53 protein-coding genes and 2 pseudogenes (1 of these 55 running past the window's edge) are annotated in these 57,671 nt (G+C 39.9%); 27 read left to right on the forward strand and 28 right to left on the reverse strand.

The genetic code is table 11. From position 1 onward, the window contains the following. From FTT88_RS01275 to rpiA, 3 genes and pseudogenes are all read right to left on the reverse strand, one after another. Window positions 1-353: pseudogene (locus FTT88_RS01275) on the reverse strand (hypothetical protein); the annotation flags it as partial. Window positions 354-393: 40 nt separating this feature from the next. Continuing rightward, entirely contained in the window at window positions 394-1,068 is a 675-nt protein-coding gene (locus FTT88_RS01280) for a SprT family zinc-dependent metalloprotease (protein ID WP_180004664.1), read from the reverse strand. Window positions 1,069-1,194: 126 nt separating this feature from the next. Beyond that, window positions 1,195-1,866 (reverse strand): ribose-5-phosphate isomerase RpiA, encoded by a 672-nt coding sequence (gene rpiA / locus FTT88_RS01285; protein ID WP_180004663.1) that lies wholly within the window; start codon window positions 1,864-1,866, stop codon window positions 1,195-1,197. 107 nt (window positions 1,867-1,973) lie between these two features. Here rpiA and ilvA point away from each other — a divergent pair, with 107 nt between their 5' ends. The 4 genes from ilvA (at window position 1,974) to FTT88_RS01305 (ending at window position 6,328) form a co-directional block, all read left to right on the forward strand. After that, window positions 1,974-3,512: a threonine ammonia-lyase, biosynthetic gene (gene ilvA / locus FTT88_RS01290; protein ID WP_180004662.1), complete on the forward strand. Its 1,539-nt coding sequence runs from the start codon at window positions 1,974-1,976 to the stop codon at window positions 3,510-3,512. A 173-nt stretch (window positions 3,513-3,685) separates the two neighbouring features. Beyond that, window positions 3,686-4,174 carry a hypothetical protein gene (locus FTT88_RS01295; protein ID WP_180010115.1) on the forward strand — a complete coding sequence of 163 codons (489 nt, stop codon included), beginning with the start codon at window positions 3,686-3,688 and terminating at the stop codon, window positions 4,172-4,174. A gap of 104 nt (window positions 4,175-4,278) precedes the next feature. Continuing rightward, a complete protein-coding gene (locus FTT88_RS01300; RefSeq protein ID WP_180004660.1) occupies window positions 4,279-4,938 on the forward strand; it encodes a TrkA family potassium uptake protein in 660 nt (219 codons plus the stop codon). Between the two features lie 52 nt (window positions 4,939-4,990). Beyond that, window positions 4,991-6,328, forward strand: coding sequence for a TrkH family potassium uptake protein (locus FTT88_RS01305; protein ID WP_168378596.1), 1,338 nt, complete (start codon window positions 4,991-4,993; stop codon window positions 6,326-6,328). A 378-nt stretch (window positions 6,329-6,706) separates the two neighbouring features. Here the strand turns inward: FTT88_RS01305 and FTT88_RS01310 are convergent, their stop codons facing one another. From FTT88_RS01310 to FTT88_RS01325, 4 genes are all read right to left on the reverse strand, one after another. Then, on the reverse strand, window positions 6,707-7,864 hold the full coding sequence (locus tag FTT88_RS01310; protein WP_180004659.1) for a phospholipase A: 1,158 nt from the start codon (window positions 7,862-7,864) through the stop codon (window positions 6,707-6,709). An 18-nt stretch (window positions 7,865-7,882) separates the two neighbouring features. Continuing rightward, the gene (locus FTT88_RS01315) at window positions 7,883-10,822 is read right to left on the reverse strand and encodes an insulinase family protein (RefSeq protein WP_180004658.1); all 2,940 of its coding nucleotides are present in this window, start codon (window positions 10,820-10,822) and stop codon (window positions 7,883-7,885) included. 141 nt (window positions 10,823-10,963) lie between these two features. Continuing rightward, window positions 10,964-11,668 carry a hypothetical protein gene (locus FTT88_RS01320; RefSeq protein ID WP_257222611.1) on the reverse strand — a complete coding sequence of 235 codons (705 nt, stop codon included), beginning with the start codon at window positions 11,666-11,668 and terminating at the stop codon, window positions 10,964-10,966. Between the two features lie 237 nt (window positions 11,669-11,905). Then, the gene (locus FTT88_RS01325; protein ID WP_078188654.1) at window positions 11,906-12,355 is read right to left on the reverse strand and encodes a GNAT family N-acetyltransferase; all 450 of its coding nucleotides are present in this window, start codon (window positions 12,353-12,355) and stop codon (window positions 11,906-11,908) included. A 277-nt stretch (window positions 12,356-12,632) separates the two neighbouring features. On the opposite strand from FTT88_RS01325, the gene FTT88_RS01330 reads away from it, so the two are divergent. The 3 genes from FTT88_RS01330 to FTT88_RS01340 are packed head-to-tail and all read left to right on the forward strand — an operon-like array spanning window position 12,633 to window position 14,588. Continuing rightward, complete coding sequence (locus tag FTT88_RS01330; RefSeq protein WP_180004657.1) at window positions 12,633-13,637, forward strand: adenosine kinase; 1,005 nt, start codon at window positions 12,633-12,635, stop codon at window positions 13,635-13,637. Beyond that, window positions 13,637-13,963 (forward strand): Rieske (2Fe-2S) protein, encoded by a 327-nt coding sequence (locus FTT88_RS01335; protein ID WP_180004656.1) that lies wholly within the window; start codon window positions 13,637-13,639, stop codon window positions 13,961-13,963. Before FTT88_RS01330 ends, FTT88_RS01335 begins: the two co-directional genes overlap by 1 nt. Before the next feature lie 16 nt (window positions 13,964-13,979). Next, on the forward strand, window positions 13,980-14,588 hold the full coding sequence (locus tag FTT88_RS01340; RefSeq protein WP_168378601.1) for an OB-fold-containig protein: 609 nt from the start codon (window positions 13,980-13,982) through the stop codon (window positions 14,586-14,588). 97 nt (window positions 14,589-14,685) lie between these two features. On the opposite strand, the gene FTT88_RS01345 is transcribed toward FTT88_RS01340, so the two are convergent. Then, window positions 14,686-15,312, reverse strand: coding sequence for a YidB family protein (locus tag FTT88_RS01345; protein WP_180004655.1), 627 nt, complete (start codon window positions 15,310-15,312; stop codon window positions 14,686-14,688). Window positions 15,313-15,425: 113 nt separating this feature from the next. Next, window positions 15,426-15,896, reverse strand: a complete 471-nt coding sequence (locus FTT88_RS01350) for a DUF6231 family protein (RefSeq protein WP_078188659.1) — start codon at window positions 15,894-15,896, stop codon at window positions 15,426-15,428. Window positions 15,897-15,930: 34 nt separating this feature from the next. Between FTT88_RS01350 and FTT88_RS01355 the strand changes: the two genes are divergently transcribed. Beyond that, on the forward strand, window positions 15,931-16,800 hold the full coding sequence (locus FTT88_RS01355; RefSeq protein WP_078189198.1) for a DUF2797 domain-containing protein: 870 nt from the start codon (window positions 15,931-15,933) through the stop codon (window positions 16,798-16,800). Between the two features lie 78 nt (window positions 16,801-16,878). Here the strand turns inward: FTT88_RS01355 and FTT88_RS01360 are convergent, their stop codons facing one another. From FTT88_RS01360 to FTT88_RS01380, 5 genes are all read right to left on the reverse strand, one after another. Then, a complete protein-coding gene (locus tag FTT88_RS01360) occupies window positions 16,879-17,796 on the reverse strand; it encodes an alpha/beta fold hydrolase (RefSeq protein ID WP_373683057.1) in 918 nt (305 codons plus the stop codon). A gap of 250 nt (window positions 17,797-18,046) precedes the next feature. After that, the gene (locus tag FTT88_RS01365) at window positions 18,047-19,396 is read right to left on the reverse strand and encodes an Ig-like domain-containing protein (protein ID WP_180004654.1); all 1,350 of its coding nucleotides are present in this window, start codon (window positions 19,394-19,396) and stop codon (window positions 18,047-18,049) included. A gap of 185 nt (window positions 19,397-19,581) precedes the next feature. Beyond that, the gene (locus FTT88_RS01370; RefSeq protein ID WP_180004653.1) at window positions 19,582-21,447 is read right to left on the reverse strand and encodes a SurA N-terminal domain-containing protein; all 1,866 of its coding nucleotides are present in this window, start codon (window positions 21,445-21,447) and stop codon (window positions 19,582-19,584) included. Between the two features lie 132 nt (window positions 21,448-21,579). Then, the gene (locus tag FTT88_RS01375) at window positions 21,580-21,852 is read right to left on the reverse strand and encodes an HU family DNA-binding protein (protein ID WP_078188662.1); all 273 of its coding nucleotides are present in this window, start codon (window positions 21,850-21,852) and stop codon (window positions 21,580-21,582) included. 166 nt (window positions 21,853-22,018) lie between these two features. Beyond that, complete coding sequence (locus FTT88_RS01380; protein ID WP_180004652.1) at window positions 22,019-22,489, reverse strand: phasin family protein; 471 nt, start codon at window positions 22,487-22,489, stop codon at window positions 22,019-22,021. 207 nt (window positions 22,490-22,696) lie between these two features. Between FTT88_RS01380 and FTT88_RS01385 the strand changes: the two genes are divergently transcribed. The 8 genes from FTT88_RS01385 to fdx all read left to right on the forward strand — a co-directional run bounded on the left by FTT88_RS01385 (window position 22,697) and on the right by fdx (window position 28,872). Then, window positions 22,697-23,344, forward strand: a complete 648-nt coding sequence (locus FTT88_RS01385) for a hypothetical protein (RefSeq protein WP_180004651.1) — start codon at window positions 22,697-22,699, stop codon at window positions 23,342-23,344. A 112-nt stretch (window positions 23,345-23,456) separates the two neighbouring features. Further along, window positions 23,457-23,930, forward strand: a complete 474-nt coding sequence (locus tag FTT88_RS01390) for an Rrf2 family transcriptional regulator (protein WP_078188665.1) — start codon at window positions 23,457-23,459, stop codon at window positions 23,928-23,930. A gap of 1 nt (window position 23,931) precedes the next feature. Beyond that, complete coding sequence (locus FTT88_RS01395) at window positions 23,932-25,149, forward strand: IscS subfamily cysteine desulfurase (protein ID WP_078188666.1); 1,218 nt, start codon at window positions 23,932-23,934, stop codon at window positions 25,147-25,149. Window positions 25,150-25,253: 104 nt separating this feature from the next. Then, a complete protein-coding gene (iscU, locus tag FTT88_RS01400; RefSeq protein WP_078188667.1) occupies window positions 25,254-25,640 on the forward strand; it encodes a Fe-S cluster assembly scaffold IscU in 387 nt (128 codons plus the stop codon). A gap of 37 nt (window positions 25,641-25,677) precedes the next feature. Next, on the forward strand, window positions 25,678-25,998 hold the full coding sequence (gene iscA / locus FTT88_RS01405) for an iron-sulfur cluster assembly protein IscA (RefSeq protein ID WP_078188668.1): 321 nt from the start codon (window positions 25,678-25,680) through the stop codon (window positions 25,996-25,998). 104 nt (window positions 25,999-26,102) lie between these two features. Continuing rightward, a complete protein-coding gene (hscB, locus tag FTT88_RS01410) occupies window positions 26,103-26,618 on the forward strand; it encodes a Fe-S protein assembly co-chaperone HscB (protein WP_078188669.1) in 516 nt (171 codons plus the stop codon). A 39-nt stretch (window positions 26,619-26,657) separates the two neighbouring features. Beyond that, entirely contained in the window at window positions 26,658-28,517 is a 1,860-nt protein-coding gene (gene hscA, locus FTT88_RS01415) for a Fe-S protein assembly chaperone HscA (RefSeq protein ID WP_180004650.1), read from the forward strand. A gap of 16 nt (window positions 28,518-28,533) precedes the next feature. Next, window positions 28,534-28,872, forward strand: coding sequence for an ISC system 2Fe-2S type ferredoxin (gene fdx / locus FTT88_RS01420; RefSeq protein ID WP_078193483.1), 339 nt, complete (start codon window positions 28,534-28,536; stop codon window positions 28,870-28,872). Between the two features lie 172 nt (window positions 28,873-29,044). Here fdx and FTT88_RS01425 read toward each other — a convergent pair whose 3' ends face one another. From FTT88_RS01425 to aspA, 5 genes are all read right to left on the reverse strand, one after another. After that, a complete protein-coding gene (locus FTT88_RS01425) occupies window positions 29,045-30,511 on the reverse strand; it encodes an adenylate/guanylate cyclase domain-containing protein (protein ID WP_180004649.1) in 1,467 nt (488 codons plus the stop codon). Between the two features lie 61 nt (window positions 30,512-30,572). Then, on the reverse strand, window positions 30,573-31,007 hold the full coding sequence (locus FTT88_RS01430; RefSeq protein WP_067762788.1) for an HIT domain-containing protein: 435 nt from the start codon (window positions 31,005-31,007) through the stop codon (window positions 30,573-30,575). A 223-nt stretch (window positions 31,008-31,230) separates the two neighbouring features. Next, window positions 31,231-34,698: a transcription-repair coupling factor gene (mfd, locus tag FTT88_RS01435; RefSeq protein ID WP_180004668.1), complete on the reverse strand. Its 3,468-nt coding sequence runs from the start codon at window positions 34,696-34,698 to the stop codon at window positions 31,231-31,233. Between the two features lie 179 nt (window positions 34,699-34,877). Further along, complete coding sequence (locus FTT88_RS01440) at window positions 34,878-35,234, reverse strand: hypothetical protein (protein ID WP_078193486.1); 357 nt, start codon at window positions 35,232-35,234, stop codon at window positions 34,878-34,880. A gap of 335 nt (window positions 35,235-35,569) precedes the next feature. Next, entirely contained in the window at window positions 35,570-37,018 is a 1,449-nt protein-coding gene (gene aspA / locus FTT88_RS01445; RefSeq protein ID WP_180004648.1) for an aspartate ammonia-lyase, read from the reverse strand. Window positions 37,019-37,441: 423 nt separating this feature from the next. Between aspA and putP the strand changes: the two genes are divergently transcribed. After that, window positions 37,442-38,944 carry a sodium/proline symporter PutP gene (putP, locus tag FTT88_RS01450; RefSeq protein WP_180004647.1) on the forward strand — a complete coding sequence of 501 codons (1,503 nt, stop codon included), beginning with the start codon at window positions 37,442-37,444 and terminating at the stop codon, window positions 38,942-38,944. A gap of 60 nt (window positions 38,945-39,004) precedes the next feature. Here the strand turns inward: putP and FTT88_RS01455 are convergent, their stop codons facing one another. Next, window positions 39,005-39,499 (reverse strand): Lrp/AsnC ligand binding domain-containing protein, encoded by a 495-nt coding sequence (locus FTT88_RS01455; RefSeq protein ID WP_078188676.1) that lies wholly within the window; start codon window positions 39,497-39,499, stop codon window positions 39,005-39,007. 133 nt (window positions 39,500-39,632) lie between these two features. Here FTT88_RS01455 and putA point away from each other — a divergent pair, with 133 nt between their 5' ends. The 4 genes from putA to FTT88_RS01475 all read left to right on the forward strand — a co-directional run bounded on the left by putA (window position 39,633) and on the right by FTT88_RS01475 (window position 45,662). Then, on the forward strand, window positions 39,633-43,364 hold the full coding sequence (putA, locus tag FTT88_RS01460) for a trifunctional transcriptional regulator/proline dehydrogenase/L-glutamate gamma-semialdehyde dehydrogenase (protein ID WP_180004646.1): 3,732 nt from the start codon (window positions 39,633-39,635) through the stop codon (window positions 43,362-43,364). 229 nt (window positions 43,365-43,593) lie between these two features. Continuing rightward, entirely contained in the window at window positions 43,594-44,676 is a 1,083-nt protein-coding gene (trmA, locus tag FTT88_RS01465; RefSeq protein WP_180004645.1) for a tRNA (uridine(54)-C5)-methyltransferase TrmA, read from the forward strand. Window positions 44,677-44,928: 252 nt separating this feature from the next. Next, window positions 44,929-45,153 (forward strand): hypothetical protein, encoded by a 225-nt coding sequence (locus FTT88_RS01470; protein ID WP_168378613.1) that lies wholly within the window; start codon window positions 44,929-44,931, stop codon window positions 45,151-45,153. A gap of 260 nt (window positions 45,154-45,413) precedes the next feature. Next, window positions 45,414-45,662, forward strand: a complete 249-nt coding sequence (locus tag FTT88_RS01475) for a hypothetical protein (RefSeq protein ID WP_078188680.1) — start codon at window positions 45,414-45,416, stop codon at window positions 45,660-45,662. Between the two features lie 56 nt (window positions 45,663-45,718). On the opposite strand, the gene FTT88_RS01480 is transcribed toward FTT88_RS01475, so the two are convergent. Then, window positions 45,719-46,495, reverse strand: coding sequence for a phosphodiester glycosidase family protein (locus tag FTT88_RS01480; RefSeq protein ID WP_257222540.1), 777 nt, complete (start codon window positions 46,493-46,495; stop codon window positions 45,719-45,721). A 135-nt stretch (window positions 46,496-46,630) separates the two neighbouring features. Between FTT88_RS01480 and FTT88_RS01485 the strand changes: the two genes are divergently transcribed. After that, window positions 46,631-47,167: a lecithin retinol acyltransferase family protein gene (locus FTT88_RS01485; RefSeq protein WP_078193494.1), complete on the forward strand. Its 537-nt coding sequence runs from the start codon at window positions 46,631-46,633 to the stop codon at window positions 47,165-47,167. A gap of 139 nt (window positions 47,168-47,306) precedes the next feature. Here the strand turns inward: FTT88_RS01485 and FTT88_RS01490 are convergent, their stop codons facing one another. Further along, on the reverse strand, window positions 47,307-47,765 hold the full coding sequence (locus FTT88_RS01490; protein ID WP_180026256.1) for an SRPBCC domain-containing protein: 459 nt from the start codon (window positions 47,763-47,765) through the stop codon (window positions 47,307-47,309). A gap of 80 nt (window positions 47,766-47,845) precedes the next feature. Beyond that, window positions 47,846-48,910: pseudogene (locus FTT88_RS01495) on the reverse strand (aldo/keto reductase). A 96-nt stretch (window positions 48,911-49,006) separates the two neighbouring features. On the opposite strand from FTT88_RS01495, the gene FTT88_RS01500 reads away from it, so the two are divergent. Then, entirely contained in the window at window positions 49,007-49,930 is a 924-nt protein-coding gene (locus FTT88_RS01500; protein ID WP_180004643.1) for a LysR family transcriptional regulator, read from the forward strand. Between the two features lie 7 nt (window positions 49,931-49,937). Here FTT88_RS01500 and FTT88_RS01505 read toward each other — a convergent pair whose 3' ends face one another. Both FTT88_RS01505 and FTT88_RS01510 read right to left on the reverse strand, forming a co-directional pair. Then, complete coding sequence (locus FTT88_RS01505) at window positions 49,938-50,849, reverse strand: bestrophin family protein (protein WP_180004642.1); 912 nt, start codon at window positions 50,847-50,849, stop codon at window positions 49,938-49,940. Between the two features lie 135 nt (window positions 50,850-50,984). Beyond that, window positions 50,985-52,712 carry a glutamine--tRNA ligase/YqeY domain fusion protein gene (locus FTT88_RS01510; protein WP_180004641.1) on the reverse strand — a complete coding sequence of 576 codons (1,728 nt, stop codon included), beginning with the start codon at window positions 52,710-52,712 and terminating at the stop codon, window positions 50,985-50,987. A gap of 168 nt (window positions 52,713-52,880) precedes the next feature. Between FTT88_RS01510 and FTT88_RS01515 the strand changes: the two genes are divergently transcribed. Together FTT88_RS01515 and FTT88_RS01520 are read left to right on the forward strand one after the other, a co-directional pair. Continuing rightward, window positions 52,881-53,390, forward strand: a complete 510-nt coding sequence (locus FTT88_RS01515; RefSeq protein WP_078193500.1) for a peptidylprolyl isomerase — start codon at window positions 52,881-52,883, stop codon at window positions 53,388-53,390. Between the two features lie 87 nt (window positions 53,391-53,477). Then, window positions 53,478-54,197, forward strand: coding sequence for a UDP-2,3-diacylglucosamine diphosphatase (locus tag FTT88_RS01520; protein ID WP_180004640.1), 720 nt, complete (start codon window positions 53,478-53,480; stop codon window positions 54,195-54,197). A gap of 133 nt (window positions 54,198-54,330) precedes the next feature. Here FTT88_RS01520 and FTT88_RS01525 read toward each other — a convergent pair whose 3' ends face one another. After that, on the reverse strand, window positions 54,331-54,549 hold the full coding sequence (locus FTT88_RS01525; RefSeq protein WP_111883736.1) for a transposase: 219 nt from the start codon (window positions 54,547-54,549) through the stop codon (window positions 54,331-54,333). 329 nt (window positions 54,550-54,878) lie between these two features. Then, window positions 54,879-55,673, reverse strand: a complete 795-nt coding sequence (hpaI, locus tag FTT88_RS01530; protein ID WP_168379673.1) for a 4-hydroxy-2-oxoheptanedioate aldolase — start codon at window positions 55,671-55,673, stop codon at window positions 54,879-54,881. Window positions 55,674-55,925: 252 nt separating this feature from the next. On the opposite strand from hpaI, the gene nfsB reads away from it, so the two are divergent. Both nfsB and FTT88_RS01540 read left to right on the forward strand, forming a co-directional pair. After that, window positions 55,926-56,579: an oxygen-insensitive NAD(P)H nitroreductase gene (gene nfsB / locus FTT88_RS01535; RefSeq protein WP_111883737.1), complete on the forward strand. Its 654-nt coding sequence runs from the start codon at window positions 55,926-55,928 to the stop codon at window positions 56,577-56,579. 115 nt (window positions 56,580-56,694) lie between these two features. Beyond that, entirely contained in the window at window positions 56,695-56,928 is a 234-nt protein-coding gene (locus FTT88_RS01540) for a hypothetical protein (protein WP_078188692.1), read from the forward strand. 340 nt (window positions 56,929-57,268) lie between these two features. On the opposite strand, the gene FTT88_RS01545 is transcribed toward FTT88_RS01540, so the two are convergent. After that, on the reverse strand, window positions 57,269-57,671 hold the final stretch of the coding sequence (locus tag FTT88_RS01545) for an EamA family transporter (RefSeq protein ID WP_078193508.1). The gene runs 452 nt beyond the window's last position; only the last 403 of its 855 coding nucleotides appear in the window; its start codon lies beyond the right edge, outside the window; its stop codon occupies window positions 57,269-57,271.

Here is a 57,671-nt window from a genome sequence, read left to right on the forward strand (position 1 = left end):
TCACCAACTAAAAACGGATATGAATCTGGCTTTGAATTTCTATACCTATAATAATTTCCACTCTCTACAGGCGTATTAGTGAAAATAACGATTTGTGCCCCCAATTGATTTCCTTTATTTTTCAGGTCCCACATGCTATCGCTGTAGCCCCTATTTGTAGATACACTTTTAAATGTTTCACTCATCACAGGAACATAGCCCTGCTCAATCAGCTCATCTGTTTTAAGATCAATATCATCAACCATCATTACTTCGGTTTTTTTTTGCCAGCTATCCCGATCTTGAAAACTATTTGCAAAAATTGGTGCTGAATATGCAAGTAAAATTAATCCCAGAATTTTTCTATTTTTCATAACTATACACCCAATCAGTTTAGGTTTTATGAAAAATATACTAGCACCACCACCACGGCATCACACCACTTTTTAAAGTTTTCCGATGATCTTTATAGTTTGAATCATGCTTTTGGACTTCAGCCCAAAAGTTTGGGCTATGGTCAAAATGCTGAGTATGCGCTAACTCGTGTACAGCCACATAACGCGTAATTTCTAATGGGAGCAACACCAAGCCGCTATTCAGCATAATGTCATGCTTTGCAGAGCAACTACCCCAGCGAGTTTTGGGCTGACGAATCGAGCACTCACCATATTTTAAGCCTGTTTCACTGCTCACTTGCTTTAAATAAATTGGTAAATACTCTTTGGCATAAGCAATCACAAAGCTTTTTAAATATTGCTCAGGCTGCCGATCACTGATGAAAAGCTGATGCTTTTCTTCATCCAAGATAAATGAGTTTTTTTGCGTTTTATAAATAACCTTTAAAGGCTGTTCTAAATTGAATAGTTTTAATTCAGCTGGAAGCGTTTTATCAATCTGCCCTGTTTTTTCCTGCTGCTTCTGCCATGTCTCAATCATCCATTGTTCTGCTTGTTTCAGAAAATCTTGAACTTGGCGCTGTGTACAAAACTGGGGAACCGTTAATTTAATTTGAGTTGGTTCTACTCGCAATCTTAAGCGTGTGGCACGTAATTTTCGAGTGATTTGAATTTCAGGAAGGTTGGGAGTCATATTTTTTATTAATTTTAAATCCTCCCTAACCCTCCTTTTACAAAGGAGGGAAAATCACCTAAATAAATTCAGGTGAAAAGTCCCCCTTTATAAAAGGGGGATTTAGGGGGATTCTAATAGAACAGATTAAACCGCTGTACGCTCTTCAATACCGTTATCGGTCGCAACAACAGCAATATCTGCTTTGTTCAAAGCAAAGATACCGTTACACACCACACCGGGAATATTGTTTAAAGTTTTTTCAAGTTCCAACGCATTTAAGATATTGAGGTTATGAACATCTAAAATTACATTTCCGTTATCCGTTACCACACCTTCACGGTAAACTGGGTCACCGCCCAAAGAAACGATTTTACGTGCCACAGCAGAACGTGCCATTGGAATCACTTCTACAGGAAGCGGAAATTCACGTGCCAACTGATCAACCCATTTAGAATCATCTACGATACAAACGAATTTTTTCGCAATAGACGCCACGATTTTTTCACGAGTCAACGCAGCGCCGCCACCTTTAATCATGTGCATATGACGGTCGATTTCATCTGCACCATCCACATAGGCATCTAAACCGCCAACGTGGTTCATATCAACCACTTCAATGCCTAATTTTTTCAAACGTTGTGCAGTTGCTTCAGAACTTGCAACCGCAGCTTCGAGTTGAAGCTCTGGCAATAATTCGATGAGGAAGTTCACAGTACTTCCTGTACCAACACCCAAAATACCGCCCTTTGGCAAATGCTTTAACGCAGCTTTTGCGGCAGCTTGTTTCTTTTCATCTTGGGTTGCATACAGACTCATAACTTGGCTCAACTATTTTTTGACATTAGACGCTGATTTTTCAGCCCAAATGTACAGTGGTTTGTTACAATAAACCCCTATTTTAAACTGTTAGATGGAAAATTAACATGCTGTCTCGTTTGGTTCGACAAATATTACAGGCAACGGTCTATGACGTTGCAATCGAAACCCCACTCGAAGCAGCGCCACGAATTAGTGAAAAACTAAACAATAACATTCGCTTTAAACGCGAAGATTTACAACCTGTCTTTTCTTTCAAGCTACGCGGTGCCTACAACCGTATTAGTCAATTACCGAAATCTCAGTTGGAACGTGGCGTTATTACGGCTTCTGCAGGTAACCATGCTCAAGGCGTGGCGTTATCTGGTAAAAAGTTGGGTATTCGCGCCATTATCGTTATGCCTAAAACCACACCAGACATTAAAGTACAAGCGGTTAAACGCTTAGGCGGTGAAGTGGTTCTGCATGGCGATTCTTTTGACGTAGCCAATAAATACGCAATCCAATGTGCAAAAGATGAAGGTATGACCTTTATTCCACCTTATGACGACGAACTCGTTATGGCCGGTCAAGGAACCATTGCCAACGAAATTTTGCGTCAATGGCGTGATGTAGACTATGTATTTGTTGCTGTGGGCGGTGGCGGTCTCATTGCCGGTGTAGCTGCTTATCTTGGTGATGTGGCACCGCATGTTAAAGTCATTCCTGTTGAATATGACGAATCAGCATGTTTAAAAGCAGCCTTTGAAGCTAATGAACGTGTCATTCTTCCATCTGTAGGTTTATTTGCCGACGGTACAGCAGTTGCTCAAATTGGTGAAAAACCATTTGAAGTGATTCAGCTACAAAAATCAGATAACTCAGGCCCTATTGTTGAGCGTGAAGTTGTACTGGTAAATACCGATGAAATCTGTGCAGCGATTAAAGATACCTTTGATGAATGCCGCAGCATTGTAGAACCGTCAGGTGCAATGGCGCTTGCAGGTATTAAGAAGTATGTAGCTGAGCATGGTCTAGAAGGTAAAAATATGGTATCGATTGTTTGCGGTGCAAACATGAACTTTGACCGTCTGCGCTACATTGCAGAACGTACCGAACTGGGTGAACGTAAAGAAGCGATCTTTGCTGTGACCATTCCAGAAGAAAAAGGTTCTTTCCTTAAATTCTGCCGTGCACTACAAGGCCGTAACATCACTGAGTTTAACTACCGCGCAAGCTACTCAAGTGCCGCTCAAGTGTTTGTGGGTATTAGTCTCAAAAATGGCGAAAAAGAACGTCAGGAAATTTTTGAAACTTTGAAATTCCAATACGATGTAGACGATCTTTCCGATGATGAAGTGGCTAAACTCCATATCCGTTATTTGATTGGCGGTCATGCCGATATTGAAAATGAACGCCTATTCCGCGTGGAATTCCCCGAACGTCCGGGCGCATTACTGACTTTCTTAGAACGTCTAGGCCCAACGCATAACATCACCCTATTCCACTACCGTAACCACGGTGCTGCTGAAGGCCGTGTATTGGTGGGTATGGAAGCAACGGATGCGAAACAAAACCCAGATGGTTTAATTGAAACATTGGAAAATATTACCTATCCATATGTTGAGATTACCAATAACCTCGGTTATCAACGTTTCTTGAAATAAGTAAAATTTCTATATGAAAGCTGGGATCTAGGTTCCAGCTTTTTTATTTGCATCAACTATTTCCTGAATCAAAATAAATAAATTCATCAAATTAATTCATCAACGCTGTCATTGTTGTTAAATTCACCATACCCTATAATCCATTGAAAATAAAACAAAATGGATATTTAAAATTGAATTTTTATGCCTTATTTATGATCGTCATTGTGGGTTTAGGTGGATATTTTTATGCATATCCGGCTTATCAACTTAAGCAAGAGGAAGATAAGATTCGTCAAAGTATGAAACAAATTCCAAATCAGTCACGTACGCAAAATCTAGAAAATATTTACGGCTATACCGCGCAGGCTGAAATGTTGAATCAATATCCAAATTACATTGTATATATTCGCTTTGATGAGCTAAGTGATCAAACCGCTCCCGAATCTGTTCAAGCCATTATCCGTGAATTTTCATGCGATGGCTTAAACCGTTTAAAGAACAATTCCGAGCTCGTTCGTAAAGCTACCCTAAATGTCATTAAAGAAGATCAGCATCAATTTCAATACATTCTAAAAAACAAATTAGGTTATGAAATTTTTAAATACCAACAAGTTATGGAAAATTGCCCCAATATTGCTGAACTTTATGCCTATCAAAACGCTGAAGAAATTAAAAATTAAAACTTTTCGGTTTAGATGGATTATGTAAATTTTCATAGCCGCTCTAGGCTGAACAAGCTAACATCAACATATTCAATAACTTTAGAATAATTTAGGAATACGGCATGGCACAATTCGCTGTGATTGGCTTAGGAAGTTTTGGCGCAACTGTAGCCACTGAACTCATGGGTTTAAAACACGATGTCATTGGAATCGATAGCAACAAAAAGTTTGTTGAAAGTATTTCGGACCAACTGACCCATGCAGTGATTGCTGATGCAACAGATGAACACGTTTTACAAGAACTCAATATTCAAAATTGTGAAGCAGTCGTAGTCGCAATTGGTGAAGATATTGAAGCCAGCATCTTATGTGTGCTCCATCTTAAAAACATGGGGATCAACAAAATTTGGGCCAAAGCCAAGTCCAAAGCGCATCACATGATTTTAACCCATTTAGGCATCAGCAAAATCATCCATCCTGAAGAAGATATGGGCGTCCGTGTTGCCCAGTCACTGAGTTATCCGATGGTGAGTCGCTACATGGTGCTCGAAGATGATCATTATTTGGTGAAAGTTGAAATTAAAGAATCACAACAAGGCACGCGTCTAAATCAAATAATGGATCATGTCCCTGAAGTGAAGGCGATTTTGCATAAACGTGGCACCCAGCTTCAATATAGTTTAGATCCGAACCTGATTTTACAAACAGGCGATATTTTAGTGGTTGAAGGTTTACTCGAACATTTACGTCGACTGGCTAAACACTTTAAAGCAACTTTGTAATCAGCGTCGAGCTCCTTTTGCACATAATCACGCAAGATGACAGTAAAAAAACATGAAACTTCACAATAAACAGCGTAATACCATTAATCTCAGCCCACCCAGTATTTTGGCATTGGGTTTTCTTGGGCTCATTATCATTGGCACCTTGCTGTTAAAACTCCCTTATTCACATCATGGCGATTTAAGTTGGATCAATGCCCTCTTTACAGCGACCTCAGCCGTAACCATTACAGGACTTTCGGTTGTAAATGTCGGCGAAGCCTATACTGTGTTTGGTAAAGTCGTGATTATGGGTTTACTACAATGCGGCGGTCTCGGCTTTATGACCTTTGCGATATTGGCCGCTATGAGTTTGTCCCCTAAAATTGGGCTAAAACAACAAATTATGGCTCAAGAAACCATTGGACAAACCAGCCTTGCCAAAGTGACCATGACTATTAAAGGCGTACTGCTTTATTCGCTATTTTTTGAAATGGTGGGAACGGTTATTTTGACCATCGCTTGGATGCAAGAATACAATTTTAACCAGGCCCTGTTTTATGCTGCCTTTTATAGTGTTTCAGCATTTAATAATGGTGGATTTTCATTATTTCCCAATAGTTTAATGAGCTTCGCTGACCGTTATTTCATTACATTTACCATCAGTATGCTTTATATCATCGGTGGTATCGGCTTTTTGGTACTGATGGACATTAAGCGCAATAAAAGTTGGAAAAAACTCAGCACCAATAGCAAGCTGATTTTATCGACCATTGCAGGCTTAAATGTCTTTGCCTTCATCACCATTTGGTTATTAGAAGCCAATAATGCTGCAACCTTAGCCACGATGTCACTAGGTGATCAAGCCCTAAATGCTTGGTTCCATGCAACGGTTCCACGTTCATCCGGTTTTAACAGCTTACCCATGGAAAGCATGAGCGATGCATCATCACTCGTCACGATGTTACTAATGTTTATTGGTGGTGGTTCTCTCAGTACGGCCGGTGGCATTAAAGTCGGAACGTTTATTATTGTTGTGCTCAGTGTTGTCAGTTTTTTAAGACGTGAAGACGAACTACGTGTGTTTAACCACTCTGTTTCAGAAAAAACCACCTTTAAAGCATTAGCGGTGATTTTCATTACAGTAACGTTGATTTTCATTGGCTTTTTCAGTCTATTGCTTCTCGAACCTGATAAACGCTTTTTAGATTTGTTGTTCGAAGCGGTATCCGCTGCTTGCACCGTTGGTCTATCTCGTGGCATCACCAGCGACTTACAACCTGCTAGTTTAGTTGCCCTGATGTTATTAATGTTCGCAGGTCGACTTGGCCCCTTAACACTGGCCTATCTGATTGCCACACCGAAGAAGAGTCGGTTAAAACACCCACCTTCTGAGATCCAAATCGGTTGATTTGTACATTTTCTCTCCGCCATAAAAAAAACCACGCCATAGCATGGTTTTTTTATTTACTGATGTTACATAGTAACATCAGTAGCGTAATTTGATTCAAATGAAAGAACGATACGCGGTAAGGTCATCCGCAAGTGTTTGAGACAGGATGACTTCTAATCAAAAATGTTTTTGCGATACTTTAAGTAAATAGACGCTAGAGAGCGAGTTTTGCGGATGACAATGGTTTTGGGTACTTTTGCCGAAACAAAAGTACCTCCAGCCGAAGGCTAATCCCTTTATTCAATCCCTAGATATAAGACTCCGTCGATTAGACTTAAAAGCATCTTAAAAATGCGAAATTACTTTTACGTCCGTAAATTAATTATTGAGCAATCATTAAAACCAATTCATTAATGACACACCAACACCGACGTAGGTTGCCCGATGGTTATAGTCAATCAGGCTTTCACCATAGCCATCAAACAATTGAACTGTGCCGCGCAATTTACCATTGATTGGGAAAGTCCAATCAAACTGCACAGCGCCATGTGAATCATCACCACCTTTCAGTGAATGACGTAACATCAAACTAAAGTCATGATCTTTATGACGATAAAATGCTGTTAAATCCCCACGTCCCACATAATCGGTAATATCAGGGTTGTTATCATCTTTGGTATCTTCTTCGAAACGATACCAAGGACGTAACATCAGTGCAAAATTGTCACGTTCAAATCCTAGATTTAACATGACACGGTTCCAACTCCGCGATAAGGGATCAGAACGCCCATTAGACTGATGGTTAAAGGTTAAGCCCAGCATACGCCAGTTCAAACCCAACAGTTCATAGTTGGTACGAAAAACCAGACTGGCTTCAGGCTCATAGTTGGTTTCACGGAATGGTCGTGATTCGTCTTCGTTATAGACTTGCCAACGAGAAGACTGGGTATAGCCCAACCAGATATCACCATTATCACCAAATAAGTTTTCAACAGCTTTGGTTTTTAATGACAATTGGAATTTGGCTTCCATCGATTTCAGGTTTTGTTCCTGATCGGCTTGTACCGTGTTGTTTTCATTCGGGCTTGATGGACGTTCATTTTTATCCGAAGTCCAATATCCCGGCATTAAATACACAGGTTGATAGCCACGAATATTCCACGTCCCCAATTTACTTTCTGGAGAAAGCTCCCAACGACTATCCAATAGTGAAAGATTTGGATTGAGGTTCGGTGCTTCTACAGCAAATAAACGGTCCGTAAACGCATGACTGACTTTTTCTTTCAAAGTCAGCTTTTCAGTCGGCTCAGGTTTGATTTCTTGGGCAGCTTGACGCTCAGAAACCAACATTTCTTTTTCAGCAGGTTGCACTTTAAACAAAGCATCATAACACGATAATCGCTCTGCATTTGACTCAAGTGCCACACATGCTTCAGCGGTAGCTGGTTTAACAGCCACTTCCGCATTTTGTGCATTTACAGTATTGACATACATTGAACTGAGCGCAATGAGGCTCAGTTGCAATGTCGTACGCTCAAGAGATTTGAACGCCATAAAAACCCCTTTTTTGTTTTAATTCACTTGTTTTATTTCGAAACCAAGCTCAACCAAAGCATCTCGCTTAGCCACCGGTGCAACCACAGCTTTTGTCGGTTGTTGTTCAACCAAGTACGCCACAGCAACACGTTTTAGATCTTCCAAAGTCACATTCAAAAGACGTTCACGTAACATTTGACGGAAAGCTGGAGTGCGTTTATGCAATAAAGCATAACAAGCTGTAATAGCTTCACCCGCTGGTGATCCCGGTTTATCCATGCTAGCAATTAGACCCAAAATCGCTTCTTCTAGCTGATGCGGTTGTTGTTCAGCATTCAGTAGCCACTGCACACTTGCGTCAAAATCTTTAAACGTTTCAGCTAAACGTGGGTCACGGTAGCTATAGAAACGGAATGAACATGCATTACCGTCATAGCTTGCTCCGCCACCATAAGCACCACCTTTTTCACGAATCGCGCTATGCAAGAAGCCATTACGCAAATAAGCCGCCAAAATCATTAAAGGTGCTGCATCAGGATGCGACACTTCCACCGCAGGATATGCTGAAGCGCAGAACTGAACATTGGCTTGAATGAGCCAAGCTTCGTCATTGTTGCTATCTGCAAAATTCACTTGAGTTAAATCATGTGGGTTATCGTCAATCGCCACTTTATCCCAAATGGTTTGAACTTCCTCAACCAATCGGTCTGAATGATGTTCTTCACACACCACCAAGAATTGTTTTGGTGCTTTAAGCAAACGGTTATGAATTAACTTAAGCTCATCAATCAAGGCATTATAAGCCGTGTCGTCTTGCTCAATTTTGCTGACAAGTTCTGACAACCAGTTCAGCGCGCCTAGGCCTGTATTATGATAATCACGTAACGCCAATGCACTATGTTGACGACCTGCAATTTGCATTGCATAGCTATGACCAGAGCCAGAAACACGTGACTGCCAACGTGCTTTACGTTGTTGCAATAACTCTACGATACGGTTTTTCTCATCAAAACGTAGCTGTTCAAAAGCCAATTTCAATAAGCGAATAGCTTCAAGATTATTCACCAATGATTTAGTGGTTAGAGTCAGCCAAGCACTAATTTGACCTTTGTCGTCCACTTTTGAACGCAGCGACGCACCCATACCTAAACCGCCACTCACAGCTGTTTGCAACTGTTGTAGCTCTAAGTAGTCGTATTCACCTGCACCAACTTCACCCATCAAAATCGACAAGAGGTTGAAATACGGCGATTGCACCACTTCATCAGGAATCTGAATCAAAACTTGTTGGTAGTAGAGACCATTGGTGCCTGCGTGGTAAAGATTTAACGGCGTATCTAATCCATTACTGATAATTTCACGTAATTGACCTTGTACAATCTGTAACTGCGCAGGAACATCTTCTAAACCTACTTTAGGCAAGAGATTCAAATCATCCGGCGTATCTTGACGAATGTTCAATGCTTCAGTCTGCGCAATAATCTCTGCTTTTTGCGCTTCAGTTAAGTTCGCATCTATTTCTTTTAAACGTGCTTTTTCTGCTGCCGCTTCCAAAGCATTTTTTTCAGCATCTGGAACCAAAGTTAATTGCACACGATGTTGATTATCAAGCAAGTAAGTTTTGATTAAGTTGGATAACCACATTGGGTCTTTCAACTCTTCCTTCACTTGTTCAATGGCCGTATCCACATCCCAGACATCCACAGGGTCTGAATGGTGAATCGCACTGCTTAAACCATTCAGAATTAAGCTTAGGCCATATGGTGTACCATCACCATTAATTTCACGCTGATACAATTCAATCTGATGCAAAATCGCTTCAACTAAAGCCGAATCAACAGGCTTAGCCGCAACGTCTTCTAATACTTTAAACACGCCATTTTTAAATTGTTCTGCATGCTCAGGGTTTGAACCTTGAATTGCACAGTAGAACGTCATTTCATAGTTTGAGTCATCTACGCCCATAAATGGACCAGTCGACTGTGCATAACCACAGGTTTCTAAGTAATGACGTAATGGTGAAGCAGAATCTTCAAGCAATACCCCCTCAACCAAACGCATACCTAAACGTAATTTAATATTACTTGCTTCAGGCAATAACCAAGAAAGCACATGATAGGTTTTGTCTTTGAGGTCTTCAGCATCAACTGCATACGTTTCAGTTACAGTTACAGGCGCAGTTAAACGACGCTCAGGTTTTGAATACAGCGTTTGACCTTTTTCAAATTTTGACAAAGCAAGCGTTTCAAACTGTTCTTGTAAGTTATAAGCAGGCTCATTACCAAAAGTCATGAACACCGCATTACTTGGGTGATAATGTGATTTGTAGAAACTGACCAACTCTTCATAGCTTAAGTCAGGAATGTCTTTAGGATCACCACCTGAGTTGTAATGATATGTCGTTTCTGGGAATAAATGATGGGCAAGTTGGTGATACAACTGATCTGAAGGTGAACTCATGGCACCTTTCATTTCATTAAATACCACGCCTTTATATACTGCTTCGCCATTTTCTAGCTCAATACGAATCCCTTCTTGCGCAAAATCAAGCGGGTTCAAATTCGCAGCAAAAGCAGCATCCATATAAACTTCTAACAAGTTTTGGAAATCTTTTTTATTTTGTGTTGCAAATGGATAAGCCGTCCAATCCGCTGCGGTAAACGCATTCATAAACGTATTGAGTGAACGGCGAATCATTAAAAAGAATGGGTCACGTACAGGGAACTTTTCTGAACCACACAGTGCTGTATGCTCAAGAATATGCGCCTCACCTTTTGAATCCATCGGCTGCGTACGGAAGGCAACTAAAAATACATTTTCATCATGGTTTGTGGCTAAGTGATAATGCACCGCGCCAGTCACTTTGTGTTTATATTCAGACACTAAAATGTCTAAAGCTTCAACATGATGTTGACGAATCAACTGAAACGCGGGATGTACAGTTTGAGAAATGGTTTCAGTGACATCTACAGTCATGTGTGCTCCTAATCTATTCATTTAAATTAGGCAAAGTATACCTTAAAAAATCACAACTAGATTCACCGAAACGACATTTCCAACTGTTTTAATCAACTTGAACTTTAATTTTAAAAATCACTTGTTTTCGCACTAAAACATTTAGACTGGTTTTATGGATTGCCTATCATTTCGTATTGACCAATAGACACAAATCACAATCGCCAACAACAGTACAAAAGAAGCCATAAAGCGACTTAGATCCAATCCACCTGAACTGATTGGCTTGTCTAGAAAATCGCCGACAACTGCGCCCAATGGACGTGTCAAAACAAAAGTAGCCCAAAATAAAATCGTCTTTGAGACCCGACTAAAAAAGTACAACAACGCCATCAATAGAATTAAACCACAAAATAGCCAAATGCCACCGCTATAGCCTAATCCTGTACTATCGGAAGTCCAGTCCCCCAAAGCTGTACCTAGCGTTTGAGAAAATGTAATCGTCAACCAATAAAAGATCTGTGTTCGCGGCAAATTCTCTACACTCGGATTAATTGCCCCTTCGACCTGATACCAGCTGAAAAGCGATATGAGCACCAAACTCAGAAATAGCAAACTACCACCCAAGTAGCCAATCCCTAAAGAACGATCTACAGAATCCGCTAAGGTCGTACCGACCGTGATACTGGCAATAATCGTGGCCCAATATAAATAAGATTTATATGCTTTTGACTGTATTTGAAAATATAGCAGACTTATAAATATGCCTGCGAAAATAAAGGTACTGAGTAAATAGCCCAAATTTAAGGACATGGACAATGCATCAACACTGGTTTCACCAAAGATGGTCGCAAAAATTTTGGTCAACCAAAACAGTGCGGTAATCTCAGGGACTTTTTAACGTAGTCTTGTAGCTCATACACTTGCATATGCATCACTCTATGCAGTTATTTTGATGCTTATATCTTCGATAACTAAAATGAATTTTTGCTTAAAACTTTGCTTAAAATAAAGCACTCTTTTTTTGAATTACTAAATGAAAAAAAAGCACCCGATATCGGATGCTTCATTTACAGTATTTAGAGTCTATTTTTGGATTTAAAACTAAACTAGATATTTGAAATAATTATAATTTGGATGACTTTCAACATAGACATAATTCTGCTTTTGATAGAATTTTGCAGCATTTTTAAGTTCTGTATTTAAGCACAGTGCAGAAAAATGCTTTTTCGCACCCTTTTCCAATTCCACCAATAGCTGCTTACCCACGCCATGCTGACGGTACTGCGGATGCACATAGAAACGGCGAACTCGTCCAATCCGTTCTTCTACACCAGTATCACCCCATTGCTGATTTAAACCGCCACAAGCAATTAATTTATCGCCATCATAAGCAAGCAATAATTGCTCACCCGTTTGGTCAAAACGATTTTTACCACTTTGATATTCTTCAATTAAACGGTGTATAAATGTATAGCCTTCATGCTGCGCCAAAGCAGCAATATTTTCGATTTGAGCAGGAAGTTGCTCTGCTGGACGAATCGTAATTTCCATATATTCACACTTTTAATCTGTTATCTATTTATGATGACCAAATCATCTTGATTCAGTCTGAACACCCTATAGCTCTATAAAAGTAAAATTTTTCGATTTGCACAATAGCAAAGCTGATTAAAACGGCAACTAATTCAAAAAAAATGTAAAAATATAATGGATTTGCCCGATTTTTATACACACTTGTCCTTTAATTGAATTTTTTTCAACAAACTACAGCAATCCTGAGCATTCGTGTAAACTTAGCACTTTCATTTTTTTGATGTGAACATACAACATGGCAACTGTTGACCTTTTTGCAATTGGTAATGCACTTATTGACCAAGAATTTAAAGTCTCTGACGAATTCCTAATTCAACACAATCTGCAAAAAGGTACGATGCAACTGACAGATGGCGATACTCAAGCAGCCCTTTATAACAATCTAAAAGCCACTCAAGAATATAAAGGTCAAGCTTCTGGTGGTTCTGCAGCAAATACAACGGTTGCTTTTAGTGCTTTAGGCGGAACTGCATTTTATGGTTGTCGTGTCGGCAATGATGACTTAGGTCAAATTTACCTAAATGGTTTAAACGACGCTGGCATCCAAACTGCAACTCAATCAATCAGTGAAGGTGTAACTGGCACATGCATGGTATTGGTCAGCCCTGATTCTGAACGTACGATGCATACTTACCTCGGTATTACTGCGGAATTGACTGATAGCCAAATTGATTTTGGCAGCTTAAATACTGCGAAATGGTTATATATCGAAGGTTATCTTTCAACATCAGACAGCGCACGCCTTGCGGTAAAACAAGCACGCCAAATCGCCAAAGCCAATGGTGTACAAATTGCATTGACCTTATCTGATCCAGCAATGGTGCAATATGCACGTCAAGGTCTAGATGAATTACTCGATGATGGCGTGGACTTATTGTTCTGTAATGAACAAGAAGCACTGATGTATACAGAAACAGATCATTTAGATGCTGCACTTACGAAATTGCAATCACTAAGCAAACACATTGTCATTACATTAAGTGCCAAAGGTGCCTTAATTCATAATGAAGCCGCAACATTTACCGTGCCAGGTCGTAAAGTTACCGCAGTAGATACCAATGGTGCTGGTGATGCTTTTGCTGGTGCTTTCCTATACGCACTCAATGCAGGTCATGACTATCAAACGGCTGCTGAACTTGCCATCTTGATCTCAAGTGAAGTTGTGGCTCAGTTTGGTCCACGCCTAGCAGTTGAAGACTATGCTCAGCTTTTACAATCATTTCAGAAGGAATGTGCTTAATGTTTAAAATTTGCATGACGGATGATGTGCCTGAACGTGAAGCACGATCATTCGAAACGCCTGAAGGTGAAACGATTTTTATCACCCAACGTGATGGCATGTTTTACGCTTATCAAAATAACTGCCCACACTTGCACGTGGAACTTGAGTTTCTTGAAAATCAGTTTCTAGATCGTGACCAAGAGTTTATTGAGTGCTCAACACACGGCGCACTGTTTATGGTCGACTCTGGGGAATGTATTTCTGGCCCATGCCAAGGTCAAGCCCTTGAAAAAGTGAACATTAACGTGCATTCTGACGGTGGAATCTACCTCACAGAAGAATAAACACTGGAATACAACCATGTCCGCATTTTTAACAGACTATAACTTAATACCCTTTCATTTAAGTTTATTGGCCGTACTGTTATTGGGCATGGTTGAAACCATTGGCTATTACATCAATATTAGTCCTAGCCAAGTTTTGAAAAGAATTGCCCCACAGCGCATACAAGAATTGGCATTATTGAATGTCAAATTTTCCAAGACTCTGATTTTGTTCTTTCTACTGATGAATTTTAGCTTTGCAGGCTATGTACTTCAGTTCTGTATTCACGCTAAAGAAGGTCAATTCGTTCCCGCTTATTATCTTATTTTACCTGCGTTGATTATTGCCATATTCTTTACGGTATTTATGATTCATTGTTTGGATCAGGTTGTACCGCCCAAATATAAAAAACAAACCGTTAACCTACTGGGTCGTCTAGCAACCATTTCAAGTGGAAATGCCCGTCCCGGCTTTTCGGCTCAAGCGCGTGTGCGTGATGAGTTTGGTCAACTACATTATGTGCAAGTTGAACCAGAGTTTGGTGAGTTAGAATTTCAGTCAAAAATCATTTTGATTCGTCAAAAAAAATCACACTATATTGGCAAAAAAATCAGTGTGTCGAACCGTTTATTTAATCCATCCTAGTGACAATCTTAGCGACACATTGTTACCATTTTTCAAGTCATAAAAAGCCAGTGTTCACTGGCTTGTATTCAATTAAATACCTAAAGCGATATTTTGATTAACGCTTAAGAAAACCTGAGACCAAATTCATCACTTGTTGAATATCAGCATTCGCTTCTTGCTGATTGGTTTGTCCAGCTTGTGGCGTCAATGAGTCAATAATTTGCGGCAATACTGTTGAAATTGCACTATACACATCTTGTTTCTGAGTTTGTGTTTCTTGTGCAACTTGCTCCACTTCAGCATCATCAAATAAATTTTGTACTTGTTGATTATTCACAGCGGCATTATCGCCAGGGCCTGTAGATACCCAATCATCAACCTGACTGCTCAAGCCCTGTCCACGTAATTTATCCAAAGCACCTTGTAGGCCACCTTGTTTTTGAATCCAAGCCAGCACCAGAGGTAACACTGCAACTAAAATGGTTGAAGCATTGCCACCACTACTACGTTGCTGCGACTGCGCTGCACCGCCCAGTTGGCCCAACACAGAGCCTAGAATTCCAGCCAAACCACCCGCTTGGTTTTGAGCATTGTTTTGGGTATTTTGAGTGCCTGCATTTGCACCCAATTGACCCAGCACCGAACCTAAAATACCGCCCAAGCCACCTTGTTGATTTTGATTGTTTGCACCACCAAGGGCCTGCTTTGCTAAAATCTCAACAATATTATTTAAATTTGTCATTTTATTTTTCCCAGTGAAACCTAGATAAACTTAATTACAGCATACGTGGGAAAAGACAAATTTTTCATAAATGTTTGTTAATTTTTTGCAATTTTTCACAGGCTAAGTATTTGTTACCAACGGAATTTATCCCAGTTTTCAGGATTTGCCCAAAATTTAGAGTTAAACCAATCTGGAATGTGTTTATAAGTCAAAATATTAAACTGCCATAAAGCAAAATCACTTTCATGCGTGGTTTTATCAATGAGCTGAGTAAAGCCTAAAGCACGTAATAATTGTTCATCGTGTAATTTACTCACCACTACGATGCGTTTGGCGAATAGGTCTCGTAATTTTACCAACATCTGCGTTTTCTGCTGCTGATCCAAACTCAACATGGTTTCAGTATCAAGAATCACAAATCCAAGGTCAAAACGCTGGGTAAAAGGCAGATTTAAAAACTCAGTTACGTTAAAATGTTGCCATTGAATTGGATGAAATTGATTGTATTGCTCAAGATCCTGACCAATACAGATTGCGGTTGAAATTGGCTGCTCTTTTGACAAATCGTCTAGCATAGAAGTGATGACATTTTGTTCAGCCATTGACCGCATCCTTAATAATGAAGTGAGTATTCGTATGGAACTACAAGGCATTTGCCATAAAATGCATGCAGGTCTTAAAGACCTTAGTGTAACTGATCAACATACACACAAGGCAAATGTTGAGTATAAATTTATTCTAGATCGCTCAGAAGTTGATCTACCATTTAGCCTTGGCCAAGAAATTGAAATCGAAGCCACTGGAAATATCTACTGCATTTCTTGCGGCGCAAAAACACCTAAATCGTATTCACAAGGTCATTGCTTCAAATGCATGAAAACTAAGGCTTCTTGTGATATGTGCATTATGAAGCCTGAAACCTGTCATTACCATCTCGGGACTTGCCGTGAAGATGATTTTGCCCATGAAGTTTGCTTTCAACCGCATATTGTCTATTTAGCCAATTCAAGTGCCTTAAAAGTCGGGATTACTCGCTTGGGTCAAATGCCTACACGTTGGCTAGACCAAGGTGCGACGCAAGCTTTGCCTATTATGAAAGTTGGTTCACGTCGTTTATCTGGTCAGCTTGAAGTCATGTTTGGTACGCAAGTGGCCGATAAAACAGATTGGCGTAAGTTGCTCAAAGGTGAAGCAGAACCGATCAACCTGATCGAAATTCGCGACCAATTGGTAGAAGAATTCGCTCCAAAAATTCAGACCATTCGCGAAGAATTTAGCCAAAATTTAGAGTTTAATGAAACCGTTGAACTGTTAGAAGATGAGTTGCCACGCCAATTTATCTACCCGGTAGACGAATATCCTGAAAAAATCAAATCGCATAATTTGGACAAAACACCGATTATTCGAGGAAAATTACAAGGGATTAAAGGTCAGTATCTGATTTTGGATACCGGTGTGATCAATATTCGTAAATACACGGGCTATGAAATTAAAGTACGTACTTAAATCGACTCAACGTGTCTAATTAAGTTTAAAAAAGCGAGATATTTCTCGCTTTTTTTTCACCCACTTTACCGATTTGATTCATTGAACAGTTGAAAGAAACTTTAAATATGGCAACGCCATTAACTGCTCCGCTTCTAAGATAGGCATATGACCAATATGGTCTAAAATCAGAGGCTTTTTGGCTTTTTTAAATAAGCTTCTCAGTTCTTCTGCCACTTCAACATTGATAATCTGATCTTGCTTCCCCCAGATAATAAACACAGGTGCATCAATGCCTCGTGCAGCCAAAGCAAAGGACTCTGGCGTATACAAGGTCGCCATTTTTTGCAGTTGTTCCACCATTTTATTGGTATGTTTAGACTGAACTATCATCAACTTTTCTTGCCCAATTTTTAATTCTTGTGGAATAAAAGGCGGAGATTGCATCACGATCTTCATCACGCGATCAAAATCACCGGTTTTTCTGACCACTAGCTCTGCAAGCTTTGCCGTATCTTTTAGATACGCTGTATTGCTCGACTTAAAGACACCAGCCGAATCCACCAACAATAAAGATTTCACTTCTAAGGGATACTGAGCGCTATAGAGCATGGCAATTGCACGACCCATCGAATGCCCTGCGATATGTAAATTTGGATCTAACTTTGCAGCATCAATAAATCGTCGTAATTTTTCAGTTAAATTTGGAATTGATAGATCAAATTGATCTGTGACAATAGTTTCTCCATGTGCTGGCAGATCTGGAATAATGACATGATAATTGGGCGTTAAATAACGGGCAACGCGGTTCCAATTATCACGCGTGCCTGACAAACCATGTAGCAATAACAGCGTCGGTTTTCGTGGATCTCCTCCTTCACTATATGTCCACTCGATTTCATTATTTTTGACTTTTTTACTGCTCAAGCCCGCCCAAGCTCTTTCCTGCTCTAGAACTTTTTGAAAGTTCAGTTCTGCAGCTTGAATACTACTGGCAACGCAAATCGTTAGTAGCATCTGTATCATGTGTTTAAAATAATGATCCATCCATCGCAATAACGGGTTCTTTAAACGTTTACATTGAGGCATATACAGAGATATCATCCGCTTAATCCTTTGTTGTGATGAGTTATTTTTTTCATATTATTTTTTGAGAACACCAATCTACGATGCTAGAGTCAATATTTCATATGCCAAATCTTTTAAATAAAAATTATATCTGTCAATTTAAACCAAAAAAAACCAGCTCGGAAGCTGGTTCATATTTCTAAGCAAGCCAATCAGACGGTGTCAGTGGAGCTTCAATGAGTAAGCTTGGATATTCAAGCGCAGGAAGTATAGCGGGCGGATTTGAAACGTCGCTGCCCAATGCGATCAAATCCTGTTCATCGGTGTGCAATACAATTGGGACTTCATTCGCATCCTGTAAAAGCGTATCTAGATTGATCACAGATTGAATCGGCTCAATTTGACTGTCATTTTGGTTTTCAGTTTGTTCATCACTCAGTTCATCACTTACCAGTAAAATCTCTGTAAGTTCAGCTGATGATTCAGGTTGTGCAAGTATCAGTTTAGCTATTGAGATTTCAGGCGATTGAACACCACGACTGTCTTCCGCCACGATTGTTGCAAAACCGCCATTTTGAATCGGGTTATCCATCGACCAGAAACCACTTTCATTGGCATACGTCACGTACTCTTGACCATTGGCTGTCACAATGATTTTAGCCTGTTGAAATACATTACCTTCGAGTTTTTCACTATTTAGCGTCACTTCTGGCGCTGGCAGTACATAGCTTGGATTTTCAGGCGGGGTCTGAATAAATGGAAATGCCAAGCCAATCGCAGGAGATTGCTGACCAAATTGATCTTCCACAACAATCATCAACATGCCACCATTTGCCACTGGATTTTCTATTGACCAATCACCATTTTCATCGACCTGAATACGATAGACCGCTTGATCCGACTCAATCACAACTGTCGTATTTGGTGCGGCAGTACCTGATATCACCGCGCCAGACTCTAAAATCGTAACAGCTTGCGGTAAAATGATTTGCGCTGTATGCAACGCCTCAGAACGATTACCGTCCTGATCAATTGCCACAACACTTATTGCACCTGTGGTCGTTAAAGGATTGAGCATCGACCAATCGCCATTTTCATCAGCAACTGTTATAAACTCTTGCTCACCATAGGTCACAACTACCGTATTTCCTGCTTCAGCTTTACCTATCAAGTATTCACCTTTTTCAAGAATTTCTGGCATCTTCGGTAGTACAATTGGCTCTGCAATTGGAGCAATCATTATTGCCTCTGAGCGTAAGCCATGATGATTTGCCGCATAAATTGTGACAACTCCGCCCTCTTTAAGTGGATTTTCAATCTGCCAATGTCCTTGTTTATCCACTTTGACCCGTGTAAAAGTTTCACCGACCGAAATGATCACCCATGTTTTTGGCTCTGCCGTGCCAGTTAAAAGGTCATTTAGTCCTGTCACTTCTGGTGTTGAGGGAATATGCTGATGCTGTGATTTCCCCTGAATCAGCAACTGCTTTATTTCAACTTGTCCCAAAATATTTTTTAAAATACTGTTTAAATCTCTCATCTTTTGCATAGCACCCTCAAATCACATCATTATATTTTTTAGGAAACTGCCTTCCCAAACTCAATTTAAGAGAATTATTTAAATAGTCAATTTTATTTAATCTTTGTTTTTAAAAGTTTTTCTTAAAGTGTGATGCATTAAACTTAAACATAAAAAAACCAGCTCGAAAGCTGGTTTTTTTAAAGCTGCCTAAATTATTTAATTTTGGCATGATCTTTTAGATAACGTGTGTAGTCATCAAATTCTTGTTGACCACGAAGCTGTTGATAAAGTTTTGTTAACTCATCTAACTGCTCACCCGTTAATGCCGCATCAGATTGTTTGTTCACTGCAGTCACAGCAACCACAACCAATTCATTTGGTAGATTAGTCGTAGTAACAGACCAATGACCTGCTTTCGGCGCTTTTACACTAAATGCAGCACGTTGAATTTCGCGTTTTAACAAACCATCCGCACGAGTGAATGTACCCGCATTTTCAAAGTTTAAACTGCCTTTCGCAACTGAAGCAGCAGGTTTTGCAGCAAACTCTTTTAATGTCGCTTGAATTTGGGCTTTTGCAGCATCAGACGCTTTCTTTTCAATCAGCTGAGTTTTCACATGCGCTTTCGCTTCAGCTAAAGTTTGAACACCCGCAGCATGATAGTTACGCACTTTCACCCAAACCACATCACCGTTTTTCAACTGAATGCTCGATGAAACATTACGTTCACCATTTTTAACATCATCGTTAAACAATTTAACTTTGACGTTTGCATCACTTAAAACTGGATGTTGCGATGCTAATGTTAAGCCATTCAATGATTGTACTTTTACGCCTTTCACTTCTTGACCCACGACATCAAGGGCATCACTGCTCACGACCATGTCATTGAGGCTGTTTACAGTGTCAGAAAAAACATTGGCTTTTTTCGAAGCAGCGACTTCTGCTTGTAGACGTGCTTTTTCTTGTTCAAATGAAGCCACTTTTACAGCTGGTGCCACTTTTTCGATCAAGTGATAACCACTGTCTGTTTTTACTGGAGCAGTCACTTGACCAGCTTGAGCACCTTCAACTGCAGCATCAAACGCATCACCAAACACACCTTTTTCATAAGCAACCAGTTCACCACCTTTTGCTTTAGATTCCGGATCTTCAGAGAATTGCGCTGCAGCTTGGTCAAAGCTTAAACCCGCTTTAATTTTAGCTTGAACACTTTCAGCCAGTTTTTTAGCTTCGGCATCTGAACGATTGTCCGCAGTGATCATGATGTGCTTAACGAGTGGTTTAACTGACTTCTGTGCATTCTCAACAAAGCTGTTATACGCTTCTTTCAATTCAGCATCAGTTGCAGCTTCTACTGGTGCAGTAATATTGGCAGGTGTTAATACGACAAAATCTGCATCAACACTGGTTGCTTGCTTAAATTTGTTTTTATGCTGCTCATAATAAGCCGCAATTTCAGCATCAGATACTTTTACATTTTTCTTGTAATTTTCAAGATTAATGCTCGCCAACTGAATACTACGTTGTTCCGTTTGTAAGTTCGCAATTTGCAAGATATCAAGCTTACTCACCAATGCATATTCCATAAATGTTGTAGACAACATTTTTAAAGCATGGTCTTTACGTAAATTATCAATGAATGTGCGGTTTGTCATACCAATCGATTCGAGGTATCTCCCAAACGCTTCATCTGAAAATTGACCATTGACTTGGAAGCTTGGCTGCTGATGAATCATTTGCACAATTTGTGCATCACTCAAGCTAATGCCTAATTTATCAGCTTGTTGCAATAACAATTGGCGTGAAACCAAAGTATCCATCGCTTTATTGCTAATGAAATTTTGATTCAATAATGTTTCATCACCCTGAGCATATGCCAGATATTGTTCTTTTAATGAGTTCGTCAGTGCTTCGAGTTCTTTTTGAGAAATTTCAGTACCGTTTACAGTCTTTGCTGCATCTTTAGATCCACCACTAAAATATCCTTCAATACCTACAAGTGCTAAAGGGGTCAAAAACAAAACGAGCAAGACCTTGCCCAGCCAACCCTTAATGACTTTACGAAACGATTCCATAAGTATTCCAATATTTTATTTGCGGTGAATTTTAACCGAAAACCCGAGATGAATGAATGCGATATATCAATTAATCACATTTACCAATAAAAAACGCGCCAAATAATGGCGCGTCTCATGTGCTTAATAAGATTAAGCTACAGAATCTTTCAAGCCTTTACCAGCTTTGAAGCTAGGAACTTTGCTTGCTTTGATTTCTAAAGTCGCACCAGTTTGTGGGTTACGACCAGTACGTGCAGCGCGTTCTTTAACGCTGAAAGTACCGAAACCAACTAAAGTAACTGTATCACCAGCTTTTAATGCATTGGTAACTGCAGCAATTGTAGCATCTAAAGCTTTACCGGCATCGGCCTTAGATAATCCCCCATTTTCGGCAATTGCATCAATTAATTCTGATTTATTCATGAAAATTACGTCCTCTTAATATCGTTTATTTAAGGTTCAAGAATTTGTATAAAACGCCATAACGCCTTTATAGCAATGCTTTAGGGTTAAACGCAATACTCATCAACCTCTTTTTATAGAATTTTTTGACGAAAAAAACCTTGAAAATTCGATAATAGTAAAAAAGTTAGTGTTTTTTTAGTATTTCGGCCCTCAGTTGGGCATTTTCTTCGGCCAATTGGTCAACTTTAGTATGTAATTGAAGTATAAGCCTTTCTAAGTGCTGTAAATCCTTTACAGTCACCAATCCTAAACGGTTTAAAGAATGATTAACACCATTATCTAAAATTTTTTCTACTTTATCTTTCGTATCGGTTACAGATTCTTTGGCTTTTTCTGAAACTTTTTCGACAGTTTGATCTGCAATATCAATCGTTTTGGACTCAAGCTCCTCTCCAACTTTGACTAAAGAGTCAAAAAGCTTATTTCCTTCACCCTCAGCACGTGAAAAAGCACCTAATCCAGCCAACCAAATCTGTTTGGTATATTTGCGAAAATCCATTTTAGAGCGACGATCAGAATGACTACGTACGCGAGTTTTAGCCGGCTTTTCTGATGTTTCTTGTGCATCGTCAATTATGCCTTCTGTATTTTCCATAATCCGCACTTCTCCTGATTATTTTATGTGCACAGCAACATGTGATTCTTCATTTTAACAACATAATAGCAAACATATGACTTGATAGATTGATTAAACTGTTCTACAAAGCTGGTGAATTACCAACTTTTTGGTATATTCTAAGTTCCTCTAGAGCAGGATGCTCAGTTTCCAGTGCTTTCAGATTTTAACAAGGACATTTTTTTTATGAGTGATACGCAACAAACACAAGCTCAACCACATTTGTTGCTTACTATGACCCTGATTGTTTTAGAAACGATTTTTACTTTCATTTTAAAACATGACCGTGTTGTAGCATTACAAGCTAAAAAATTTGTTGATCAAAAAGTCGCACTGAAAATAAATAGCTACATCCCTTATTTTGATTTTTATGTTCAGTTTACTGAGCACGGTATTCTGTTCGACACGAAATCTCCAGATAAAGCCATCGACCTTGATGTCCGCACGACACTAATAGATTTGGTAAAAATTTTTGTATTTGGTAATCGTAAAAGCATCAAAACCATGCGTATCGATGGTGATGTGGTTCTAAAAGATGAATTTCGTGATCTGGTTTCATTATTTAGTGTGCCCAAAATTTTATCTGACTGGAAACACTGGCTGTCTGAACCTGTCGAAGAAAACGATATCGTTGCGTCAAAAAAACGTATTGCCCCACTTTTAGAAAAAATCGAACAGCAACGCTCTAAAATCAACACACTGCAAGTTGAAGTTAAACAATATAAAAACCGTATTAAGCGTATCGAACGTCGTCAAAAGCGGATTAATATCGCTTTTAGTCTAATATCTGTTCTTTTAATAACGTTATTAGTGTATAATGTGTGGTTCAAATAAATACATAATTTTTCAGACAAAATAAAACAAATAAACAATCTCAAAAAAACTTGACTATTTTAGTCAGGATTCATAAAATCTGCACATCTAGACTTAACATGTGTATCGAATCATGCGCTTAACAACTCGCGGTCGCTACGCAGTGACTGCTCTACTTGATTTAGCTTTGCAGCCAACTGAACAAACGATCACTCTTGCAGAAATTGCAGCTCGTCAAACCATTTCAGTGGCCTATCTTGAGCAGTTATTTGCAAAATTAAAGCGTCACGGCTTAGTTTCCAGCATCCGTGGAGCAAACGGTGGTTATCACCTAGCTCGTAGTGCTGAAGACATCACTGTTTTGGAAATTATTGAAGCTGTAAATGAAACAGTTGATGCAACCCGTTGTGACCACAAAGGCAACTGCCAAAATGGTGCAATGTGCTTGACTCACGATTTATGGCAGGAACTCTCCCACCACATTGCCGATTATCTTGCAAAAATCACCCTTGCTGACCTTGTAGCACGCGATAACGTTCAAACCGTATCTATTCGTCAAAATTCAGCAAACTTTGATTCAGCCCTTTTATCGGTTACAGGTATTTGACATGAAGCGTCCTATTTATCTTGACTATGCAGCAACTACACCTGTAGACCCTCAAGTCGCAGAACGTATGATGGAATGTCTAACGTTTGACGGTACTTTTGGTAATGCAGCTTCTCGTTCTCATGCTTACGGCTGGCAGGCAGAAGAAAAAGTAGAATATGCACGTGAACAAGTTGCTAATCTAGTAAAAGCTGATCCACGCGAAATCGTTTGGACTTCTGGTGCAACTGAATCTGACAACCTTGCGCTTAAAGGTATTGCTCAGTTCTATGCATCTAAAGGCAAGCACATTATTACAAGTAAAATTGAACATAAAGCAATTCTTGATACTTGCCGCGAGCTTGAAGAAGAAGGCTTCGAAATTACTTATCTTGAGCCAGAAGCAAAAACAGGTTTAATTACACCTGAAATGGTTCAGGCTGCCCTTCGTCCAGATACGATTCTTGTATCTTTGATGATGGTGAACAATGAAATCGGTACAACTACAGATGTAGCTGCAATCGGTGAATTGACTCGTGCAAACAAAACTTATTTCCACGTAGATGCTGCGCAAGCTGCAGGTAAAGTAGAAATTGATCTTTCAACAATGAAAGTTGATTTGATGAGCTTCTCTGGCCACAAAATCTATGGTCCTAAAGGTATTGGTGCTCTTTATGTACGTCGTCAACCACGTGTACGTATTAAAGCGCAAATGCACGGTGGCGGTCATGAACGTGGTATGCGTTCAGGTACGCTAGCGACTCACCAAATCGTGGGTATGGGCGAAGCGTTCGAACTTGCAGGTAAAAACCTTCATGCCGAACAAACTCGTATTCGTGTACTTCGTGACAAACTTTGGAATGGCTTGCAAGGTCTTGAACAAGTCTTCCTGAACGGTCACCCAGAATACAACGTTGCAAACTATCTAAACGTCAGCTTTAACTTTGTTGAAGGTGAATCGTTAATGATGGCACTTAAAGATTGCGCAGTATCTTCTGGTTCTGCATGTACATCAGCAACTTTAGAGCCATCTTATGTACTTCGTGCATTGGGTCTTTCAGATGAATTGGCTCATAGCTCGATTCGTTTCAGCTTTGGTAAATACACCACTGAAGCCGATATTGACCATGTACTTGAAATTACCAAAGCAGCAGTTGAAAAACTACGTGATCTTTCACCGCTTTGGGATATGTACAAAGAAGGTATCGACCTTAATTCTGTAGAATGGGCTGAACACTAATTCATCCCGGTGAGATAGCTTTTATTTTAAGGCTATCTCATTGATTAACGTAATTTCACCCCCATATTAATCTTAAGGCTGACCCCGAGGTTTGGAGAAGCGTCATGGCTTATAGCGAAAAAGTAATTGATCATTACGAAAACCCTCGTAATGTTGGTGTTTTAGACAAAAATGCAGAAAACGTTGGTACAGGTATGGTCGGTGCACCAGCTTGTGGCGATGTTATGCGTCTACAGATTCAAGTTGATGACAATGGCGTAATTGAAGAAGCTCGCTTCAAAACTTACGGTTGTGGTTCAGCAATTGCATCTAGCTCATTAGTAACAGAGTGGCTAAAAGGCAAAACTCTTGATGAAGCTCAAGCAATTAAGAACATTGATATTGCAACTGAACTTGCACTTCCACCAGTAAAAGTACACTGCTCTGTACTTGCTGAAGATGCAATCAAAGCTGCTGTAGAAGACTACCGTAGCAAGAAAGTAAAAGCTTAATTGTTTACGTGTTTTAAAAAAGATTAACGGAGTTTTCATGATTCATTTAACTGAAAATGCTGCAACTCATATCAGCAATTACATCAAGAATCGCGGTAAGGGTGAAGGCATTCGCGTTGGCGTGAAAACTTCTGGCTGTTCTGGTCTAGCTTATGTACTTGAGTTTGTCGATGATATTGACACGCATGACCAAGTATTCGATCAGTTTGGCGTAAAAGTATTTGTTGACCCAAAAAGCTTAGTTTATCTTGAAGGTATGGAGATGGACTATGTGAAAAATGGTTTAAACGAAGGTTTCGAATTTAATAACCCAAATAAAAAAGGTGAATGTGGCTGCGGCGAATCGTTTACGGTTTAAGCCTTTTCCACGCTCCTTTTTCGCATTAAAACAGTGTAAAATTCACTGTTTTAATTGCATTTAAAGCAACACTTTTTGCACCTCTATTGCGGACACCATCTCCCATGAATCATTTTGAGTTGTTTAACTTACCTGTAGCACTCGATATTGATTTAGCAGTTTTAAAATCTGAATTTTTAAAGTTGCAGCAACAATATCATCCAGATAAAGCCGAAGACAAAGATCTAGCCCTGATAAAATCTAGTGAGATTAATCAAGCATTTAAAGCTTTATCCAATGTTGATAGCCGCGCTGCATATCTTTTAAGTCTCAAAAAACAAGATTATCACCTTGATCAATCGATTAGTGATTTTGAGTTCCTACAAGATGCCTTAGAAATTCGTGAACAGTTAGATGAGGCAGGCTCTGCTGATGACCTCACTTCACTTAAAACTGAAGTTCAGCAATGGATTGACGGTTTGGTTCGTGAATTCAAGATTGATTATGACGACGAAGACTGGGCTGAAGCACGTGATACCGTACGTAAATTACGCTTCTTCCAAAAAGTAATGGCTGACATCGATAAAGCTGAAGATCGCTTCTTAGACGACGATAGCTTTGATTTAGACGATGATTTTTAATTTATTTTTTATATTTGACGTTCAAAGGATGTAACACACATGGCTCTCTTGCAAATTGCAGAACCTGGTCAATCAAGTGCGCCGCATGAACACCGCATCGCAATTGGTATCGATCTTGGGACTACACACTCTTTAGTAGCCACGGTACTTTCTGGTAAAGCGAAAGTGCTTAACGATGAACATGGTCGTGTGTTACTCCCTTCTATTGCACACTATGGCGAATCCACTACGCAATATGGTGACGACGCAAAGGCATTCTTAACGACTGATCCTAAAAACACCATCGTTTCTGTAAAACGCTTTATGGGTCGCTCTAAAGCAGATATTAAATTCCAACACCCGTACAACTTAGTCGGTGAAGGGAATGAAATGCCTGCTTTTGAAACTGCACAAGGTCGCAAAACACCCGTTGAAATTTCTGCTGAAATTTTAAAACAACTCAAAGACCGTGCAGAAAGCAGCTTAAATAATCCAGTAAATGGTGCCGTCATTACTGTGCCTGCCTATTTTGATGAAGCACAGCGTCAAGCAACGCGTGATGCGGCTCAGCTTGCAGGTTTAAATGTACTACGTCTATTAAATGAACCGACTGCTGCTGCAGTGGCTTATGGCTTAGACCAAGACACCAATCTTGCACATGATCAAAACTATGTGATCTATGATCTGGGTGGTGGTACTTTTGACGTTTCAATTTTACGTTTCTCTCAAGGCGTTTTTGAAGTTCTAGCAACGGGTGGCCACACGGCGCTTGGTGGTGATGACCTAGACCGTCTGATTGTAAAATGGGCAAAAAAACAACTGAATATTGGAACTTTAGATGATGCTGAATATGCACATTTCATCGTTTCTGCTCGTAAAGCAAAAGAAGCTCTAACCGAGGCTGAATCTGTAGTGCTTAAAGTTCTTGATCAATCATTGACTTTAGACCGCCCTACTTTTGAATCCATCATCAAAGTTGCTTTGGATAAAACTATCAGCGTTTGTAAACGTGTCATGCGTGATGCCAAGCTTGAACTCAGCGATATTCAAAATGTGGTATTGGTCGGTGGTTCTACCCGCTCGTATGCTGTACAAAAAGCTGTTCAAGATGTCTTCAATCAAGAACCACTCTGCACAATTAACCCTGATGAAGTTGTGGCCATTGGCGCCTCGATTACAGCGAACCAGCTTATTGGTAACTCTAAAGATGGTTCATTGCTTTTAGACGTCACACCGCTTTCTTTAGGTTTAGAAACCATGGGCGGTTTGGTTGAGCGCCTTATTTCGCGTAATACAGCTATTCCAGTGGCTCGTCGCCAAGAATTCACAACCTATCAAGATGGTCAAACAGCGATGTTGATTCATGTTGTACAAGGTGAACGAGATCTAGTTGAACATTGCCGTAGTCTAGGTCGTTTCGTGCTTCGTGGTATTCCACCGATGACTGCGGGTCAAGCGCGCATTGAAGTGACTTTCCAAGTTGACGCAGATGGTTTACTCACGGTGTCTGCCAAAGAAACCACTTCTGGTGTGCATGCCCAAATTGACATCAAACCTTCTTATGGTTTATCTGATGCCGACACTGAACGCTTACTGATTGATGGTTATAAGTTTGCTGAAGAAGATAAAAACTTACGTCATCTTCAAGAAACCAAAGTGGAAGCAAAACGTGAACTTGAAGCACTTGATCAAGCACTTAAAGTGGATGCTCAACTTCTCAGCCAAGAGCAACTCAGTTCCCTCACTGCAGCACGCACTGTTTTAGATGCTGCACTTGAAACGACAGATATTAAAGCTATTGAACATGCTGTAGAACAGCTTAAAATACATAGCGATGCATTTGCTGCAGCTCGTATGAATCAGCACATTGATGCCGCATTGAAAGGCACAAAACTCGATGACTGGTCAAACTCAAATTAATTTATAGGTCAAGATTATGCCACGTATTAAAGTACTGCCTCACGCAACAATCTGCCCAAACGGCGCTGAGTTTGAAGTCGAATCAAATGCTAACCTTTGCGAAAGCATGTTAAAAAACGGCATCAAAATTGAACATGCATGCGACATGTCTAAAGCATGCACCACTTGCCATGTGGTTGTACGTAAAGGTTTTGATGGTCTAGATGAAATGGATGATGTCGAAGCAGATCTTCTCGATCGTGCTTGGGGGTTAGAACCAGACTCTCGTCTGTCATGCCAAGTAAAAATTGAAGATGAAGATTTGGAAATTGAAATTCCTAAATACACCATCAACCATGCTTCAGAAAATCATTAATTTATAGATAATTTTCTATAATTAAAAAGCCAGTTTATCGTAACTGGCTTTTTTATACATAAATGTATTCAACATATCAAAAAAGAAGACGTTTTGATAAAAGCATGAATTGTGTTCTTGTTTAAATTTTACGCGATACGATTAGATCTAATTTTATAATGTATATGTGAAATTAAGAGTGAGATTCAGTTTTTTTGACTTCTTCGATCACTTCGTCTTCTAAATTCAGTTTTACGATACCAGCAGAGTTGGTCATTTTTTGCTGAGTTTGTAAGCGTTGAATCATACGTTCTAAAACATGTATTAGTTCAGGATATTCAAAGTTTTGTACTTCATCTAAGTTCAACAATAGATTAAAGCCTTTATATTCGTAGTCAAACCACCGCTGATAATCTGTTTTCTGCGAGGTGTATTTTTCCATCACTTGCCAAGTACGTACTGGGCCTTTGATGCCTTTTAAGAAGATCGGTGCTTTAGGTGCACATAAATAGTCATTTTTCACTAAATGATGCGTATCGTCTGAAATCAAAATTTCATCGACTTCAGCCGCACTTTGCAATCGTGCAGCCAAGTTCGCATCACGACCAACGATGGTATACGCCATACGGTGAGCTGCACCATAGTTCCCAACGTGGCAATACCCTGTAGAAATACCCATACGAATATGTAACGGCGGATAACCCATTTTAATCCAACGTTCACGCAGCAACTTCATTTGCTGACGCATGACCATTGCCATCTCTAAACAAGTTTTTGCATCTTGCTCTACGCCTTGGCTATGTGGATCACCAAAGAAGATTAGAATTGCATCCCCCATAAATTTATCAACAGTCGCTTCATACTGTTTGGCAATCTCAGTCATATGACTCAAATAGTCATTGAGTAGAAATGCTAAATCGTCTGGAATTAATGTTTCAGAAAGCTCAGTAAATCCTTGGATATCGGAAAAGAAAATCGTTAACTTTTTACGTTTATATTCGATTTTAGCTTCAGACTCACCTTTCATAATCGATTGCCAAAGTTGCATAGGCGCATAACGACTCAGCTGATTGGCGAATTCCATATAACGATTCATCTGATCATAATAGTGGTTCTTTTTATTACTCAGAGACTGAACTTGGGTGTGTTGATAAAAAGCCCCTACGCTGAAATATGTAATTAAGCACAGAAAGCCAAGAACGGTTAATTCACTGCTGGTCGACTCAAAATACTCTTGAAAACCAAAGACATAAATATTGCATAAATAAAATACAGTGACGCCAACAATCCCTGCCAAGGACATCATTAAGAAATTGATCTTGTTATAGATTGTTGTGTATAGCAGCGCAAAGACCGCAAGAAAGGTTAAAACAAGACTTAAATGTACCGCAGACATCAGTACAGCAATAACTATGATATCGATCAGAAACAGCACATTGCGTTTAGTTTGATTGCTATATCGATAAATTAGCCAATGGGAAAACTTGGGAACAACTAAAATCAGAAAAAATAAAAATGCAGGAATATAGATTTGATAATGCGTATCTGGTTGGGTGTAGTGATAGACAACAATCACCAAAGACAGCATGATATATCCCATCAAACGATGAAAATATTCAAACTGTTTAGGCTCTTTGCTGATTAAATTGTCTAACGGCACTCGATCGCCCCCATACGGACACTCATTCTTCTACTATCCTGATATTGTCCGTAAATCGGGATTAGTCCATACGCCAATCGAAAGGCATATCACCTTGACCACGTAGTGCAAGCATTAGTGTTTGGCGCATGTGTGCCAAGACATCATTGTTATAAGGAACTGCTGGCGTACCCCAAACTGGTTTCGGCCAAGCCACATCATTTTGATAACGAACAACATGATGAAAATGTAATTGTGGAACCATATTACCCAATGCAGCTACATTCATTTTGTCTGCACGGAATACACGTGACAATTGGCTTGATAACCAGCTTGATTCACGTAAAAACTGCTCTTGGTCTGCCTGACTTAATTCATAAAGCTCTGTAATTCCCGGAACACGTGGAATCAAAATAAGCCACGGGAATTGCATATCATTCATCAAACGACATGTTGACAGAGGAAAGTCGCCTACATAAAACGTATCTTGAGCAAGTTGTGGATGTAAACTAAACATATCTTTATAAATGATGCAAAATTAGAATGATGGCTAATACTATCACATCCTTATGGGTGTGAATATTCTGTACAGAACGTTTCATTACAAATAAACTGCATTTGAATAAAACGTTGCGTGCTTATGACTCTAATAAATTTTTCAAAAAAATCAAGCGTTTCTTCTATATAAAAAACACTCATGAAAATCTACTCATTCTAAACAAGCAATTTATACGCCAAATCTATTGATTTGGCGCCAATTCCTTCAGCAAACTGTCTAATAAGTCATTTATAAATTGAATGCGTTTGTCATATTCTTCGAGCATGACCATCACTTTTAGACGCTGTCCACCTTCCATTCGGAAGAAAGTCGGATGCTTTTGCATCATTTGAATGATCGATATGGCTTGAACTGGTGTATCTGGTGAGAACTCAATACTGCCGCCATGTGAACTGATATCAATTTTTGTGATACCCAATTGTTCCGCTTTTAAACGCAACTGATGGACAGAGAATAATTGCTTGACTGCTTGCGGCGGCAAGCCAAAACGATCGATCAACTCCATACGAATGTTATCGAGTTTCTCTTGAGTATCCGTATTACTAATGCGTTTATAGAACAATAACCGTTGATGTACATCACCTAAATAATCATCTGGAATTAAGGCTGGCATGTGCATGCTAATTTCAGCCGTTAATGACAATGGAGAGTCAAAGTTAGGCGTTTTACCTTTTTGAATGGCTTTGGTGGCTTTTTCAAGCATTTCCATATACAGGCTATAACCGATGGTTTGCATTGAGCCACTTTGCTGTTCACCCAGCAACTCACCTGCGCCACGAATTTCTAAGTCTTCTGTAGCCAACATGAAGCCCGCACCCAAAGTCGATGCACGAGAAATGGCATCTAGGCGTTTTTCAGCATCACCCTTTAAGCCTTTGAGCGAAGGTACAAGTAAATAGGCGTATGCTTGATGGTGCGATCGACCGACACGACCACGTAATTGGTGCAACTGCGCAAGTCCCAGTTTATCTGCACGCTCAATCAAAATGGTATTGGCGTTTGGCACGTCAATCCCAGTTTCAATAATGGTTGAACACACCAGTACGTTATATTCTTTGTGATAGAACTGTTGCATGATTTGCTCTAGTTCACGCTCACGCATTTGACCATGTGCTACCGCAACTCGGGCTTCAGGAACCAATTCACGTAGAGTTTCTGCCGTACGTTCAATGGTCTCCACTTCATTATGCAAGAAATACACTTGCCCACCACGTAACAGTTCACGCAAGATGGCTTCTTTGATCGAATCTCCAGTATGTTCTTGCACAAAGGTTTTCACAGCAAGACGACGTGCAGGCGGCGTTGCAATAATAGATAGATCACGCATACCACTAAAAGCCATATTCAGCGTACGTGGGATAGGCGTTGCAGTTAGCGTCAGCATATCTACATCGGCACGTAAGGCTTTAATTCTCTCTTTATCACGTACACCAAAACGATGCTCTTCATCCACGATCATGAGGCCGAGATTTTTAAATTGCACACTTTCCTGCAAGATTTTATGTGTGCCAATCACGATATCCACTTTGCCTTCTGCGAGGTCTTCAATGGTTTTGGTATGTGATTTTGATGAACCAAAGCGTGAAAGGACTTCAATACGTACAGGCCAATCCGCGAAGCGATCTTTGAAAGACTCGTAGTGCTGCTGCGCCAACAACGTGGTTGGAACAAGTACAGCCACTTGTTTGTTATTTTGTACTGCCACAAATGCAGCACGCATAGCTACTTCTGTTTTACCAAAACCGACATCACCACAAACCAAGCGATCCATCGGCTTCGCTTGTTGCATGTCATAGAGTGTCGCTTCAATAGCATTGGCTTGATCTAGGGTTTCCTCATAGGCGAAGCCACTGGCAAACTGCATATAGAGACTTTGATCCAGTTCAAATCCATAACCCGGTTTCGAGTGACGACGGGCTTGAATATGTAAAAGTTCTGCCGCCACATCATGGATCTGCTCTAAAGCTTTGCGTTTGGCTTTAGACCATGCATCTGTGCCCAATTTATGTAATGGTGCTAGATCTGGGTCACCACCGCTATATCGGCTAATTAAATGCAGGTTTGTCACAGGGACATACACTTTAGCTGCATCGGCATAGTCTAACTGCAAAAATTCATGGTCTTGCTCATCGATACTCAAGGTAATTAAACCTGCATATCGCCCCACACCATAATCAATATGAACCACTGGTGCGCCAATACTTAGCTCGGTTAAACTACGAACTAGGAACTCTTCTGATACTTCCTGTTGGCGTTTACGACGACGTTGAACCACACGGTGTTCATAAAGCTGATTTTCAGAAATTACACTGAGCTTGTCAGTTAACAATAAACCACGATCTAAGGGCGCATTGGTGATCGCAATCGCATGCATAGAATGCATAAAATCATTAAAACTTTCGACCGTCGGGATATCACCCAAACTTGGACGCAATGCATCTTTTAAAGTTTCACGTCGACCAGCGCTTTCAGCCACCAAAAGCACTGGATAATTTGCCGCATCGATATATTGCTTAACAGCATAAAATGGCTTTTCACGTTTTGGATCGACAGGTAAACGGGGTGGAATCTCAGCTACAAGATTGATCACGCCATTGCGTTCATCAAAAGCCTCAGGCGAAGCCACAATACGACGGCAGAGATTTAATTGTTCTAAAACCTGATTTGGTTGTAGGAAAATCTGCTCTGGCGGCAAAATCGGTTGGTCGACATTATGACGGCGGTCTTCATAACGACGCACAATATCCGACCAAAACTGAATCAATGTGTCATCAATAGCTTTATCTGTAATGACAATGCCATTCTCTGGTAAGTACGAAAACAGGGTACTTTGCTCTCTCATGGCATGTTCAGAGAAGAACAACGGAAAATAAAACTCAATACCCGGTGAAGCTATGCCATCTTGTACATCTTGATAAATTGGATTTTTCTTTGGATTTGCTGTCGGAAAATTTTCCGCATATCGATCACGAAACAGTGAACGCGCTTCTTTTAATGGAAATTCTTTTGCAGGTAAAACCGTAAAATGATCTAAATTTTGGGTGGTTCGCTGAGTTTCAGGATCAAAGAATTTGAGGGTATCGATTTCATCATCAAATAAGTCAATACGAATCGGTGAACTTTGTCCCAAAGCGTAAATATCCATGATGCTACCGCGTACTGCAAATTCACCATGATCATAAACAGTATCCACCAAGTGATAACCCGCTTGTACTAATCTTAATTTTTGTTGTTCTATATCAAATTTTTGACCCACTTTAATATCAAAGTGTTCACCTAATACCCAAGATGCCGGTGCAACTCGCTGCGCTAAGGTTGTTGCCGAAATCAACAACACGCCTTGCTGTGGCATATTGGACAAAATCGCCAAGCGCTCAGAAACGATGTCTTGATGTGGCGACAGCCGGTCATAAGGTAAAATTTCCCAATCTGGGAAAATAGTCGGCTTAATTCCGTAAAATTCCAGCTCACTTTCTAACTGCCCGAGATGCTGATTATTACGTGCTACAATCACAAACAACTGTTTCGATTGTTTGCTAATTTCTTTAAATAATAATGCAGCAGATGAGCCTTGTAAGTTTCCGACCCACCGCTTTTCGCCAGCTTTGAGCTGTTTAAGATTGAGTTGTGAAATTTCTTGCTGGAACATGATGTAAATAGCTTTTAATGTTTTAATCACTTGGTGATCATATTAACACGATGCTTTTTACATTCCGAGATTTAAGCAACTATATACAGTGTTTTAACCAATATGGATTTGCGATTGTATTTTCTATTGATGAGTACCATTAATGCACCCATCAAACTCAAACACTGCAGTCCATTCACTTACTTACGATCACGGATGAATTGACGATAATAATCATTCAATAGTTTGACATAGAGTTTAAACTGCAACAGATTTTCTTCAGTATTGCCTAATCGTGCAACAAAGCGTTGACTTGCAATTTCCAAGTCTATTTTTTCATTGATAATCATTGCAGTTGCATAGAGCTGTTTTAAATCATCGAAATTTGTCATTTTTCTATTCGACAGATATTCCATACGTTCAGACAATGTATTTAAAACTACGCCTTCAATGATATAGCCCTGTGTTTCATCATATTGAATGTGGTGTTGTTCTAAGTAAAGTTGCTCAGGCGACTCTTTAGCGCCTTTGAATAAATCGACTAACTTATTAAACATCTGACTATCTACAACATGATAAAAAACCTATTGTACTTCGATTACATCCTTTTTTGGGCAAGTTAAAGTATTTCTGACTTTATCTATGCGCTAAATTTTTCATCCAAACCTTCATGACTATATATAGAACTATAATTACGATCTTAAGCAAATATAGCGTTTTATTTTCAACCCAATACTTTCTTTTAGAAATCTAAAACATCACTGCCATCAGATTAGTTTTCTAGATTTACCACTGATTTCTTCAAATAAAAAACGAAGGATTAACCTTCGTCATTTACTCATCATGGGGCTATTACTCATCATGGGGCTATTTAAAAGTCTTAAATAAGCATTTAACTCACTTGAGCGAGTGGCATACTAAATGGTGTCACTTCAGAAACTAGATTTTCAATCGAGAAAATTTCATCCAATTGACTTACAGTTAACAGCGCTTGCTCTAAAACCACTTGGCGAATGGTTTTATTTTCGGCAATACATTGCTTACCGATTTCATCACATTTTGCATGACCTAAATATGGATCGAGTAAGGTCACGATTCCTACACTACGCATCACAGCATCAAAACATGCTTGCTCATTTGCCTGAATTCCTTGGATACATTTGCTATCTAATGTTTTTACGGCATTCACCAAAAGCTCAATCGATTCATTCATGGACAATGCAATGACCGGCTCCATGACATTTAATTGTAATTGCCCTGCTTCTGCGGCTAAAGTTATGGTTAAATCATTGCCCATCACTCGAAATGCAATTTGGTTGACCACTTCAGGGATCACAGGATTGACCTTTGCAGGCATAATGGACGAACCTGCTTGTAACTCAGGTAAACGAATTTCCGCTAAACCTGTTCGTGGCCCCGAACTTAAAAGACGTAAGTCATTACAAATTTTAGAAAGTTTGACAGCTAAACGTTTTAAGCAACTCGATAATAAAATAAATACGCCACAATCGCTGGTTGCTTCGACATAGTCTTCTGCACCTTGCAATTTTAAACCGGTCAAATGAGCTAGATTTTCAACGGCCTTCGCTGCATAACCCGCAGGAGAATTCACGCCAGTACCAATTGCCGTCGCACCTAAATTAATTTCCAATAAAAGCTGTCGATTTTGCTCAATCAACTTTAAATCTTCTTTTAATAATGTTGCAAATGCTCGGAACTCTTGCCCCAAAGTCATCGGAACAGCATCTTGTAACTGTGTACGCCCCATTTTGATGACATGTTTAAACTCATCAGCTTTAACATGTAAGCTTCCGATAAGTTGATTTAGCACTACAAATAAAGCATCAAAAGCACTATATGTCGCTAGACGCAGCGCTGTTGGATAGACATCATTGGTCGATTGTGACTTATTGACATGGTCGTTTGGATGAATTCGTTGATAACTACCTTTTGCATCTCCAAGTGATTCAAGGGCAATATTGGCAATGACTTCATTGGCATTCATGTTAATAGAAGTGCCTGCTCCACCTTGATAAATATCAATTGGAAATGAATCTGCCCATTGTTCAGGATGATCAATCAATGCATCACACGCCTGCTGAATCGCTTGGCGAATATCATCTTGTATTAAGTTAAATTGATAATTGGTTTCTGCTGACGCTTTTTTTACCTGAGCAATAGCGCGTACAAAGTTTAAATTTTGTCCGACATGCTGCTTTGATATTTGAAAGTTTTCGATGGCACGCAATGTATGTATACCGTAATAACATGACTGCGGGACTGCTTTATCCCCCAATAAATCATGCTCTATTCTCGTTTTTTCCATTTGAACCGTTGTCACTGCGCATTCCCTCTAATTACGCACCAAGACTGTGCATACCTCATATTCGACCTGTTCAAATCATCTCACTACAGATGATGTGATGCACATTTGCAACCAAATATTTCAAATGCACATTTCTTGTTCAATATGTAACATTGTGTAATTTTTACCTAATTTCATTAGTTCTCTTTTTGTGATGAAAAGTCTTAAGTAGATTTACATTTCAAAATTTAAATTCCCTTCTGTACAACATTTCAGCAGCACAATAAAAAATTAGATTTGTAATAAGAAAAAATATCATTTACGCAAAACATACATAAAATATGCTTAAAGGTTACAGAGTGTAATTTTTAAATCGTGCTTGAATCTGCGACTTACGACAGAAGTACAAATTTTCATCTAGGACAGAGATGATTTGCTTTCATTAAGGATGAACTGCCTATGAGCCATTTAAACCCGACATTAGTCACCTTTATTTTTTATATTCTTGCAATGCTTGCCATTGGTTTGTATGTCTACAAAGCTACGCATAACTTTGACGAATACATTTTAGGTGGACGAAGTTTAGGAAGTGTTGTGACTGCACTTTCAGCAGGTGCATCCGACATGAGTGGTTGGCTACTCATGGGTCTCCCTGGTGCAATTTATCTATCTGGTCTTTCCGAAGCTTGGATTGCAATCGGCTTAATTATCGGTGCTTGGTTGAACTGGTTGATCGTTGCTGGTCGCTTGCGTGTTCATACCGAATATCAAAATAATGCCCTGACCCTGCCCGATTATTTCACGAGCCGTTTTGCAGACCGTAAAAAGATTTTACGTATCATTTCAGCTGTAGTGATTTTAGTGTTCTTTGCGATTTACTGTGCTTCTGGCATGGTGGCTGGCGCACGACTTTTCGAAAGTTTATTCGGTTGGAACTACACAACAGCACTGTGGATTGGTGCAATTGCAACCATCAGCTATGTCTGTATTGGTGGATTCTTAGCGATCAGTTGGACCGATACTTTCCAAGCGGGTCTGATGATCTTTGCACTGCTGATCACACCGATCATCGCCTACCTTGCTTTAGGTGATAACAGTCAAAATCTTGCTGCTGTTTTGGAAACAGCTCGCCCACAAGCTTCTAATTTATTTGAAGGTTTAAGTACAGTTGCGATTTTATCCAGCATCGCGTGGGGCTTAGGCTATTTTGGTCAGCCGCATATTTTGGTTCGCTTTATGGCAGCCGATTCTGTTAAATCCATTCCGAATGCACGTCGCATTGGTATGACATGGATGATCCTATGTCTAGGCGGTGCTGTAGCAGCCGGTTATATCGGTATTGCTTACTTCCAAGTTCACCCAGAACTGGCAAGCGTCGTTAATGCCAACCCTGAAACGGTATTTATGGAATTGACTAAAATTCTATTCAATCCGTGGATTGCAGGGATTATTTTAGCCGCAATTTTAGCTGCGGTGATGAGCACACTCAGCTGCCAGTTATTGGTGTGTTCAACCACCTTGACGGAAGATTTGTACAAAGGTTTTATTCGTAAAAACGCATCGCAAAAAGAATTGGTTTGGATTGGACGTGCGATGGTCTTGGCAATTGCCGTATTTGCAATCACCTTTGCAATGAACCCTGCAAGTAAAGTTTTAGGCTTAGTGGCTTATGCATGGGCAGGTTTCGGTGCTGCATTTGGCCCGCTGATTATTCTTTCATTGCTGTGGAAACGTATGACGCTTAACGGAGCAATCATTGGCATGATCGTAGGTGCTGTAACTGTCATCGTGTGGAAAAACTACTTAGGCCACCTTGGTTTATACGAAATCATTCCAGGCTTTATTTTCTCTGCAATCAGTATCGTTGTCGTGAGCTTATTGGGCAAAGCACCAGAGGCGGATGTGGTTGAACGCTTTGAAAAAGCCGAAGCGCAATATCAAAAAGAAATGTCTGAAATCTAAAATTTTTGACACTAAAAAGGGGCTAAATGCCCTTTTTTATACTCAATTATTGATGATTAGCTACTTCGGCCGAGCCGCAGGTTTCAGCTTAATTTGCATACTTTCTTTGATTACTTCCATCACAGGATAACTACGCGTTTCCTTGATACCAGGTAATTGCCAAAGCACCTGCCCTGAAATTTTTCTAAATTCTTCCATATTTGCGCAGCGTATTTTCACCACAAAATCAAAACCACCGCTGATCATGTGACATTCTACGATTTCTGGAATTTGACGCACTGCATCCGAAAAATCTTCCAATACATTGGGTGTGGTTTTATCTAGTAAAATCTCCACAAAAACCACAAATCCATTGTTGAGTAAGACCGGATTTAAACGTGCTTCATAGCCTAAAATAAAGCCCTCTTTCGATAATTTTTGCACACGTGCCAACGCCGCAGTGGGTGATAAATTCACCATTTCCGCAAGCTTAATATTGGACAATTTTCCGTCTTCTTGCAGCAGCTCTAAAATTCGAATATCTATACGGTCTAAGCTCAAATATGGGCTAGTCATCTGAATTTTTCTCTAAATATTATTAAAACTATAGTGAGTTATTCGCTAAATATTCTGTGATGATAAATTAAATAAAGGATCAAGCTCAAGATTTATTTGCTCGTCATAGAACTTTGACACGGAAAATTGAAACATGAATGGAAAAGTATTTGAAGTCACGGGAAGCGATGACTACATCACTGAATTTAAAGAAAAGAATAGCTTTGAACAATCGATTAATACAGCATGGCGTCGTGCTGAAACTGAGTGCATTGAAAACTTATTAGCACACAGTGAAATCCCTTCCCCGATCAGCGATCAAATTCAACAATTGGCTTTTGACTTAGCCCATTCATTACGTGAACGTAAAAGCGGTACAGGTAAAGCAGGCATTGTGCAAGGCTTGCTACAAGAGTTTTCATTGTCTTCTCAGGAAGGCATCGCGCTCATGTGTTTAGCCGAAGCGCTACTCCGTATTCCAGACAAAGCAACACGTGATTTACTGATCAAAGATAAAATCAACCAAGGTAACTGGAAAGATCATGTTGGCCAAAGTAGCCTCATGTTCGTAAATGCTGCTGCTTGGGGATTAATGCTGACGGGCAAACTGATGGAAACCCCTCAACAAAAAAGTCTGTCTAGCCTACTCACCGGTATTTTAGCACGCAGTGGACGTGGCATTATCCGTAAAGCTGTAGACGTGGCTATGCGTATGATGGGTGAACAGTTTGTTACAGGTGAAACCATCAATGAAGCGCTTAAACATGCAGAAGTATTAGAAGACAAAGGCTTCCGCTATTCATATGACATGTTAGGTGAAGCAGCATTAACTGAACCTGATGCAGAACGTTATTATCAAGACTATACCGATGCGATCCACGCGATTGGTCAAGCCTCTGAAGGTAAAGATGTTTATAACGGTGCAGGTATTTCGATCAAATTATCTGCCCTACACCCACGCTACCAACGCTCGCAGATCGATCGTGTACATAACGAGCTTTATGGCAAAGTGCTTGAACTTGCAGTATTAGCCAAGCATTACAATATTGGTCTAAACATTGATGCCGAAGAAACTGACCGCCTTGAAATTTCATTGGAACTACTTGAGCGCCTGTGTTTTGAGCCTAAATTAGCGGATTGGAAAGGTATTGGATTTGTGATTCAAGCCTACCAAAAACGCTGTTTCTATGTGGTCGACCATATTATTGACCTCGCTAAGCGTAGCCAAAAACGTTTAATGATTCGCTTGGTGAAAGGTGCATACTGGGACAGCGAAATTAAGAAAGCGCAAATTGAGGGTATGAGTGACTATCCTATATTTACGCGCAAAGTTCATACCGACCTATCTTATATTGCATGTGCTAAAAAACTCTTGGCTGCACCTGAGCAAATTTATCCTCAGTTTGCAACACACAATGCGCAAACTGTTGCTACGATCTACCAATTAGCACAGCCAGAGCTTTACTATCCAGGCCAGTATGAATTTCAGTGCCTTCACGGCATGGGTGAACCCCTCTATGAACAAGTGGTGGGTTCGAAATCTGACAACAAACTGGGTGTGCCATGCCGTATTTATGCACCGGTGGGTAACCATGAAACCTTATTGGCCTATTTAGTTCGACGTTTACTGGAAAATGGTGCGAATACCTCTTTCGTCAACCGTATTGCAGATAAAAATTTAAAAATTGAAGATTTAATTGAAAATCCAAGACAGACGATATTAGCGGCTGCTGAAAAAGAAGGTGTGACTGGCGCTAAGCATCCATCCATCCCATTTCCGCAAGATTTGTATGGCTCAGAACGTCGCAACTCAAAAGGACTCGATTTAGCCAATGATCGCGACTTATCTCAGCTCAATACCACGGCAGTACAGCATGCACATACCCAGTGGCATGCTAGTGCAATGGGCGCTAATTTAGAAGAAATTCATACTGCAAGTATCAACATTACAAACCCTGCAAACCATAGTGATGTGGTCGGTAGTGTCAGCGAAGCCAGTTTAGAACAAGCGGAAATCGCTCTCAATAATGCGGTAAATGCCCAAGCTTCATGGAAAACTTTAGACAAAGATCAGCGTGCAGCATGCTTAAACCGTGCGGCGGATTTGATGGAAGCACAATTGCAATCTCTGATGGTGTTGTTGTCACGTGAAAGTGGTAAAACTTATGCCAATGCTATTGCTGAAGTCCGTGAAGCTGTAGATTTCCTACGTTATTATGCAGCTCAAATAATTGATCTAGCAGAGAATACGCAAATTGAACCCCTAGGTACTGTGCTGTGCATTAGCCCATGGAACTTCCCGCTTGCTATTTTCACAGGTCAAATTGCTGCAGCCTTGGTTGCAGGTAATACCGTGATTGCCAAGCCTGCTGAACAAACGCCTCTGATTGCTGCTCAAGCTGTACATATTTTATGGGAAGCAGGTGTTCCCTTCGATGTATTGCAACTTCTCCCTGGCCGTGGCGAAACCATTGGGGCCAAACTCAGCGCGGACTCACGTGTCCAAGGCATCATGTTTACAGGCTCAACCGAAGTCGCACGTATCTTGCAAAAAACCGTGGCACAGCGCTTAAACCAATTTGGCGAAAGTGTAGTTTTGATTGCTGAAACTGGTGGTCAAAATGCCATGATTGTTGACTCATCAGCATTGACAGAACAAGTGGTATTGGATGTCGTTAACTCTGCCTATGACAGTGCAGGTCAACGCTGTTCTGCCCTGCGTATTCTCTGTGTGCAAGAAGATAATGTGGACGTAGTCCGTACCATGTTACAAGGTGCGATGAAGCAACTTCGTGTCGGAAATCCTGCACTTTTAGCAACTGACATTGGCCCAGTGATCGACCTTGAAGCACAACAAAATATTGAAAAACATATTGAGAAGATGCGTAGCAAAGGCTATCCCGTACATCAAATCATGTTTAATGCTGATAGCAATGCGTTAAGTACGGGAACTTTTGTTGCACCAACTTTAATTGAACTTCCACATTTAAATGATTTAGAACACGAAGTTTTTGGGCCAGTATTGCATTTAATCACCTACAAATATGGTGAGATTGAAAACCTATTAACGCAAATCAATGCCAAAGGTTATGGTTTAACCATGGGCTTGCATACACGTATTGATGACACGATTCAAAAAGTTATCGGTCATGCAGAAGTTGGCAACCTATACATTAACCGTAATATTGTAGGCGCTGTGGTTGGTGTACAACCTTTTGGCGGCGAGGGCTTATCAGGTACTGGTCCAAAAGCGGGCGGTCCTTTATATCTTTACCGTTTAATGCATCAAGTTTCTGAGAAAAAACTGGCTACACCTTATGCGGCTCAGGCAGAAACGCAAGCTACACACTTCCCTGCATATGAAGCTTTTAACACTTGGGCGAAGCAGCATTTTTCAGGCATTGCGATTCAAGCACCGCAGGCCATAGCCGCTGGACAAAGTTTTGAGCTACAAGGCCCAACCGGTGAAAACAACCAATATGCCATTTTGGCACGTAAGGGTGTGCTTTCATTGGCTAACAATGATGCAGATCAACTACATCAAATTGCTGCGATTTTATCGGTAGGTAGTCAGCCTGTGGTACTTGCAGACAATACTTTTGTGTTGAAACACTTAAATAGTATGCCGAAAATTCTCGTGGACCAATTTAAAGTGATCACGGATATTTATCATGGGAATTTTGATGCAGTTTTACATCATGGTGAAAAAGGTGAGTTATTAAAAATTCAACAAGTCATCGCGTCTCGTGAAGGTGCAATTATTGGCATTACGCATTTAGCTTCAGGCCAATATGACATCCCTGTAGAACGTTTCGTGATTGAGCGTGCAATCAGTGTCAATACAGCGGCAGCCGGTGGTAATGCTAGCTTAATGACAATGAATTAAACACTGAATTGAACTCCAACTAATCAGTTCCTCACTTAGCTCAATCTTTATGAATGTTCCATAAAGATTGAGCGTTTTTTTAACTTCCCCTCGATAAAAGTTCTGTTTAGCGTATTCAGATTCATCTTCTCTACAGATAAATACAGCCAAAAGTGGAATTAATTTAGTCTTATAAGGTGAATTTTGCTAACATGACTTTTTTTAATATGTTTGCGATTTTTTACTGCATATGACTTCAACTTATCAGCAACAACTTGATGCCAAAGTTGCCCGCATTACGGCTCAATTTTCAGAATACAACCCTCCCTCTTTAGAAGTTTTTCCTTCTGCTGAACAAAACTTTCGTATGCGAGCGGAATTCCGAATTTGGCATACTGAAAATGATATGTTCTATGCAATGTTTGAACGCAATGCAGACAATGAAAAACAAGTTGTAGAAATTAAAGATTTCCCGATTGCAGATAAAAGCATTAATGACTTAATGCCAATATTATTAAATGAACTCAAGGCACAAGAGATCTTATCGAGCCGTTTATTTGAGGTTCATTTCTTGGCAACGCTGAAAGGCGAAATGCTGGTTTCATTGGTTTACCGCTGCCCGCTCAATGCTGAATGGGAAATAGCTGCCAAAGCCCTATCTGAAAAGCTCAATATCAAGATTTATGGTCGTAGTCGTGGTCAGCGCGTGATTTTAACTGATGACTATGTGGTTGAAGAACTCCAAGTTTTTGACCGTAAATATCAGTACAAACAAATTGAAAGTAGTTTCACTCAGCCAAATGCCGGCGTATGTCAAAAAATGCTGGAATGGGCATGTCAGGCTGCCGATCACTCTGATAAAGACTTACTTGAGCTTTACTGTGGTAATGGTAATTTCACACTGCCTCTTTCAACACGCTTTAATCGCGTTTTGGCAACAGAATTAGCCAAGTCTTCAGTCTATGCCGCACAGTGGAATATTGAGCAAAATGGCATTGATAATATCCAAGTGGCTCGTCTATCAGCTGAAGAGTTCACCCAAGCCTACAATGCTGAACGTACATTCCGCCGCCTTGAAGAAGCTGAAATTGAAATTACGAGCTATAACTTCAATACAGTATTTGTCGATCCACCGCGTGCAGGTATCGATGATGAAACACTAAAACTGTTGCAACGTTTTGAACGCATTATCTATATTTCATGCAACCCAGATACTTTGCATGACAATCTCAAACTACTTTCACAAACGCATAAAATCAGCAAATTTGCCTTATTTGATCAGTTCCCTTATACACACCATGTAGAGTCTGGCGTGTTTCTTGAGAAGATTTAAACAAATTATTTCAAGTCATGTTGCTGTCATAAAAGGAGCTTTCTAAAAGCTCCTTTTTTATATTCTAAAAAAGCTTTATTTTCTCGTCACATGCATATTTATGAACAGCTTTAAGAACAAATAAGTTAAAGATTTTAAAAGTCTAATCGAAAAAATGATGATTCAAGTGGCTAAAATTTCACTTTAGTAGTCTTGCTTTATTTATTGGATTGGTTATATTTCGTCCTATGTTAGGTCGCAAATGAAGGCTCTATGAGTTTTTGGCATAAGTTGTTCGCTAATGAACAGCAAAACGGGCATAAGAATCAAATTGCCTGTGTTGAAAATGATTGCTCTTGTAAAACCAATGAACAGCTTATTGCTGCTCTTACAAAGGCAACGGATGAAGATGTTATCCTCGGTATTAAAAAAGTACTCGCTTCGCGCGGTTATAGCCGTAAGGAATTAAATGAAATCCAGCATCTACCTCTACAGTAGAGTCTGAACATTCAATGTTCAAACAAGGCATTCTGTTTTACAGAGTGCCTTTTTCATTTTTAGTCTAATCAAAAGTATGCCGCTTATTTACAGATCAGGTTTGTGGATTGGCCACATCACTATTTACAGCTTTTATGCTATGCTCCAAGGCAAATCAGTAATGTCTATTTTTAAACACACGACAATAAAACCTAATATTGCATCAAATAAGAGGCAGATGACCTCTAAACAGCATTGATATAAAAATTAAAGGAATGAACATGAATAAATTAACAAGTTGCCTTATTGCCTGCTGCATACTTAGTCTAAGTGCTTGTAGCCAAATCCCCAAAGAATGCGAAGAATCTTGGGATAAGCTCGAAGCCCTATCGAAACAAATGGGCTTAAACGAAGAACAAATCAAAGAACAGAAAAAACAGTTTGAAGAAAGTATTAAAAAACAATCTAAAGAACAAGCCATTCAAATGTGCCAAACCCAAAGTACCTTTTTAGGTTTAGTCGGCAAATAAACAGTTGTTTCTATCAATCTAAACACTGTACAGATGAAGCCCGATTATTCGGGCTTTTATTGTTTGCATTGAGATCCTGTTGTATACGCTACAATTGGCCCTAAAGGTTTTAAACTCGAATCATGTCTATTCAACGCTTGGATATCTGCACTAGACACAGATCCATCTAAATACAAGGCATTGTTAATCGATAATTGCTGCTTAAAATATTGTGCAAATGCATAAAACGACACGCCTTCACGACTGATCACAAAATACAACTTGCCGTTTTTGATCCCCACACCATTGCGGATTTTCAATGAATCTGACTGTGGGATAAAGTTTGGATTGATTTTTCCATCTACCACCAGCATTGGACCTGACTGCGTTGCATAACGTGCCTTAAAATCTGTGGAAGCATATTTTTGTGTGGTTGATATCACCGCTTGCTTGCCATTCCATGCTAGAACACCATTCGGCTGAATTAAAAAATTACCAAAGCCTCGTGTTGCACGATTCAAGGCTTTTTTCTGCACTCCATTTTCAACGTATAGACCAACAGGTGCTAAGTCTGCATGATACATCCCGGCATTCATTGCGAAGTTCATCGTATTACACTTACGCGCTAATACCTGCTTTAGTCGCTGTAGGTCTTGATATGGCTGCTGCTGTGTATCATATAAATAGAGCTTCAGTTGACTCAGATCGGAAATTTCAACCACATCCACGGCAATAGGCTGACTGACACGTTTCGCTTGAATATTGGCATAGGAAATACTCGGTGAGAAAATCAGACCGAGCAGCATCATAAAGCGCATTTTTTTAAACATTGAGGTTAATTGAAGACCAAGCATGACCCTATCCATAGCGCACGTTAAAAATCGAACAAATTTTAGCTAAATCATCGCTAAAATAGTCGATTAATTCACAGATTAAAAGTAGACTAATCTTTAAAAATAATTCGGATTTAAAGTAGGACTGGTAAATACATGCATGTGCAGAAAGATGGTTTTCCTCTTGGAACACATCTGATTGTTAAACACTTCGGTTATAGCCATCATGGCATATATGCCGGCCGCGGTAGAGTCATTCACTACTCTGGTTTTGCACACCTTTTCAAAAAACATCCGATTGAAATGACTTCGATCGAAAAATTCAGCCACGGCAAAAAAATTATCGTTCAGTCATATAGCAATCCAAAATTTAAAGGTCGTAAAGTGGTGCGTCGTATGCGCTCTCGCATGCATGAAAACAACTATCATCTGATTATTAATAACTGTGAACACTTATGCACATGGGCCATTACCGGCGTTGAAAGTAGTCCTCAAGTGTTCCGTATGATGAACCGACTCACCACGATTGGCTATGTCAGTTCTCTGATGAGTTTTATGAGTAGCATGATGCTGACCGTGACCACTACTTGCTTTGCTCTGGTGTTCTATATCAAAAAGAAACTGCGTGAAAAAGCCAAAATGCAAATGCCGGTTTATACCTATTTAAAGCGTGAAGAACATAAGAATCGTTAATTCACTGTAGCAGCATTGAACCGTGGCTTTATCAAATTTCAATACATCAGCACATTGCTTAGAAATACTGCGCTAATACACAAGCTTTTTATTTTAGCGTATCAGATGTAATACTTAATCTTGGTCACTCTTCACATTGCTAAAAGTTCGCATTGCTAAAAGGTGGAAATTTGTCTTCAACCAAATTGCTTTGCAGGCCATGTTCTAAATAAATTTTGGCTGCATCCAAAACCGTTGTAAAACCACCTGTACTATCGATAATAAAATCAATCAATGCCTGACCTTGCAGAGGAATCTTTGAATTTTTGATGCGGACATAGGTTTCCATCGGGCTAATTTGCTCAAAAATAAAATCGACCTGAGTTTTTGGTTCTCCCCACTGTATTTGAATTAATTTGTTTTCCTTAATATTCAGCACGTCTACATCGGCGACTGCATTATATTTTTGCCAAGTCCATTGCACCGTTTTACCTTCTTCTAGATATCCACTCGATGCACTAAACCAAAAATGCTGTGTTATTAAAGGATCAACAAAAGCATTAAATACGATATTGATGGACTTACGAATTAACATCTGGGTTTCAATCACGACACTCATCAGCATTCCTACAGTATTTTAATTTTATTCAGTGATAGCACAGAGCACTGATCATTGCCTACCACTGAATTGTTATTGCCCTATTCTGCTGTATGTTCTGTAATAAATGCTGATGTCACTAGCGTGGGATTCTTCTCTATAAATTGCCCATTCCAATAGGGATAGTATGGATAAGGTGGATACACTGCACTGACTGCGTCTAATCGGGCTAACTGCTCTACGCTTAATGACCATTCCTTCGCCGCAAGGTTATCCAACAGTTGCTGTTCATTACGTGCGCCTGTCAAAATGCTAGACACTGTCGGTCTGGTTTTCAGCCAATTCAATGCAATCTGTGGAATAGAGTGCCCTGTTTCCATGGCGATTTCTTGCATTACATCTAACACTGCAAATAACTTTTCGTGTTGAACTGGTGGTGCGAATTGTGCTGTCTCATGTAGTCGACTTTGCTTTGGAATCGCATGCTCACGATCAAATTTTCCTGTTAATCTCCCCCAGCCTAGCGGACTCCATACCACTGCACCAATCTATTGATCATGCTGCGCAGGCATCAACTCCCATTCATAGTCACGTCCAATCAAAGAATAATAGACTTGATGCACACTTAGCTTTTCATAGCCCTGCTGTTGGGCAATCGACTGCGCTTTCATGAGCTGCCAGCCTGAAAAATTCGACACACCGATATAGCGAACTTTTCCACTACCTACCAAGTCATCTAAACTGCGCATCAGCTGCTCAAGTGGCGTCGTGCTATCAAACTGATGCAGTTGCAGCACATCAATATAATCTGTGCCTAACCGCTTTAAACTCGCCTCTACGGCTTGAATTAAATAGCTTCTAGAATATCCACCTTGATTGATTCCATCATTCAATCGGATACCCACTTTGCTGGAAATAATCATCTCTTGGCGTTTTGATTGAAGTAATGCACCGAGCATCTGCTCAGAGACACCATTTGAATAAGCATCTGCGGTATCGAAATAATTCACGCCTTGATCAATACAGAGATCAATCATGCGCTGAGCATCATTTAAGCTCGCTTGCCCCCATGCAGAGAAAATTGGGCCTTGCCCGCCAAATGTACCTGCACCAAAGCCAAACTCTGATACTTGCAAGCCAGATTGCCCTAGATTGTGATAATTCATGGTGATTTCCTGTGTTTGATTTATACACAGAATAAGTACAGATGTTTATCAGAAAAACCCTGAATATCAAGAAAGACTTTCTTGATTATATTGATAATGCTGACTGAAGATTTCGACTTATTCACACGAATGGCGACACTGGGTTCAATCAGTCAAGCCGCCAAAGAAGCCAATCTCTCTGTTTCTGTCGCTAGTAGCCGTCTACACAGACTTGAACAAAGTTTAGGGCTACGCCTATTTCATCGCACCACACGGCAACTACATTTAACACAGGAAGGTGCTGTTTTATTGCAACAAGGATTTCCCTTACTCGAACAATTTAATTCGCTACTGAGCCAATTTCAGCCTGAACCACAACAACTCAGTGGCGTATTAAAAATCATATGTTCAGAAGTTTTTGGAAATCGTATTTTAGGGCCAGTATTTGCAGCCTTTGCCAAGTTGCATCCAACATTGACTTTGGATATTGAACAGACCGATCAAAATTTAGATTTGGTCTCGGCAGGTATCGATGTTGCGATACGTATTGGTCAACTAGAAGACTCATCGCTGATTGCTAAACCACTTAGCTTAAACCGTCGTATTTTGTGTGCCTCGCCAAACTATATCGAGCAACATGGCGAACCTCGCTCTCTAGAAGAGCTCTCTATGCACCAATGCATTTTACAGAAATACCCTAAAGGCGTTTCGCAATATTGGACATTCTTCCAAGATCAATACAGCATAAAAATACCCGTTTCAGGGCAATTTCATATCAACTCAGGTGAAGGTGTACGCCAAGCAGCACTTGCAGGTTTAGGCATCTCAAACCACTCCATCTGGCATGTGGATGAAGATTTACAATCTGGCCAGCTCATCCAAGTTCTACCCAAGATCCCTCTTCAAAGTACTGCAATCTATGTGGTAATTCCGCATCGACATTTTGTCCCGCCTAAAGTACAGGCCTTTATGCAGCACTTGGACGATTTTTTTCAGCATCAGTATGCTTGGTACATATCGCCCAATTTATCTGAAAATTAGGCCAAACTTATCTTAGGTTACTGTTAAAAGTCTTAATCAGCGGTGGCAGATCCACCTCTAAACTACTAAATATTTCACGCTCAATGTTTCGTACAATCGAGTCCAGCGGCAAATCATTTTCCTGCAAGCCAAAAGGCTCCTCCAGCTCTGCACTTAACGCATCCAAACCTAAAAATAAATACGCAATCAAAGCCACAATGACAGGTGTCCATATCCCTAAACTGGCCTCTAGGCTAAATGGCAAAATCAGACAAAATGAATACACTGCGCGATGTAAAAGCACCGAATAGGAAAATGGTAATGGCGTGGTCATAATACGGTCACAGCCTGCATGGATATCACCCATCGCTACGGTATGACGTGTAAGCGTGCTGTAGATAATGTCTGTAATCTGACCTTGCTTATAGGCTTTGACTAAATCTTTTTGAATAATTTCAAGTAAATACTGTGGTGCATTGATATTGTCTCGGCATTGCTGCCATTGCTGATCCGTCAAAGCTACGCCGTCTTTAAAATGTGCAATATCTTGTGATTCATAGCGTAAGCGATCACGTAACAAATTGCAAAACAGCATGATGCGGTACATCAACACGGTTCTCTGCTCATCTTCAAGGACATGGCTATCACGAATCATGTGGCGTGTATTGGCAATCAATGAGCCCCAAAGCTTGCGCCCTTCCCACCAACGGTCATAACAGGCAGTATTTCGAAAGCTCAAAAAAATCGACAGAATCACCCCAAAGATGGTAAATCCGATGGCTGGAACTTCAGGCGTATTCAGGTAGTGTGCAGCGCTTAGATACACCAAAATCGCCGACAAACTCACGACGACAGCCAACGCAGGCATGACTTTTGGGAGTATCGTGCCATGCCATGCAAATAAAAGTTTAAAACTATTATTTTTATTTCGAATGATCACTTATTTCCCCTCTGTACTGCCTTAATGAACAATTTCAACAATGAAAAAAGCCCAACCGAAGTTGAGCTTAATCTTAACCTACTTGATCTTAACCTATTGGGGATTCAAAGATGAATCCATTTAAAAGCTAAGATTTTATTTGCCTGGTTTGAAGCTGTCTTTCAAATCTAGAATACGGTTAAACACTGGTTTTTCCGCTGTATGATCAAACTGATCTGCAACAAAATAACCTTCACGTTCAAATTGGAAACGATCTTCAGGTTTTGCTTCTGCCAATGCAGGCTCAATGACCGCTTGAACCACTTTCAGTGATTCAGGATTTAAGTTTGCAAGGAAGTCATCACCCACTTCAGGGTCTGACTCAGTAAATAAACGGTCGTAAATACGAACTTCCGCAGCAATACCTTTGCTTGCAGAAACCCAATGTACAACACCTTTCACTTTACGGCCTTCAGGGTTTTTACCTAAAGTTTCAGGGTCGATTGAACATTTCAATTCAACCACTTCACCGTTCTCGTCTTTAATCACTTCATCGCACTTAATCACATACGCATGACGTAAACGCACTTCACCGCCCGGGATCAGACGCTTAAAACCTTTAGGTGCAACTTCTTCAAAGTCTTTACGGTCGATGTAAATGTCTTGAGTCAACGGAATAATACGGTCACCCATGTCCACGTTTGGATGACGTGCATGTACCAAATCCATTGCTTCAGGCAAGTTGGTTAAAGTCACTTTCAGTGGATTCAACACCGCCATACCACGTGAAGCAGTATTTTCTAAAGACTGACGGATGCAATATTCAAGCATTGCAACATCAACAATACTGCCATCGACTTTCGTTACACCTACACGTTTACAGAAGTCACGCAGACCTTCTGGGGTAAAGCCGCGACGGCGCATACCCACAACGGTCGGCATACGTGGGTCATCCCAACCATTCACAAATCCACCTTCAACCAATTTACGTAATTTACGTTTAGAGGTAATGGTGTAATCTACATTTAGGCGGCTTGATTCGTACTGACGTGGTACAGATGGTGATTTAACTTTCTCTACAACCCAGTCATAGAATGGACGGTGATCAACAAACTCTAGTGTACACAGTGAATGCGTAACCCCTTCAATGGCATCTGATAATGGATGCGCATAATCGTACATTGGGTACATTTTCCATTTATCACCAGTTTGGTGATGTTCTGAATGCAAAATACGATACAAAATAGGATCACGCATATGAATGTTAGGTGAAGTCATGTCAATTTTGGCACGTAGTACTGCCTGACCTTCTCCTAACTCACCATTACGCATTTGTTCAAAACGCGCTAAGTTTTCTTCTACGCTAGCATCACGTTGCGGCGAGTTTTTACCCGGCTCAACAAAATTACCGCGGTTTAGTTTGATTTCTTCAGGGCTTTGCAAATCCACATAGGCATCACCTTGTTCAATCAATTGCACTGCCCAAGTGTAAAGCTGATCAAAATAGCTCGATGCATAACGTGGCTCGCCATTCCACTCAAAACCTAGCCATTTCACGTCATTGGCAATACCGTCTACATACTCTTGCTCTTCGGCATCTGGGTTTGTATCGTCAAAACGGAGGTTACATAGACCTGCGAATTCTTGAGCAATACCAAAGTTCAGACAAATAGCTTTTACATGACCAATATGTAGGTAGCCATTTGGCTCAGGTGGAAAACGTGTTACAACTTGTTCTGTACGACCTGCTGATAAATCATCGGTAATGACCTGACGTACAAAATCTAAGCCTGGCTGTTGTTCCTGCTGCGCAGCTTCGACAGGGGCATTGTTCTTGGTTGTCGGATTGTTAGGCAGGGATGAAACAACATCGTTTGGCTTCATGGTAATAAAATCACTTCTATAAAGATAAAATTAGGATAATTAAAACGCTTTTCTTCATTTTTAACAAAGAAAGTAACGTTTTTACTTGCCTTGTAGTTTACAGTTTGCTTATGCTTCTCACAACCAAAAAACCCATGGCTTTCATGTCCATGTACAGGAGATTACACAATGAGTTTTCCTCAAGTCGAATTAAACACCAATAAAGGTCGTATTGTTCTTGAGCTTAACACTGAAAAAGCACCTAAAACTGCTGAAAACTTCTTACAGTATGTTCGCGATGGTTTCTATGACGGCGTGATTTTCCACCGTGTTATTGATGGTTTCATGATCCAAGGCGGCGGCATGGATGAAAACTTCAAAGAAAAAACAACTCGTGATTCTATTGAAAACGAAGCTGACAACGGTTTAAGCAATGATGTTGGTACGATCGCTATGGCACGTACTCAAGCACCTCACTCTGCTTCAGCTCAATTCTTCATTAACGTGAAAAACAACTCTTTCCTTAACCACACTGGTAAAACAGCGCAAGGTTGGGGCTATGCAGTATTTGGTAAAGTAGTTGAAGGTCTTGACGTTGTTGACGCAATCAAAAGCGTTCGTACTGGTAACCGTGGCTACCACGCAGACGTTCCTCTAGAGAACGTTGTAATCGAATCAGCTAAAATCATTTCTGAATAAGAATCCCTCCTAACCTCCCTTTATAAAAGGGAGGAAAAGTCCCTCTTTTTTAAAGAGGGATTTAGGGAGATTCAAAGGAAAAGATTCGTGACCTATCTGTTTATCGCTGATTTACATTTGTCACCTGAACACCCTCGACTCGTTCGGGGGTTTTTAGCTTTGTTAGAACAATACAAAACTCAAAATACCCAGCTGTATATTTTAGGTGATTGGTTTAATGCTTGGATTGGTGATGACTTCACTGCCCCATGGTTAGACGAAATCATTACAGCACTAAAAGATTTCACTGCTTTGGGAAATCAAATTTATTTCCAAGTAGGTAATCGTGATTTTGCATTGGGTCAAAAGTTTTTAGATAAATTTCACGGTCAATTATTACAAGACGTGGATTATCTCCACATTGGCAACTATAAAATTCGTCTCGAACATGGCGATTTACTTTGCACCGATGATGTGTCTTACCAAAAGTTTCGTAAAGTGATTCGTAATCCTTTCCTATTAGGTTTCTTAAAGAGCTTACCGCTTAGCTTTCGACAAAAAATCGCCAATGGCTTCCGCAAAAAAAGTACAGAAACCAAGCAAGTTAAATCCTATGACATCATGGATGTAAATGCCGAAGCTGTAGAAAAGGCTTTAGAGCTAGCCGATCTACTGATTCATGGACATACCCACCGCCCCCAAATACATGATGTGCATGGCAAACCGCGTATCGTTTTAGGGGACTGGCGTGCAGAACAAGCTCAAATATTAGAGTTTAATGAAAACCCATCTGTGAGTGATTTAAAATTAAAAATTTGGTCTTACTAGTCCATAGCTTTCTAATCGTTAGCCTTTAGAAAAATTTACCATCATATCTGATTAATGTACGTATCCAAACCATGCAAACGTAGATTTTTAATTAAGCAAAAAAAAACAGCAGATCATCTGCTGTTTTTTTCATTTAAGCTAAGCGATATAGCTGGTTTGGGCCAGTATAGAAGCTTTTGCCATCTAGATTCAGGTTAAAGGTTTCGCCTGTTTCTAATTCAATCATTTGCCCAACATCAACCCAAATTAAACCAGCATTGGTATTTTGTTGACGTTTCAAAGGCACCAGTTTTACATTAATTTCGTCGCCATTTACGGCTTTGGCAGTTTGCCAAGTATTTAAAATATTCAAAAGATTTACTCAACATGTGAGCTTTTTGTGACAGAACAAAGAGATTAATCAATCGGGTTTGGAATAATAATTCTGTAGTTACAAAGATAAGATTCAAGTCAGAAGCTTGAATACAGATAAATCACAATCAGCTAAATAAAAAAAGATAAGCAGGAACATTACCCGCTTCGAGTTAAGCAGAAGTATACAATATTGCGCTTTGATTAGCAAAAGTAGGACTTATATATACTCTAAGCCACTACTTTTGCTAAAATTATTGAATTAATTTTTTTAACCAACGAGTAAATTAATTACCCACACAGTAAATAATATAACCAAGGCTGTACCGCTTAGTAACCACCTTCTGTTTTCATTACTTGGGTATCGGTTTTATACTTCGATAAAAGCTCTCGTAACGAATTCATGAGCACACTGGTATCGACACCCACGGCAACAAATTCTGTGCCTAACTCGATATATTTCTGAGTCACATCATGTTGTGTCGACAAAATACCTGCGGCTTTACCCGCCTTACGTATACGCTGAATTGCATCAATCACGGTTTTTTGTACTTCAGGATGGTTCGAATTCCCCTGATAACCCATCGTCGCCGACAAATCCACCGCACCAATAAATACCCCATCGATGCCATCAATTTTCAGTATTTCATCTAAGTTTTTAATCCCCTCAACCGACTCAATCTGAATCAGTAAACAGATATTTTCATGTGCAGTTGCATAGTAGTCAGGAATACTGTTCCAACGTGTTGCACGTGCTAATGCTGCACCTACTCCACGAATACCTTCAGGTGGATAACGTACTGCCTTAACCATAAGTTGAGCTTGTTCAACAGTTTCAACCATAGGAATCAGCAAGGTTTGCGCACCGATATCCAACAATTGTTTAATCAGTTGCACACTACCAATTGGAGGTCGAACTACGGCTTGCGAAGGATATGCTGCAATACTTTGCAATTGCGACAATGTCGTCCGTAAGTCACTTGGTGCATGCTCGCCATCAATTAGCAACCAGTCATAACCTGCGTTTGCAGCTATTTCAGTCCCATAAGCATCGGCTAATCCGACCCATAAACCAATCTGCTGTTCGGTTTTTAATTTTTTCTTGAAATGATTGGTGTAATCCATCGCTGCTGTCTCATGCTTAAACTATGATTAACTACAATTGATTAAACGCCTTTTGGCAAAAACTACCAATAGCATTTATCTATCTTATGATTTTATATAACTCTAATTCGCACTTCATACAGCTTAAATCTGTTAATTTTTAGCCAATGAGTACAGCATATACGACTAAGATCTATCTTTGGAAAATTTTCTCCTTAGACCATTTGGCCATTTATCCGCTAAACTACAGCAAACTATATCTGGAGATATTCGATGGATCTGTTAAACGTATCAAAACAACGCTATACCACGAAAGCATATAATCCTGCTAAAAAAATTCCACAGGAACAATTTGAGCGTTTATTACAAATACTCCGTTTAACACCATCTTCCATTAATATTCAGCCTTGGCATTTTTTTATTGCAGATCATGATGCAGCCAAACAACGCATTGCCAAAGCCTTAGTAGGAAAATATGCCTACAATGCCCCAAAAGTTTTAGATTCATCACATACGATTTTATTCTGTACTAAAGCAGACATCACTGCAGAGCATTTAGATAATCTTTTAAATCAGGATGATCGTAGTGGTCGCTTTAAAGATGACAAAGCCAAACAAGGTCAAAAAGACAGCCGTACAGGTTATGTCGATTATTATCGTAATGAAAAAGGTGATATTCAACGTTGGGCTGAAAACCAAACATTTATTGCTTTAGGTCAAATGCTTTTGGCAGCAGGCATTGAAGGTGTGGATGCAACACCGATTGGTGGATTTGACGAAGCGATCATCACTGAAGAATTGGGCTTAGTTGAACAAAACTTGATTCCTTCTGTACTGATGACTTTAGGCTATCGTAGCGAAAATGATTTCAATGCGAAATTACCTAAATCACGTCTGAATGCTGAAGAAATTTTTACACACCTCTAAGCTTTCCATAAAACCGACGAAAGGGGCAATTTTGCCTCTTTTTTGTCATTTCGGGACTTATTATTTAAACAATTATCGAGTATATTCTGCTCAAAATATACTCAGGTTTCTCCCTATGCCTACAGCTATAAAATTACCTATGAAATTTCATTGCGAAGCGTGCAATACGGTTTATTTACAAAAATATGCGGGCGATATGCTCCATAGCTATCCAAACTGCCCAAACTGTAAACAACCGGGTCAGTTACAAGGCACCATTGAAACTCAAGATTTTCTGAAGCACCCTGTTGCTGTGGGTAAATGTTATTTTGAAAATACCTTACAACGTTTTCAACAACTCACACGTTAAGTAAACATCTAAAACTAAAAGCCCTCAATACGAGGGCTTTTTTAATAACGACATATTTAGTAACAATGTGAGAAAATAGAAATTTTATAAATTGGTCTGAACTTTGCTGAATAATTTGAATCAAAACAACAATTCAAGCAGAGGTGGGACATGTCATATTTACTACAAATGCCGATGAAGTTTGAATGCGGTCATTGCCATCAAATGTATCTGCATACTTATCAATATACTGATCATCACTGCCCTGAGTGTCCAACCTGTCGAGATCAAGGACTGCTCATGGGCGTGGCTGAGTGGGATGATTTACTACAACACCCGATCGTTTTTGCTAAAAATTATCTTAGACAGACATGGCATATGCTAAGCAAACCACACTCATGATCCCTGCAATCAAACCAAATACGGTTGCGACTCTCAATTTTTCTTTAAAGATGATGAGGCCCGCAACCACACCTAAAACCACGACCAAAATATTCATGCCAGCAAATACGATTGCAGGTGTGTCTTTAAGCAACATGTGGGCTTTCACATACAGTGCAATATTGGCAAAGTTTAAGAGACCTAAGCCCAATCCAGCGAGGATATTTTTGGTCTGCCCCAAACTGCCGTGCTGTACGATGTTATAAATACTCGAAAGTAAAAATGCACAAATAAACACCAGATTTAAAGTCACCGCAAACTGCATGCCTAAACCTGAAGCAAATTTTAATAGCACATCAATCAGTGCATAGCCTGCCCAAACG

Source organism: Acinetobacter sp. YH01024 (assembly GCF_013420195.1).
GTDB lineage: Bacteria > Pseudomonadota > Gammaproteobacteria > Pseudomonadales > Moraxellaceae > Acinetobacter > Acinetobacter amyesii.

What these genes read in the sequence shown, in the direction of transcription:
- FTT88_RS01360 (WP_373683057.1), bottom strand. Translation starts at nt 17,796, where the DNA reads ATGCTACTAACGATTTGCGTTGCCAGTAGTATTCAAGCTGCAGAACTG.
- FTT88_RS01490 (WP_180026256.1), bottom strand. Translation starts at nt 47,765, where the DNA reads ATGAGTGTCGTGATTGAAACCCAGATGTTAATTCGTAAGTCCATCAAT.
- rpiA (WP_180004663.1), bottom strand. Translation starts at nt 1,866, where the DNA reads ATGAGTCTGTATGCAACCCAAGATGAAAAGAAACAAGCTGCCGCAAAA.
- ilvA (WP_180004662.1), top strand. Translation starts at nt 1,974, where the DNA reads ATGCTGTCTCGTTTGGTTCGACAAATATTACAGGCAACGGTCTATGAC.
- FTT88_RS01480 (WP_257222540.1), bottom strand. Translation starts at nt 46,495, where the DNA reads ATGCTTGGTCTTCAATTAACCTCAATGTTTAAAAAAATGCGCTTTATG.
- FTT88_RS01345 (WP_180004655.1), bottom strand. Translation starts at nt 15,312, where the DNA reads ATGACAAATTTAAATAATATTGTTGAGATTTTAGCAAAGCAGGCCCTT.
- FTT88_RS01335 (WP_180004656.1), top strand. Translation starts at nt 13,637, where the DNA reads ATGTTTAAAATTTGCATGACGGATGATGTGCCTGAACGTGAAGCACGA.
- FTT88_RS01355 (WP_078189198.1), top strand. Translation starts at nt 15,931, where the DNA reads ATGGAACTACAAGGCATTTGCCATAAAATGCATGCAGGTCTTAAAGAC.
- FTT88_RS01515 (WP_078193500.1), top strand. Translation starts at nt 52,881, where the DNA reads ATGAGTTTTCCTCAAGTCGAATTAAACACCAATAAAGGTCGTATTGTT.
- putA (WP_180004646.1), top strand. Translation starts at nt 39,633, where the DNA reads ATGAATGGAAAAGTATTTGAAGTCACGGGAAGCGATGACTACATCACT.
- fdx (WP_078193483.1), top strand. Translation starts at nt 28,534, where the DNA reads ATGCCACGTATTAAAGTACTGCCTCACGCAACAATCTGCCCAAACGGC.
- hpaI (WP_168379673.1), bottom strand. Translation starts at nt 55,673, where the DNA reads ATGGATTACACCAATCATTTCAAGAAAAAATTAAAAACCGAACAGCAG.
- hscB (WP_078188669.1), top strand. Translation starts at nt 26,103, where the DNA reads ATGAATCATTTTGAGTTGTTTAACTTACCTGTAGCACTCGATATTGAT.
- FTT88_RS01325 (WP_078188654.1), bottom strand. Translation starts at nt 12,355, where the DNA reads ATGGAAATTACGATTCGTCCAGCAGAGCAACTTCCTGCTCAAATCGAA.
- FTT88_RS01340 (WP_168378601.1), top strand. Translation starts at nt 13,980, where the DNA reads ATGTCCGCATTTTTAACAGACTATAACTTAATACCCTTTCATTTAAGT.
- FTT88_RS01310 (WP_180004659.1), bottom strand. Translation starts at nt 7,864, where the DNA reads ATGGCGTTCAAATCTCTTGAGCGTACGACATTGCAACTGAGCCTCATT.
- FTT88_RS01470 (WP_168378613.1), top strand. Translation starts at nt 44,929, where the DNA reads ATGAGTTTTTGGCATAAGTTGTTCGCTAATGAACAGCAAAACGGGCAT.
- FTT88_RS01390 (WP_078188665.1), top strand. Translation starts at nt 23,457, where the DNA reads ATGCGCTTAACAACTCGCGGTCGCTACGCAGTGACTGCTCTACTTGAT.
- FTT88_RS01440 (WP_078193486.1), bottom strand. Translation starts at nt 35,234, where the DNA reads ATGTTTAATAAGTTAGTCGATTTATTCAAAGGCGCTAAAGAGTCGCCT.
- FTT88_RS01540 (WP_078188692.1), top strand. Translation starts at nt 56,695, where the DNA reads ATGCCTACAGCTATAAAATTACCTATGAAATTTCATTGCGAAGCGTGC.
- nfsB (WP_111883737.1), top strand. Translation starts at nt 55,926, where the DNA reads ATGGATCTGTTAAACGTATCAAAACAACGCTATACCACGAAAGCATAT.
- FTT88_RS01365 (WP_180004654.1), bottom strand. Translation starts at nt 19,396, where the DNA reads ATGCAAAAGATGAGAGATTTAAACAGTATTTTAAAAAATATTTTGGGA.
- iscA (WP_078188668.1), top strand. Translation starts at nt 25,678, where the DNA reads ATGATTCATTTAACTGAAAATGCTGCAACTCATATCAGCAATTACATC.
- FTT88_RS01330 (WP_180004657.1), top strand. Translation starts at nt 12,633, where the DNA reads ATGGCAACTGTTGACCTTTTTGCAATTGGTAATGCACTTATTGACCAA.
- FTT88_RS01395 (WP_078188666.1), top strand. Translation starts at nt 23,932, where the DNA reads ATGAAGCGTCCTATTTATCTTGACTATGCAGCAACTACACCTGTAGAC.
- FTT88_RS01375 (WP_078188662.1), bottom strand. Translation starts at nt 21,852, where the DNA reads ATGAATAAATCAGAATTAATTGATGCAATTGCCGAAAATGGGGGATTA.
- putP (WP_180004647.1), top strand. Translation starts at nt 37,442, where the DNA reads ATGAGCCATTTAAACCCGACATTAGTCACCTTTATTTTTTATATTCTT.
- FTT88_RS01455 (WP_078188676.1), bottom strand. Translation starts at nt 39,499, where the DNA reads ATGACTAGCCCATATTTGAGCTTAGACCGTATAGATATTCGAATTTTA.
- FTT88_RS01500 (WP_180004643.1), top strand. Translation starts at nt 49,007, where the DNA reads ATGCTGACTGAAGATTTCGACTTATTCACACGAATGGCGACACTGGGT.
- FTT88_RS01300 (WP_180004660.1), top strand. Translation starts at nt 4,279, where the DNA reads ATGGCACAATTCGCTGTGATTGGCTTAGGAAGTTTTGGCGCAACTGTA.
- FTT88_RS01305 (WP_168378596.1), top strand. Translation starts at nt 4,991, where the DNA reads ATGAAACTTCACAATAAACAGCGTAATACCATTAATCTCAGCCCACCC.
- FTT88_RS01510 (WP_180004641.1), bottom strand. Translation starts at nt 52,712, where the DNA reads ATGAAGCCAAACGATGTTGTTTCATCCCTGCCTAACAATCCGACAACC.
- FTT88_RS01370 (WP_180004653.1), bottom strand. Translation starts at nt 21,447, where the DNA reads ATGGAATCGTTTCGTAAAGTCATTAAGGGTTGGCTGGGCAAGGTCTTG.
- iscU (WP_078188667.1), top strand. Translation starts at nt 25,254, where the DNA reads ATGGCTTATAGCGAAAAAGTAATTGATCATTACGAAAACCCTCGTAAT.
- FTT88_RS01385 (WP_180004651.1), top strand. Translation starts at nt 22,697, where the DNA reads ATGAGTGATACGCAACAAACACAAGCTCAACCACATTTGTTGCTTACT.
- hscA (WP_180004650.1), top strand. Translation starts at nt 26,658, where the DNA reads ATGGCTCTCTTGCAAATTGCAGAACCTGGTCAATCAAGTGCGCCGCAT.
- FTT88_RS01485 (WP_078193494.1), top strand. Translation starts at nt 46,631, where the DNA reads ATGCATGTGCAGAAAGATGGTTTTCCTCTTGGAACACATCTGATTGTT.
- FTT88_RS01380 (WP_180004652.1), bottom strand. Translation starts at nt 22,489, where the DNA reads ATGGAAAATACAGAAGGCATAATTGACGATGCACAAGAAACATCAGAA.
- FTT88_RS01280 (WP_180004664.1), bottom strand. Translation starts at nt 1,068, where the DNA reads ATGACTCCCAACCTTCCTGAAATTCAAATCACTCGAAAATTACGTGCC.
- mfd (WP_180004668.1), bottom strand. Translation starts at nt 34,698, where the DNA reads ATGTTCCAGCAAGAAATTTCACAACTCAATCTTAAACAGCTCAAAGCT.
- trmA (WP_180004645.1), top strand. Translation starts at nt 43,594, where the DNA reads ATGACTTCAACTTATCAGCAACAACTTGATGCCAAAGTTGCCCGCATT.
- FTT88_RS01430 (WP_067762788.1), bottom strand. Translation starts at nt 31,007, where the DNA reads ATGTTTAGTTTACATCCACAACTTGCTCAAGATACGTTTTATGTAGGC.
- FTT88_RS01315 (WP_180004658.1), bottom strand. Translation starts at nt 10,822, where the DNA reads ATGACTGTAGATGTCACTGAAACCATTTCTCAAACTGTACATCCCGCG.
- FTT88_RS01350 (WP_078188659.1), bottom strand. Translation starts at nt 15,896, where the DNA reads ATGGCTGAACAAAATGTCATCACTTCTATGCTAGACGATTTGTCAAAA.
- FTT88_RS01475 (WP_078188680.1), top strand. Translation starts at nt 45,414, where the DNA reads ATGAATAAATTAACAAGTTGCCTTATTGCCTGCTGCATACTTAGTCTA.